This is a genomic window from Geothrix sp., assembly GCF_030219325.1.
Taxonomy (GTDB): domain Bacteria; phylum Acidobacteriota; class Holophagae; order Holophagales; family Holophagaceae; genus Geothrix.
Map to the genome: position 1 here is coordinate 3556830 of NZ_CP126625.1, position 56438 is coordinate 3613267.

The window sequence follows — 56438 nt, forward strand, 5'->3', positions numbered from 1 at the left end:
CCAGGGGCATGCGCGCCAGCCAGGCCTTCGGATCGAAACCGAAGTTGAGCGCGTTGACGTAGACGTTGTTGACGTCCAGCAGCCACCCCGTGTCCGCGCCCTCGAGCACGGCGGTGACGAAGTCGGCCTCGTCCATCTCCGCGGCACCCAGCTCGGCGTAGTAGGTGATGTTCTCCAGCAGCAGTGGAACGGGCAGGCGGGCCTGCAGATCCCGGGCCCGGGCCACCGTGTGTCGCACCGACTCCCGCGTGAAGGGCAGGGGCAGCAGCTCGTGGAGGCAGGTGGCGTCGACGCTGGTGAAGCAGAGGTGCTCGGAGTGCCAGGGGGTGCCGGTGCGCACCAGGAAGTCGCCCAGGTCGCGCAGGTAGACCTCGTCCCACACATCGAAGCCGCCCACGGACATGCTGAGTCCGTGGGTGAGCACGGGGTCGCGGTCGAGGATGGCGCAGGCCAGCCGGTGGTGCCGTCCTCCATCCCCCACGACATTCTCAGGGCAGGTCTCCCAGAAGGGCACGCCGTGGGCCTCCATCCGCGCCACCGCTTCGAGGTGGGGGCGGCGGAGCCCGAGCCCCACGCCGGTGAACCTGTCCTGAGCCATGCCGGCCTCCCGTCCGCTACTTCTTTTCCTTGCCGCAGGAACCTTCCTTCTTGTCCTTGCCGCAGGAGCCGTCCTTGGCCTTCTTGTCCTTGCCGCAGGAGCCATCCTTCGCCTTCTTCTCCTTCTTGTCCTTGCTGCCGCAGGAGCCCTTGCCGCAGGAACCATCCTTGGCCTTGCCGTCCTTCGCCTTGTCGGTGGCCTTGCCCGCCTCCTTGGCGTCCTTGGCGCCACATTCGCCCGCCTGCGTGAGGGCGGCTTCGGCCCCGAAGGCCTCCACGGGCGTGGCGCCCACGGTCGCGGACCCGCCGGCCATGAGCGAGCCGGCGGTGAAGAGGGTGGCGGCACCGATCAACTTCGTGAACATGAATCCTCCGTGCGGACAGGGCCGCATCGGGGGCCGCACGGCGGCCCCGTTGTGGAACAGGACTGGGTCTTTCCGGACACACCCGATCAGGACCGAAGTGCTGTTGTTAACCTTTTCGGTGCGACCCTGCGGGTCATTGTGACATTTTTTTATTTCTATGCCTCGAAGCGCGGGTCGGAGGGGCCCGGCCGCCAGGCGCAGGCAGTGATCCTCTGTCGCCGCCGGGCCACCCAGTCATAGGCCCCATCCCGCAGGCCCCCCGGAAGCCAGGCCAGCAGCATCCCGGCCAGACGCCAGCCCGGACCCATCCGGCCCAGGAGGTGGATCAGCGCCCCGGACCGGGACCAGAGCGCCCCGTCCGGCGTGCGGACCAGGAGGCTGTCCGGGAGGCCGCTGAGCACTGATCCGGGGATCAGGCGGTGGAAAGCCTCGCCGCCCAGGGGCGCGAAGCGGACCCGCCCGGAGCGATCCCGCCCGGCCACGAAGCGCACCGCCCGCTGGCAGAGACCACAGCCGCCGTCGTAGAAGAGGTGGGTCAGCCCTTGATCAGAACCCACAATCCCACCGCGATGAAGGCGGTCCCTGCCGCCCACTTGATGGCCGCCTCCGGGATGTACTTGAAGAGGATGCCGCCCACGGCCACGCCGATGGCCGTGGCGCACACCAGGGCTGCGCTGGCGGCCAGGAACACGGTCCAGACCTGCCCGCTGCGCACGGTGGCCGTCATGGCCGCGAGCTGGGTCTTGTCCCCCACCTCGGCGAGGAAGACGGTGGCGAAGGTGGTCCAGAAGAGTGATCGGTTCATGTGTCCCCGCAGATCGTGACAGGGGTTCATGGTACCGGACTGGCATACTGGCCGGATGGCGCTGGATCACTTCGACCTCCCCACGACCTACGTGGACACTCCGGAAAAGCTGCAGGCGGCCCTGCCCCTCTGGCACGCGGCCGGCGTGCTGTCCGTGGACATCGAGTGCAGCCTCACGGGCGTGCACCACTGCGTGCTGGCCCTCATGCAGGTGGCCACCCACGACCAGGCCTGGCTGGTGGATCCCCTGCCCCTGGATCACCTCATGCGCCCCGCGCTGCAAGCCATGGCCCAGGTGCCCTGGATCGTCCATGACTTCTCCGGCGACGGCATCGTCTTCAAGCGGCTCTACGATGTGGTGCCCGACAGCATCTTCGACACCATGTTGCTGTCCCGCGCCCTGGGGTACCCCCAGCCCGGGCTGAAGACCATGGCCAAGCTCAAGCTGGGCCTCGACATCCCCAAGGAAGAGCAGGACTCCAACTGGATGCTCCGCCCCCTGCGCGATTCCCAGATCAGCTACGCCAGCCGCGACGCGGCCCTGCTTCTGCCCCTGCTCCGCATCCTGGCCGACGAGTGCGATGCCCACCGGGACCACCCGGAGATCGGCCCCCGCCTGGCCAGCCTGCCCAAGGAGATGCGCCACCTGCTGAAGCGGGTGCGGGCCTACACGCCCCCCAGGCACGATCCCGTCGTCGAGAAGGTGAAGCACCTGGGGGACCTGGCCGTGGACCGGGCCAAGAAGCTCACGGCGCTGCGCTGGGCCTGGGGCAACGAAGGCGACGTGGGGGCTGTCATGGAACTGGGCAACCGCTGGCTCATGGCCCGCCTGGCCCATCCACCCGCCACCCGGGAGGCCCTGGAGCGGACCATTCCGAATCCCCGCTTCCGCCGTAAGCGCCTGGAAGCCCTCTGGGAGGTCTTCGCCGAGGGCGCCCATGAAACTCAGGAAGAGGCAGAATCCGCCGATGCACTGATCTGGACCACCTCTGGACAACCATGACCCCCGAACCCGCCAACCCCCCTGATTTCACCGCCGAATCCCCCGACGGCATCCAGGTGACCTTCCCCAAGGGGCTCCTGGGCTTCGAAAAGCTCTCCGCCTTCCTCCTCTTCGAGCCCAAGGATGGCTACCCCCTGAAGTTCCTCCAGTCCACCGAGAACCCGGATGTGTCCTTCATCTGCATCGACCCGGTCACGGTGAAGCGGGACTACCAGGTCCCCCTGACCCAGGAGGAGGCCGAGGCCCTGGGCCTCGAGGCGCCGGAAGATGCCCTGATCCTCACCCTGGTGGTCGTCCCGGAGAACCCGCAGCACATGACCACGAACCTTGCGGGCCCCATCATCATCAACGTCAGGACGCGGAAGGGCCGCCAGATCATCCTCAGCTCGGAGACCTACCCCCTCCGCTGCCCCATCCTCCTTCAAGACTGACCCGGTCCGAAAGGCTGCGTGGATGCTCGTCATCACGAGAAAGCCCGAACAATCCATCGTCATTGGCGGCGAGGTCGAGGTCATCGTCCTCGGCATCACCAAGGATGGGGTGCGCCTGGGCATCAAGGCGCCGCTCACGGTCCAGGTCCACCGGCGGGAGGTCTTCGAAGCCATCGCCGCCGAGAACCGCGCGGCCACGGCCTCCAAGGTCCCGGTCCAGGATGTGGCAGCCCTGCTCCGGGCCGCTCAAGTCCGCAAGCCCCACACCCGATAAGATCCCTTCGAGGTCATCGTGGACATCAGCCCAGCCGGTGCAGCAGCCCAGGCGCAGCAGTTGCTGCAGCAGCAGGTCGCCGTCGGCGTGCTGAGGAAGAGCCTGGATGCGGACGCCCAGCAGGGGGCCGCCCTGGTGAAGATGCTGAGTCAGTCGACGGGCCTGGGGCAGGGCATCGACCAGTACGCCTGAGGCCGCAGCAGGAGCGGAGGCCCACCGTCGCGCACAGCGCGATGGCCCGAAGGGCGCGGCCCAGGAGGGGCCGCGTGAACATGCCATGGGCCGCCGACTTGGTCCGAACGGCTACTTCAGGCACGGCGCCAGGTACTTCCCCGTCACGCTGGTCTTCCGCTTGGCCACTTCCTCCGGGGTGCCCACGGCGATGATCCGACCGCCTTCGCCGCCGCCCTCAGGGCCGAGATCCAGGATCCAGTCGGCGGTCTTGATCACATCCAGGTTGTGCTCGATGACGATGAGCGTGTTGCCGGTCTCCACCAGGCGGTTCACCACTTCCAGCAGCTTCTGGATGTCCTTCAGGTGCAGGCCCGTGGTGGGCTCGTCCAGGATGTAGACGGTGCGGCCCGTGGCGCGCTTGCTCAGTTCCTTGGCCAGCTTCACGCGCTGGGCCTCGCCGCCGGACAAGGTGGTGGCGCTCTGGCCCAGGCGGATGTAGCCCAGCCCCACGTCCATGAGGGTCTGCAGCTTGTTGGCCAGCACGGGGATGGGTCCGAAGATCACCAGGGCCTCCTCCACGGTCATGGCCAGCACGTCAGAGATGCTCTTGCCCTTGTAGTGGATCTCCATGGTTTCGCGGTTGTAGCGCTTGCCCTTGCACTGCTCACAGGTGACGTACACGTCCGGGAGGAAGTGCATCTCGATCTTGAGGACGCCATCGCCCTCGCACTTCTCGCAGCGGCCGCCCTTCACGTTGAAGCTGTAGCGGCCCGGCGCGTAGCCCCGGGCCTTGCTTTCCGGAAGCTGGGCGAAGAGCTCACGCAGGGGCGTGAACAGCCCTGTGTAGGTGGCGGGGTTGCTGCGGGGCGTGCGGCCGATGGGAGCCTGGTCGATGTCGATGACCTTGTCGATGGCCTCGAGACCCTTGATCGTCTTGTGCTTGCCGACGATGTGCACCCCCTGGTGCAGCTGGTTGGCCAGGGCCTTGTAGAGGATCTCATTCACCAGGGTGCTCTTGCCCGAGCCCGAGACGCCGGTGACGCAGGTGAAGATGCCGATGGGGAACTCCGCATCCACCTTCTTGAGGTTGTTCTCCTCGGCACCGACGATGGACAGGTACCCGCGCTCGGCCTTGCGGCGCTTGCGGGGCACGGGGATGGCGTCACGGCCCGACAGGAAATCGCCGGTGACGGAACCCTTCGTGCGGCTGATCTCATCGGGCGTGCCCTGGGCCACCACCCTGCCGCCGTGCTCGCCGGCGCCAGGGCCCATGTCCACCACGTGGTCGGCGGCGAGGATGGTCTCCAGGTCGTGCTCCACCACCAGCACCGTGTTACCCAGGTCGCGCATCTCCTGGAGGGTCTTGATGAGCTGCAGGTTGTCCCGCTGGTGCAGGCCGATGCTGGGCTCGTCCAGCACGTAGAGCACGCCCTGAAGCTTGCTGCCGATCTGGGTGGCCAGGCGGATGCGCTGGCCCTCACCGCCCGACAGGGTGGCCGCGCTGCGGTCGAGGGTGAGGTAACCCAGGCCCACGTCGTCGAGAAAGCCCAGGCGCTCGCGAATCTCCTTCAGCACCTTCTCGGCGATGACGGCGTCCTTGCCCTCCAGGGCCAGCTCTGCGAACCACTTCCGGGAATCGCGCACGCTGTGGGCCACCACCTGGGCGATGTTCAGGCCACCCACGAAGACCGCCAGCACCTCGGGCTTCAGGCGCTGTCCCCCGCACTCCTCGCAGGGGATCACGCGCATGGACTGCTCCATCTCGGCCTGGATCTCCTCGCTGGTGGTCTCGCGGTAGCGCCGGTCCAGGTTGCCGATGATGCCTTCGAAGTGGTGGACGAAGTCGTAGCGGTTGCGCTTGCTCTCGTAGGTGAAACGCATCTCCTTCTCGGTGCCGTGCAGCAGCAGGCGGCGGATGTCCGCGGGCAGCTTCTTCCAGGGCACGTCCAGGCTGAACTTCATCTTCTTGGCGAGCTGCTCCAGCAGCTGGGAGCGCCAGCCGTCCTCGCTGACGCTCTTCCAGCCGCTGGCCTGGATGGCGCCCTCGTTGATGGAGAGCGCGGGGTTGGGGATGATCAGCTCCTCCGCGAACTGGCGCTTGAAGCCCAGGCCATCGCAGGTGGGGCAGGCGCCATAGGGGCTGTTGAACGAGAACGACCGCGGCTCCAGCTCCGGCAGCCCCATGCCGAACTTGGCGCACTTGGTGTTGTTGCAGGCCAGCTTGCTGGAGAAGAACTGCTCGGTTCCGTCCAGGTCCACCAGCGCGCTGCCCTCGGCCAGGTTGCAGGCGATCTCCAGGCTGTCCGCCAGCCGCGACTGGATGGCGGGGTCCACCTTCAGGCGGTCGATGACCACTTCCAGCGTGTGCTTCTTCTGCTTGTCCAGGTCGGGGATGCCCTCGGTGAGGTCGAGCATCGTGCCGTTGACGCGGGCCCGGATGTAGCCGCGCTTCATGAGGTCCTGCAACAGCTTCTTGTACTCGCCCTTGCGGCCCCGGACCACGGGCGCGAGGATCTGCAGCCTGGTGCCGGCGGGCCTGGCGAGGATCTGGTCCGCCATCTCCTGGATGGTCTGGCTGGCGATGGCCTTGCCGCAGGCCACGCAGGTGGGCCTGCCCGTGCGGGCGTAGAGCAGGCGCAGGTAGTCGTAGATCTCCGTCACCGTGGCCACGGTGGAGCGGGGGTTCTTGCTGGTGGTCTTCTGCTCGATGGAGATGGCCGGGGACAGGCCCTCGATGCTGTCCACGTCCGGCTTTTCCATCTGATCCAGGAACTGCCGCGCGTAGGCCGAGAGGCTCTCCACGTAGCGCCGCTGCCCCTCGGCGTAGAGCGTGTCGAAGGCCAGGCTGGACTTCCCCGAACCCGACAGCCCCGTGATCACCACCAGCTGGTTGCGCGGCAGCGAGAGGTCCAGGTTCTTGAGGTTGTGTTCGCGGGCGCCTTTGATGTGGATGTGTTCCATGGTCTCCCCAGCTTACGCCAAATTTTCGCCTTCGGGAATTGCGCTTAGAATCGTGTGATGCATCCAGCTGAGTTGGCGATCCTGCTCCATCGCGCCCTCGAGGTCCGGCTGGCGCGCCTGCAGGAGCTGCTGGACGCCCCGGACTGGGTCGACGACGACGAGCAGCTGCATCAGGTCCGCGTCTCCGCCCGCCGGCTCGGGGCCGTGCTGGACCTGGTGGACGCGGAGGTCTACCCGGGCCACAAGGGCCAGCGCCGGGCCCTCAAAGGGCTGGTGGACACCCTGGGGCTGCCCCGGGAGCTGGATGTGCATGCCGGGCACCTGCGGGCCCACCTCCTCCAGGCGGGGACGCCCGCCCAGGCCGCCGTTCTCGAGCACCTGCTGGAGCAGGTGGACCGCGGCCGCGCCAAGGCCCGCCGGGCCATGCGGAAGGAGCTTGACCGCCTGCGCCTGCCGGACCTCCGCCGGCTGCTCGACGTGCCATCCCTGCAGGACCCCTTCCAGGCCACCTCCCTGCAGGAGGCGGCCTGGACCTGTCTGGAGGCCCGCGCCGAGGCGGCCCTGGGCGGCCTGCCCGGCCTCTGCGCCCACGAGGATCCGGCCGCCCTGCACAAGACGCGGGTGCGCATCAAGAAGCTGCGCTACGCCGTCGAGGCCCTGGAGGCGGCCTTCGCCGAGCCCCCGGAGGCCCTGCTCAAGGATCTGCGCGCGCTGCAGACCGTGCTGGGCGACCACCACGACCTGGCCGCCTTGGAGGCCCTGCTCTGGGAGGCGGAAGCCCAGCTCCGTCTTCGCGAGCGGCAGGTCCTCGGCGCCGGCGTGCTCGACCTGCTGGGCGGCGTGGCCGAAGCCCGGCGCACCATCTATGGCCGCTTCGTCGAGCTGGCCGGACCCCAGGGCCCCGCCGCCTTCGCCCGCGCCGTGCGGCCGGCCCTGGGCCTGCCCCCGGTGGACGGGATCCTGGCATGAGCTTCTGGCCGGTGCGGCTCCGTCCCCTGGCCTGGCTGCGCAGCCTGCACGCCAAGCTCTTCGTCCTGCTGGGCCTCGTCACCAGCGTGCTCACCGTGGCCGTGGCCTACTCCATCGTCCGCAACAGCCGGCGGGAGCTGGAGACCTACTCGCGCAACCTCGTGATCGAGGCGGCCGGCACCGTCGAGACGGACATCATCGAACGCGACCCCACCTTCAAGGATCCCGACAAGCTGGACCAGCTGCTGTCCAGCATCGCCGGACCCGACCGCAGCATCTTCCAGATCGACGTCTTCAGGCGCGTGGGCCGGGGCAACGAGGTGGACCTGGTGCGCTCCTCCGGCGAGGAGAGCACGGTGGACTGGGGTCCCGAGATCGGGTCGTACCTCACCCTGCCCAAGGCCCAGGCCGAGCTGGTGGACCTCAACACCGGGCGCCAGGCCTGGAAGGTCTACCTGCCCATCCGCCCCCACAAGCCCGGCCAGCCGCCCATCGGCCTCATCCGCGCCTACTGCGACCTGGAGCGCTGGGAGGTGGTCTGGGACAACAACCTCAAGCGGACCCTGCGCACCCTGCCCGGCGTGCTCCTCGGCGAGTTCATCCTGCTGTGGCTCATCCTGCGGGTGCTCATCAGCGATCCCATCGAGGGCTTGGTGCTCACCATGCAGCGCCTCGAGCAGGGTGAGTCCAGCGCCCGGGCCCCGGTGCGCCGCAGCGACGAACTGGGCCTCATCGCCGCCCGCTTCAACGACATGGCCGCCCAGATCCAGCGGGCCGGGGAGGACCGCGAGGCCCTCATCCGCGAGATCCGCGGGCTCAACGCCAACCTGCAGGATCGCATCGATGCCGCCCTCTCCGAGCTGCAGGCCAAGAACGACGAGCTGGCCGCCCTGGTGGAGCGCAACGCCCTCCTCCGCGAGGAACTCGGCACCCAGGAGCGCCTGGCGGTGGCCGGCCAGCTGACCGCCACCTTCGCCCATGAGGTGGGCACGCCCCTCAACCTCGTGACGGGCCACCTCCAGCTGCTGGAGAGCCAGAAGGACCTGCCGGACAAGACCCGCGAGCGCCTGGGTGTCATCGGCGGCCAGATCCAGCGGGTGGGCGACATCGTGCGCCGCCTGCTGGACCTCACCCGGCGTCCCCAGCTGCACAAGAAGCCCCTGCTCTTCGAGAGCCTGCTGGGGGACCTGGAGCAGCTCTGGTCACCCACCCTGGCGGCCCACGGCGTCACCGTGACGGCCCTGGCCCCACCGGACTGCTGCCTGGACGTGGACCGCAAGCAGATGGAGCAGCTCTTCATCAACCTCATGAACAACGCCGTGGACGCCATGCCCGAGGGCGGCCAGGTGGAGCTCAAGGCCCAGCCCGCCGAGGAGAGCACGCCCGGCGGCCTCTGGTGGGAGCTGCACTTCCACGACTCCGGCCAGGGCATCCCCGCCGAGCTGCTGGGCCAGGTCTTCCGCCCCATGTTCACCACCAAACCCGAAGGCAAGGGCACCGGCCTGGGCCTCAGCATCTGCCGCGAGATCGTGCGCAACCACGGTGGCGAGATCCGCATCGAGAGCACCGAAGGCAAGGGCACCTGCGTGGTGTTCACCTTGCCCGGGGCGCTGGTCTAGATTTCGACCACTTCCACATCCCCAAGTTCTTCTTCCAGGAACCGGCTGCCCACTTCCTTCAGCCGGGTGCTGGCGTCGGTGAGCTGGACGCGGAGGGTGCCGCGGGCGCTGGTGGTGCGGTAGCCGAGGCTGCCCTGCAGGAGGCGGTCCACGGCCTTGGCGGTGACGCGGCCGCTGTCGATCCAGCGGGTGCCGGGGCGGCAGCGCTCCAGGCTGGGCAACAGGGTGGGGTAGTGGGTGCAGCCCAGCACCACGGTCTTCACCTCGAAGGGCAGCTGGTTCAGGTAGCGGCGGCAGATGCTGTCGGTGACGGGGTCGTCGAACCAGCCCTCCTCCGCCAGGGGCACCAGCAGCGGACAGGCCACGCTGTGGATGACCTTGGCGGGGTCGCGGCGGCGGATGGCCGTGTCGTAGGCGGCGCTGCCGATGGTGGCCAGGGTGCCGATGATGCCCACGGGGCCCGCATGCTCGGCGGCGGCCTCGGCGCCGGGCTCGATGACGCCGATGACCGGGCAGGGGCTCACGGCCTGCAGGGCCGGCAAGCCGTGGGCGCTGGCGGTGTTGCAGGCGATGACGATGAGCTTGGGTTCGGCGCGCTGCAGCAGCTCGCCCATCTGCAGGGTGTAGCGCTCGATGGTTCGGTGGCTCTTGCTGCCGTAGGGCAGGCGGGCGGTGTCGCCCAGGTAGAGCAGGTCCTCCTGGGGCAGCAGCTGGCGCAGCGCGTGCAGCACCGTGAGCCCGCCGATGCCCGAGTCGAAGATGCCGATGGGGCGGTCGGATCGGCTCATGCGGAAACCCGCGTGGCCAAGATGGCGATCCACTCGCCCTCCTGCCGCACCTGCTCGGGCCTGAAGCCGTGGGTCACGAGGCTCACCAGGGCCTCGTCGGTGCGCTCGGCCAGGATGCCGCTGGCGATGAGCCAGCCGCCGGGCGCGGCCACCTCGGCCATGCGCGGCAGCAGCTCCTGGATGGTGATCAGCAGGATGTTGGCCAGCAGGCCCGCGAAGGGGCCGTTGGCCTTGGGATGATCCAGGGTGCCCACGAAGCTGTCGTAGGGTTTGGCCCCCTGCAGCAGGTGGGCGTTGAGCTCGATGAGCTCCGCCATGGCCGGCCCGCAGTCGGGGTCGATGTCGAAGGCCGTGAGGTTCCGCCCCCCCAGCAGGTGGGCCGCCAGGGAGAGGATGCCCGTGCCCGCGCCGATGTCGAGGATGGGGCCCCGCAGGCGGTCCGCCTGGGCCAGCTCCTCCAGCAGCTCCATGCAGAGCCGGGTGGTCTCATGGCCGCCGGTGCCGAAGGCCAGGCCGGGGTTCACCACCAGGTCCAGGCGACCGGCGGGGCCCGGGGTCTCCTCCCAGAGGGGCCGCACGTGGAAGCGGGTGCCCACCTCGAAGGCGCCGAAGCCCTCACGGCTCTTGGCCAGCCAGTCCTCATCCCCGAAGGCCTCGGCCTCCAGCAGGCGAACCCCGGGGAAGGCCGCCAGGCCTATCGCTTCGGGAGGGGCTTGGTCCGGCGGGAAGTAGGCGTAGCAGGCCCGGGGGGGATCGGCCTCCCGGTAGAAGGCGGAGGAGCCCTCCCCCTCCAGCCAGACGCAGAGCGCCTCCTCCTGGGGATCCGGAACTTCCAGTTTCCACCTCAGATGCGTCGCCTGTGCCATCCGCCAAGATTAGCAGGCACCCCTGGGAACCATTGGTTCCCGAACTGCACTCAAAGGGTGCGGCCGGTCAGTGGGCCGTGGTGAGTGAGCGAGTCGTGGGGGGAGAACGGCAAGGGGGGACAGGCGTCCCCCCTTGTTCGTTTCGGGCCCAGCGCACCCTACTCGGCGGTCTCCACCGGATCCGAGTCTTCCAGGTCGAGCCTTTTCATTTTTTCCAGGAAGGTGGTCCGCTTGAGGCCCAGCAGGTCGGCGGCCCGCTTCTTGTTGCCCCGGGTGATGGCCAGGCTCTGCAGCATGAGGGTCTTCTCCATGTCGGAGACCACCTGGTTCAGGTCCAGGCCCTCGGCGGGCAGGTCCATGCCGAAGGCCGGGGCGGCCTGGGGGGCGAAGGCGTCGGCGGGCAGGGGCGTGAAGCCCGCCTTGGGGGCCTCTGCCTCGGCCGGGCTGCCCTCGCCCATGCGCTCGGCCAGGAAGGCGAAGTCCTCCCGGGTCAGCACGGGGCGGGTGCCGGACAGCACGATGGCCCGCTCGATGGCGTTCTCCAGCTGGCGCACGTTGCCGGGCCAGGGCAGGGACATGAGCAGGGGGTCCACACTGGGGTGCAGGGCCTTGGGGTAGAGGCCGTGCTCGCGCGCCTTGCGATTGAGGAAGTGCTGGGCCAGGAAGGGGACTTCCTCGCGGCGCGCCCGCAGGGGCGGCATGGTAATGGGCACCACTTCCAGGCGGTAGAACAGGTCCTCGCGGAAGCTGCCGTCCTGCACCTTCTTCCACAGGTCCACGTTGGAGGCCGTGATGACGCGGACATCCACCTTCACGGGCGCACCGCCGCCCAGGGGCTGCACCTCGCGCTCCTGCAGCACCCGCAGCAGGCGCACCTGGGCGCCCAGGGGCATGGTGCCCACCTCGTCCAGGAAGATGGTGCCGCCGTGGGCCTCGCGGAACTTGCCCGGGGTGTCCTTGCGGGCGTCCGTGAAGGCGCCCTTGTTGTAGCCGAAGAGTTCGGATTCCAGCAGGTTCTCGGGGATGGCGCCGCAGTGCACCGCCACGAAGGCTTCCAGGTTGTCGGCGCTCATGCGGTGGACCGCCCGGGCGATGACCTCCTTGCCCGTGCCGCTCTCGCCCAGCAGCAGCACCGTGGCCCGGGTGGCCGCGGCGGCGCGGGCGCGGGCCAGCACGTCCTGCATGGCGATGCTGGTGCCCACCAGCCCGAAGGCCAGGGCCTGGGAGGCGCTCAGCTGGGTGGTGGTGCCCGAGCGGGGCCGCAGGCCCGGCATGGGCGGCTCCGGTCCCAGCACGCCCCAGCGCACCGAGCCCAGGGAGCCCCACTCGGAGAGCGCCTTGGCATCCATGGGCGCCGAGTCCGGCTGCAGCCCCAGGAGGATGGGCAGGGCCGCCACTTCGGCCATCATGCGGTTCAGCTCCGGCGGGGGCCAGGCGCCCTTGGCGCTGATCACCCACAGATCCACATCCCGGGGAGCCAGGGCGGGCGCGGTACCGCGGTCCACCGTCACATCCCAGAGGGCCGCCCACCGATGCTCCAGCCCCCCGGTATCGTCCCCGAGGGTGGACCAGTGAAGGCGGGGCAGCTGGGTCATGGGCTCCTTGGATGAAACCAGCCTAGAGGCAGGGGTCTGAGGGTCAAGTCAAAAAAATGACTGAGAAAAAGTTCGCAGGGAACGCCGGAATTCCCGAATGGCCGCAACCGCTCCGACTTGCCGCGCGGCGTACGATGGAAGGAGCACTCCGGAGGTCCCCATGTCGCTCATGGAATCCACCATGGTCCCGCTGGGTACGGCCTGTCCCGACTTCACCCTGCCCGGCGTGGACGGCCGCCTCTGGTCGCTGCGCGACTTCCACTGCCCGGCCCTGCTGGTGGTGGTCATGTGCAACCACTGCCCCTACGTGCAGGCCATTGACGATCGCCTTGACGCCCTGGCCCGGGCCTATGCCGGCCGCTGCGCCGTGGTGGGCATCAACGCCAACGACGCCGTGACCTACCCCGATGACAGCTTCGAGGCCATGCGGATGCGCGCCAGGGCCAAGGGCTACGCCTTCCCCTACCTCTGGGACGAGGAGCAGACGATGGCACGGGCCCTCAACGCTGCCTGCACGCCGGACTTCTTCCTCTACGACTCCCACCGCCGCCTGATGTACCGGGGCCGCCTGGATGACAACTGGAAGGACGCGAACCGCGTCACCCGCCAGGAGCTGCAGGAGGCCATCGAGGGCGTCCTGGCCGGCCGGGAACCCCTCGAAGTCCAGCAGCCCAGCATGGGCTGCAGCATCAAGTGGAGGTCCCGGTGATCCGCGCCGCCGCTCCGTTCCTCGTCGCTGCGGCCCTGGTGGCCCAGGCGCCGAACCTGAATCCGGGCCTGAAACTCGGCGAGGCCTGCCCGCCCTTCAGCCTGCCGGGCACCGATGGGAAGGCCCACGGGCCCGCCTCGCCCCTGCCCCTGATGGTGGTGTTCCTCAGCACCGAGTGCCCCTACGTGATGGCCACCCAGGCCCGCATCAACGCCTATGCGAAGCAGTACGAGGGCAGGGTCACGGTGCTCGCCATCAACGCCAACGACGTGGACACCCACGCCAAGGAGTCCCTGGCGGACATGACCGCACAGGCCAAGGGCCAGGGCTTCGTCTTCCCTTATCTGAAGGACGCGCCCCAGGCCGTGACGCGAACCTTCGGCGCCGCGTGCACGCCGGACTTCTTCCTCTTCGACCGCACGCGGAAGCTCGTCTACCGCGGCCGCATGGATGACAGCTGGCGCGACGCCACCCAGGTCAAGGTGCGCGACCTCGATGCGGCCACCGAGGCGGTGCTGGCGGGCCGGCCGGTGTCCACCGAGCAACCGCCCAGCCGCGGCTGCAGCATCAAGTGGAAATGAACCCGCACCCGCACGGTCGCGCCACAGGCTGAGGGTATGATCGGAAGTCCCGCCGGAGCTCCGATGCGCCTCGCCCTTCTGCCCGTCTGCCTCGTGGCGCTGCCCCTCAGCGCCCAGTGGGACCTGCGCCTGGAGCTGCCCCGCCCCAGCGGCCAGAGCCTGCCGCAGACCCTCCTCAGCGGCACCGGCCAGCTGGCCTCCGGAGACCTGGACCAGGGCCGCGGCTTCATCGCCTCGGCGAACCGGCGCCTCTTCCAGCTGGGCCCCCTGCTGAAGCTGGAGGGCGGCATGGAGGTCTCCCAGTTCACGGCGGACGGCAGCCTCAGCCAGGGCAGCACCACCCAGGCCACCAGGCTCAAGCAGCAGGGCCTCGGCGTGGGTATCAACGCCCAGCTCTGGGTGCCCTTCGTGGGGATCGCCGGGGAATTCGGCCTCATCCAGCGCCTGCAGCACTACCGCTTCGATACCGCCGGCGCCTCGTCCACCAAGGACCTCAGCCGCACCTGGCTGCGGGTGGGCGCCCGCTGGCGCGTCCCCTCCGTGGTGGTGCATCCCTACCTGGCGGCCAGCTACCAGCAGCCCGTCACCAAGGACCGCCCCGTGAAGCTCAGCAGCTCCTCGGATCTTGCGGCCTACTTCTCCGCCCAGGGCAGCGGGCAGGAATTCGAGCGCATGTGGACCTTCGGCGTGGGAGTGACCTTCTGATGATCCGATCCGCGCTGGTCGCCCTCGTCCCCGCCCTGATCGCCGCGCCGGCCCCCAAGTCGGCGGCCTCGGCCCGCCCCAGGCTGGTGGTCGTCATCTCCGTCGACCAGTTCTCCGCTGAGCTGATGCAGACCTACGGGCCCGAGCTCAGCGGCGGTCTCGCCCGCCTGCGCCGCGAGGGCGTCTTCTTCACCGAGGCCTACCACGACCACGGGTTCACGGAGACCGGGCCCGGCCACTCCGTGCTGCTCTCGGGCCGCTTCCCCGCGCACACCGGCATCGTCGAGAACCGCTGGATCGACCGCGCCACGGGCAAGCTGGTCTACTGCGTCGAGGACGCCACCGCCAAGGCGCTCCACGCGCCGGCGCAGGCCAGCGCCTCCAACGCGCGCTTCCTGGGAGATGGCCTGGGCGACTGGCTGCAGGCCCAGGTGCCGGGCAGCCGCGTTTTCGCCGTGTCGGGCAAGGACCGCGCCGCCATCCTCCTGGCCGGGCGCAGGCCCACGGCCGCCTACTGGTTCACGGGCCCCGCCGGGTTCACCAGCTCCACCGCCTATGGGGACCATCTGCCGGACTGGCTGCTGCGCTACGACCACAGCCTCTCCGAGCGCCTCGCCACGGACAGCTGGCTCTGGTCGAAGGATCCCGGTACGCCCGAGGGCCGGACGGCCCAGTGGACCTTCGGTGGCACGGTGGTGCGCAACGGCGCCCTGCCCCGCCTCGTCCAGGGCGCGGGCATGCCCCTGGACAAGGGCTTCGAAACCCGGTTCCGGCGCTCCCCCTTCCTCGACACAGTCACGCTGGAGGCCGCCGAGGCCCTCCTGAACGGCGAGAAGCTGGGGCACGGCCCCAGCACGGACCTGCTGGCCATCAGCTTCTCGGCCACGGACTACATCGGCCACACCTACGGCAGCCTGGGCACCGAGATGCGGGACCAGATGCACCGCCTCGACCGGGTACTGGGGCGCCTGCTGGACCGCATCCAGAAGCAGCACCCCGGTGCCTGGGTGGTGCTGTGCGCCGACCATGGCGGCGTGGACGCGCCGGAAGCCCTCGCCGACCAGGGCTTCCCTGCCCGCCGCCTCCTCATCGAGCCCTTCATGGCCGCCTTCCAGGCCGACCTCCGTGCCGCGTTCAAGGTGGACAGGGACCTGCTGCTCCACACGCCGGAACCCAACGACATCTACCTGGATGACGCGGTGGTGAAGGCCGCGAACCTGGACCGCGGCGACATCCTCCGCTGGGCCCAGGCCTGGCTGAAGGCCCGGCCCGAAGTGGCCGACGCCTTTACGGCCGAGGAGCTGAAGGCCACGGATCCCGCCGCCACGGGCAGTCCCCGGGACAGCAGCCTGCGCGTGCTCCTGCGCCGCAGCTTCCACCCCGAGCGCAGCGGCGACCTCCTCATGGCCGTGAAACCCTTCGTGGTGATTGGCACCCCGCCCGCCGACTACCTCACCAACCACGGCACCCCCAACGCCTATGACCGCCGCGTGCCCATGATCTTCTGGGGCCCCTGGAAGGGCGGCGAGCGCCGCGAGCCCGTGCGCACCGTGGACCTGGCCCCCACCCTGGCCCGCGAGCTGGGCCTGAAGCCCGGCGCCGTGGACGGGAAGGCGCTGGACCTGGGCCCCCGGAAGTAGCTCCGCCATGGCGCTCCCCCCCGACGCCTCCATCGTGATCCTCACCGGCGCAGGCATCTCCGCGGAGAGCGGCCTGCGCACCTTCCGCGACGCGAACGGTCTCTGGGAGGATCACCGCGTCGAGGAGGTGGCCACGCCCGAGGCCTTCCGCCGCGACCCGGCCCTGGTCCACCGCTTCTACAACGAGCGGCGGCGCAGCCTCGCCAGCGTCCAGCCCAACGCCGCGCATCGGGCCCTGGCGCGGCTGGAGCGTGCATGGAACGGGCCGTTCCTGCTGGTCACCCAGAACGTGGACGACCTCCACGACCGCGCCGGATCCACGCAGCTCCTGCACATGCACGGCGAGCTGCTGAAGGGCCGCTGCCTCGGCTGCGGCGCCATCCATCCCTGGCCCGGGGACCTGGACCAGGCCAGCCGCTGCCCGGCCTGCGGGGCGGGACGGGTGCGCCCCCACATCGTCTGGTTCGGCGAGCTGCCCCTGGACATGGACCGCATCTACGACGCCGTGGAGCGCTGCGACCTCTTCGTGGCCATCGGCACCAGCGGCCACGTGTACCCCGCCGCGGGCCTCGTGCAGGCCGCGCCTCCCGGTGCGCGCACCGTCGAGCTGAACCTGGAGCCCAGCCGCGTGGCCAGCGCCTTCCAGGAGGCCCGCACCGGCCGCGCCACGGACCTGGTGCCCGCCCTCGTGGACGAGCTGCTGGGCGGCTAGGGATTTTTGGCCGGTGATGGACGGTGATAAAGCAAGGCGAGGCCGTACCCGCATGGGCCCGCCGCCGCGCGCGAAAGGCACGGCAAGGGAGACCCACGGGCACTGGATTCAGCCGCGGATGAAGCTGGAAAGGGCTTTTTTAGCCGGTGATGAACGGAGATAAACGGTGATAAAGCAGGGCGAGGCCGTACCCGCATGGGCCCGCCGCAGGCGGCTTCCGGCTTGGCCGGAAGTCACCCAGGGGCACCTCGGCCGCGCCCCCCAAGGCACGGCAAGGGTGCCCCTGGGTAGAGCCCATGCTCGAGCCCGAACGGCCCCATCACCGTCCATCACCGTTCATCGCCGTCCATCACCGTCCATCACCGTTCATCACCGGCTGAATGTCTTTTGAAAACGGGTTACAGCCCCAGCCGCACCTGGTTGCCGCGCTCCTCGAACCAGAGGGCGTCGGCGATGGCGGCCATGGTGCCCCTGGGTAGAGCTCATGCTCGGGCCCGAACGGCCCCATCACCGTCCATCACCGTTCATCACCGGCTGAATGCAGTTCTGCTTTTACTCCTCAGGCCCCTCCGCGCCGCTGCAGCTCCCGCAGCACCGCCAGGGCCCGCGCGGCCTCGTCCACGGGCACGAAGAGGTGGTCGTGGCAGGCCCCGGCGATCACGTTGCAGCTGATGCGGGCCTCGGCGAGGGCCTGGGAGAAGGCCGCCGTGAGGCCCACGGCCTGCAGGTCCGAGTGGACCCGCAGCGTGATCCAGGCGGCGCGGAAGAGCACCGGTACCTGGCGGGCCAGGGCGGTTTCCTCCCTCAGCACCACCGTGAGCCCCTCGTCCTCCTGGAAGGTGGCCAGCGGCTCCAGGTCCCGCAGATCCGCCCCGGCCGTCAGGCAGGCGAAGGCGTACACCCCCTCGTGCAGCACCGGATCCAGGGTGTGGAGCAGGTGGTTGAGGTCGGATATCGGCGTGCTCACTTCACCACCGGCAGCTCCACGCAGCTGGCCTGGCCGGGGGCATGGTGGATGCGCTGGGTGGCGGGGCGGTAGTCGCCGGGCTTCGCGAAGAAGATGTTGGGCACGAAGGTCTGGGGGTTGCGGTCGTAGAGGGGGAACCAGCTGGACTGCACCTGCACCATGACGCGGTGGCCCGGCAGGAAGACGTGGTTCGCCGTGGGCAGGGTGAAGCGGTACACCAGCGGCGCGTCGGGCTTGAGGGCCTTCGGCATCTCCAGGCTCTCGCGGTAGCGGCCCCGGAAGATGTCCGCCGACACCATGAGCTGGAAGCCGCCCATCTGGGGCTGGCTGGCCACCTCGTCGGGGTACACGTCGATCACCTTCACCACCCAGTCGCTGTCGGTGCCGCTGGTGGCGGCCACCAGGTTCGCCACCGGTTCGCCGCTGAGGCGCAGGGGCTCCTTGAGGGGTTCCGAAACATAGGCCAGCACGTCCGTACGGCCCGAGGCCTCGCGCTGGTCGTCCGTGAGCCACTGGGGCCAGGTCATGCCCTTGTCGTAGCCCACGGGCTGGATGGGCCGCGCGCGGAAGGGCACGGGCTTGGCGGGGTCGGACACGTAGGTGTCGAAGGGCGCCTCGTCCGCCTTTGGCGCGGCCGTGGACACCGCCAGCCCCGCGTGGAGGTAGAAGGGCGTGGCCTTCACGGTCGAGCCCTCCCCCGCCAGGGGCCAGGCCGGGAGCTTCTTCCAGGTGTTGGTGCCCGTCTCGAAGGCGCTCACGGGCGGCAGGTCCGCCTTGGGCCCGCCCTTCAGGTGCTGGTCCAGGAAGGGCTTCAGGATGCTCTGGCGGAACTGCAGGGCCGTGTCCTGGCTGAACTTCAGGGGGCCCAGGCTGCTGCCCTCGCCGATCTCGCCACCGTGGTTCCAGGGGCCCATGGCCAGGTACAGCAGATTCGAGCTGTCCTTCGGCTTCAGGGCTCGCCACACGGCCGGGGCGCCGTAGATGTCCTCGGCGTCGTAGAGGCTGTGCACCAGCATCGTGGGCACCGTGAGGGGGCGAGCCGCCAGCACGCGGTCCATGGCCTGCTGCTGCCAGAAGCTGTCGTACGAGGGATGCTCCGCGATCTTGCGCCAGAAGCCCAGCTGGTCCATGCCGCGGCGCTTCGCCAGGGCGCCGGTGGAGCCGGCCTGCAGGAACATGTCGTAGTCGTCGAAGTGGCTGGTCCACCACTTCAGGTCGCCCGTGCGGGTGGCCTGCTGGTCATAGATGTAGCTGAGGTTCTGGGCGCGGAAGGCGCCGTTATGGAACCAGTCGTCGCCGCGCCAGCCGTCCACCATGGGGTTCATGGGCACGGCGGCCTTCAGGGCCGGGTGCGGATCCACCAGGGCCATGAGGGGCAGGAAGCCGTCGTACGAAATGCCCAGGATGCCCACGCGGCCGTTGCTCTCCGGCAGGTGCTTCACCAGCCAGTCGATGGTGTCCCAGGTGTCGGTGCTGTGGTCGACTGGGGTGGCGTTGAGGGGCCCGCGCAGGGGCCGGTTCATGACGTAGTCGCCTTCGGAGCCGTGCTTGCCGCGCACGTCCTGCACCACGCGGATGTAGCCGCCGTCCACGATGAGGTCCGTGGCGTTGTCGTAGCCCTGGAGGATGGGCCCCAGGTGGGCGCTGTGGGCGTGGCTGGTGAGTTCCACGGCGTTGTAGGGCGTGCGCGTCAGCAGGATGGGCGCCTGTTTGGCCCCTTTCGGCACCAGGATGATGGTGTGCAGCTTCACCCCATCGCGCATGGGGATCATCTCCACGCGGCGGGTGTAGTCCCAGTCCCCGGTGGCCACCTGGAACTCGGCGGGCATCTCGCTGGGCAGGGCGCCGGCTTTCGGCGCCTGGGCCAGCAGGGCGGTGCCCAGCAGCAGGGCCAGCAGGGAGGGCGGAACGGGACGGGCCTGGGGCATGGAACCTCCGGGGCGGGGCTATGGGCGGAATGGGGGGTTCGCCAGTCTAGCCTGGGCCGGGGTGCAGGGGTTCCGTTCCGCCCTACTCGGGCATGGCCGTGATCTGGACGCTGCAGACCCGCCAGCGGCCGTCCTGGCGCACGTAGGTGTCGATGTAGCGGTAGTGCGACTTGAAAGGCCGGCCCTGATAGGTGCCGGTCATGCGGGTGCGGCCGCAAAGCAGGGCGCAGTCGCCGTAGATGCGCACGTCGAAGTCCTCCACCGTGTAGGGGTGGATGACCAGGTCCGGCGACAGCAGGTCCTTCAGGAAGGCGGCCCGGTCGGCCATGTCCCCGGTCTTGGCGATGTGGCGGAAATCCGCGCTCACGTTGTCGGCGATGGCCTGGGCATCCTTGCGGAGGATGGCCTGGTCCCAGGCCTCGGCCTGGGCCTTCAGCTGGGCCGCCAGGGCGCGGTCCGAGCCGGCCGTCTGGGGCCCGCAGGCCATGGCCAGGGCCAGCAGCGCCGCAGCGACTGCCACAGGCATCCGACGCAGGGGGTTGGGCATGGGGCCTCCGGGGTCGGGGCTATGGGTGGTTGGGGGAATCCGCCAGTCTAGCCTGGGCTGGCTCCGCTCAGGAATCATGGGAAACGGTGGATCGAGTGGCGGGGAAGACCCGGACCCTGCACGGGCCATGGGCACGGGATGTCAGCCGCGGATGAACATGGAAACTGCTTTTGGCCGGAGATGAACGGAGATAAACGGTGATAAAGCAGGGTTGAGGCTGTGTCCGCATGGGCCCGCCGTAGGCGGCTTCCGGCCTGGCCGGAAGTCACCCAGGGGCACCGCGGCCGCGCTCCCAAAGGCACGGCAAGGGCGCCCCTGGGTAGAGCCCATGCTCGAATACAAACGGCCCCATCTCCGTTCATCACCGGCTGAATGTCTTTTGGAACCGGGCCACTGCGGCATCCGCACGCGTGACTGCGGGAGCGAGTCGGCCAGGACTCATCAGGAACGGCGGCCTAAGTGACACTGAAACACCGGACTTCAGCCGTGCATGAACCTAGGAACTGCTTTTGGCCGGAGATGAACGGAGATAAACGGCGATAAAGCAGGGTGAGGCTGTGTCCGCACGGGCCCGCCGGAGGCGGCTTCCGGCCTGGCCGGAAGTCACCCAGGGGCACCGCGGCCGCGCTCCCAGAGGCACGGCAAGGGCGCCCCTGGGTAGAGCCCATGCTCGAGCACGAACGGCCCATCTCCGTCCATCTCCGTTCATCACCGGCTGAATGCAGTTCTCTCCTGGGCGAGGCGGTGGCGGAAGCCGAAGACCGGCAGGCCCTGCTGGGAGAAGTCCAGGTCCTCGGAGCGCTGGAAGCCCAGGCGCTCGTAGAGGCCCCAGGCGATGCGCATGGCCTCGGTGGTGTGCAGGATGACCTGGGCGTGGCCCTGCTCCCGGGCGAGGTCGATGCAGGCCAGGGTCAGGGCCCGGCCCACGCCCTGGCCCCGGAAGGCGGGATCGACGCCCAGCAGGCGGATGCCCGAGGCGTTCCGTTCCGCCGTGGCCGTGCCGCCGGAGCCGTACTGGGCCATGTCGCCGAAGTACACCACCCCGCCGGCCAGGGCCCCGCCCTCTGTGAGGGCCACCAGCACCCGGGCCCCGGGCCGCTCCGCGAAGCGCCCGATGTCCGCCAGCAGCGCGTAGTACTGGGGCTGCTCCGCCGGCGTGGGGAAGCCCTCCAGCTGCGAGTACACCCCCACCATGAGCTGACCCAGGGCGGCGGCTTCCTCGGGGCGCAGGTCACGGATGGCAATGGGTGCGGTCATGGGCGGTTCCTCGGAGAAGCGGATGTGGGGCTGGGCCGCCCTCACTGGAGGGCGATGGAACCCTTCTGCGCCGCGACGACTTTGCCGCCCTGGCTGTAGGTCACGGTGTAGGTGCCCGAGGTGCCGGCCTCGTTCATGGCCACCTCGAAGCTGGTGCTGCCGCGGGTGTCCCCGATGTTCGCCCGGCCCTTGGAGCCCTTGCGGAACACCACCTTGGGCGCTGCGACCACGCGGTCTGTGGCCAGATCCTTGATCTCGGCCTCGCAGATGCAGTCCGTGGGAAAGGCCTTTACCGACGAGAAGGCCACCGTGACCGAGAGACCTGGAGCGTCTGAGGCGAGGGCAGGCAGGGCTGAAACGCAGGAGGCCAGGAGAAAGAGATGGGCGAAGCGCATGGGGCTCCTAATGAAACCGGCACTCGATCGTGTGGACGAAAGCTTAACGGGGAATCAGGTCGGAAGCCCACTGTGTCTGGTTTTGCGGTAGAGGAACCAGCTGCCAATCAACCCCGCAAGGATGAGGAAGCCGACGACAGGATGGGTCAGGACGAAATACTGGATGGGCGTGAAGAACGTTCCGAACGCAGACAGGGCGACCACCGCAATCAGGACCTGCTTCCAGCTGAGGCTCTGGTGGATGTCCATGGGCTCCGACCTACTGGGCCAGGGAGTATCGCAGCACCGCACCTGCCCGTGGTTCCTGCAGGGCGAAGATGCCGTCGTAGTAGGCGAGGAGTGTGCGGAGCGTTTCCGCGTGATCGAGATCCGGGCGCTCCAGCTTGGAGAAGATGCTGATGTCGCAGCGGTCTCTGATCCCGGTGAGCACGTCGATCATGATAGGCTGGATCTCGGTTTCCGTGGGTATGGGGCGCTGCTGCTTGAACGAGCTGACCAGCACGCCATTGAGGGCCCCCAGCTGCCGTTCCAGCCGCTCTTTGGGGAGATCGGCCAGGAAGGGGAGCTTGTACTGGACCCGGTCCGGGAAGAGGTAGGCGAAGGCCTGATCGTGGCTGCGCGAATCCAGGTAGCGCGTGATCTCGATCGTCGAGCGCATGTACTCGATGATGGCCCGGTCGTCGGCATGGGGGATGCGGCTCAATACCAGCTTGGTGCAGTACTTCGCCGTGATGGGCGTGAGGCTCGCCTTGCGGTCCCTGCGAAGCGCTTCGACGGAGCGCTGGAGGATCTCCTGGAAGAGCTTCGGCTCCTGTTCCTTGATCGTCCTGAACACGTCCACTTGGAGTAGCGCCGATTCCGTGCGGGCGGGCAGCTGGAAGGCCTCCCAAGCGGCCGTGACCATGGGTTCGAACAGCCTTCCGGCCGCGATCACCACCAGGACTCCCACCCAATGGGGAACCTTCCCGACGTTCCGTTTGATGGCCGGGATGTTGATGATCCCGAAGTAGATCAGACCCATCAGGGCGCCGACCGCGCCTGCAATCAGAATTCTTGTGAGCATGGTGGCCTTTTCGGATGTAACTAACCGGCACAACAGCCAGTCGGGCGATTGGGGGAGACGAGCTAACCGGCCCAGCCGCGGCTGAAACGCTCAGCGAAGACGATGTGAAGGAACAGCCAGGGAAAGGACTTAGTCGCTTGTGGCCGGATCCGAGTTGAGCGCAGGGTTAGGCACAACCTCGTCAAGTTCCTTAACGAGCAAGGTCAGAGGTCGGAATTGGCTGAAAAGCCAAAGGCCGAATGCCATGCTGCAGCCAAGAAACATGGTGAAGATGAGCGCGATGAATGCACCGATGAAAGGGGAAGCAATAAGACCTGCAACCCCGGTAATGGCCTGCTGATTCCAGGTGACCGTCGAAGCACCGAATAAAGCACCAAACCCCATAAGGATTGAAAAGGGGATCAGAGTTGTGAATAACCCAATGGCCGACAGCTTGAAGAGAGACCCAGCGGACAGCCTTTGGATGGTGATTTCTCGAAACATGGATTCTCCTTTGTGCCTGACGAAGGAAGCTAAGCGGCCACGCCCGCACCGAAGCGATGAACGGAGCTGAGATAGCGAAATGTTGAGAGAGAGCGGAAGGCAATGCAGGCGGGGTCCGACTTGAGCGGAGGGTTAGGGGATTTGGGTAAAAACTGAATATGCTAGATATCTAGTTCATTTGTTTCCGATGTTGTTCTTCTTAATCGCCTCAAGCATTAATGATGAAACGGTAGTCGGTCTGCTTACCTTCGTTTCGAAGAGCCTAGCCCGTCGTAGTGCTTTCTCTGCCTCAAGCATACTTGTTGCAAGATCTTGCGTAGTTAAGGACTTGTTTTCTAATGCATTTTGCTGTTGCTTAATAAAATTCAATTCATCAAGAATTAGGTTGAGTTTGTCATCAGGTGTAGCTGGTTCGGAATTGAGTTGGCTCGAGGCAGAAATTCCAAAATATTTCCATAAGGCATTAGAACCTGAGGATTTATCGATGGAGTTAGCTATATGAATGGCGAGTGAATCGATTTGATTGTTAATAGACCATACATCTAAAGAGCTTTCATAAGTGTGTCTATTGATCAAGTGAATATCGAACGGAATATTTGGTGTTTTTTCGTCAGCGACAATGACCACAGGTAAATTTAAAGCTGTTCGAATTCCAAATTCAAAAAAAACGTTGGCGTTCAGGGAGGAAAGATCACATAGGACAAGGTCTGCTTCGGCGAGATTTTTGATTATTCCAGCTTGAATTACTTCTGAGCCGCTCGCGGCAGGAGAGGTGGGCGACAAACCCGCCTTTATAATTGCCGGGCAAAACAAATGTTCATAAACATGCTCGAAGTGTTTCGAGTCTTCTCGATAATCGCTCAAACGCTGTGAAGGCGTTGTGATCGGCATTATTACAAAGCATGTCTTGGTGGGTTCAGGCATCTGGGAAATCTCCTAATTCTGCATTAGGCGAACCAAGACCTAGCGCCCTCGGCTGCCCTACGGGATTGGACCCGCCCATCCTACGCCCGCGTCTCACGAATCGAGGGTCGCTTGTGACGGACGTCGCCTGCCCCTACCCCTTCAATAACCGCTCTTCCGCCAGCCTCAGCATGTGCTCGCTGGCGAGGACGCCGTCCTGGTGGTTCATGCGCTGGAAGTGGCCGCGCAGGTGGCGCAGGGTGCGGGGCACGGCGGGGGCGAAGTGGGCCTTCTTGCGGTGCACGAGCTGGTGGCCGAAGGTGCCCAGGGCCTTGAGGCTGCGCTGCAGGGCGCTGAGGTTCAGCTCTTCCAGCAGGGCCTCGTGGCTCCAGCCCAGTTCGGCCTGCAGTGGGGCGACCAGGGCGCGGCCTGCCTCCCTGGACCAGTCCCAGTAGGCGTCGTAGCGCAGGCTGGCCAGGTCGTAGGTGGCAGCGCCCCGGCGGGCATCCTGGAAGTCGATGGCCACCAGCCGGTCGCCGTGGACCATGAGGTTGCGCACGTGGAAGTCGCGGTGGACGAAGAAGTGGGCCCGGGTCTCCAGGCTGGCGTGGACCTCGTCCATCATGCGCTCCAGCCAGCGGGGCGGATCTTTCTGCAGGAAGTCCTGGAAGAAGTTCTGGCGGCAGTAGTCCCACTCGAACTGGAACTTGGGCTGGTCGAAGCTGCGGCTCATGAAGAAGGTGTGCCCGGGGGCGCCCAGGGTGAGGGGCCCGGCCAGGGTGGTGAGGAGCCAGCCCGCCTTCTGGGCCCAGGCCAGCTCCTCCTCGGGATGCTCCATGAGGCGCCGCTCCAGGGTGGTGTCGCCCAGATCCTCCACCAGCAGGCAGCGATCGGCGTCATCGCTCGACACGATGGTGGGCACGCGCAGCAGGGGATCCAGGTAGGCCTGCAGGGCCCGGAACTCGAAGTAGCTGTCGTCGGTCTTCCCGGGCGCGTCCAGGGGGTGCAGCACCACCAGGGCCGTGCCCAGCTGCGGGTGGGCCACCCGGAAGTACTGCCGCGCCCCCGCATCCCCGGCCAGGGCCTGCGGTCCGGTGAGCTCCCAGCGGTCCAGCGCGCGTTGAAGACGGGGATCCATCCAATCAGGGTACTCCCGGACGGGATTTCAGCCACGGAGGAACCTGGAAAGGGCCTTTTGGCCGGTGATGGGTGGTGATAAAACAGATCCTGCTTATCGGCCTGCCTCAGCCCATTTCTAAGAGCAGGACTGAAACCGCGAATGACGCGAATGGGCGCGAAGGCCCCGGGTATGGGCCGCCTGGGCCTGTGGCCCCCAGCCACGCTGAACTGCGTGGCTGGCCGCTCACGGGGCGGCTCTGCCGTCCTTCAAGAGCCGGCGGATCCGCCCCGTGAGCGGAGGCGGAAGCACGGCCGCTCGCCATTCGCGCGCCCGAAGGGCGATTCGCGGCATTCGCGGTTGAAGGCTTTTCCGGCTGAAGCGCTACAGCCCCAGCCGCACCTGGTTCCCGCGCTCCTCGAACCAGAGGGCATCGCTGTCGGCGAAGGAAGGCATCGGCGCGGCGCCGGGGCCCAGGACGCAGCGGGTGAGGCGGTCGGCGGCTCCTGGTGGCATGAGCGCCGTGGGGTGGACGTAGCAGCCGGGCAGGCGGCCCTCCTGGTCCGGGGCCAGCTCGGCGGCGACCTGGATGAGGGCGTCCGCCGTGCCCACCTCCCGCCAGGCGAAGGGCTCCACCACCACGCCCAGATGGAAGGGCAACCGGGGCCGCAGGTCGTTCACCTCGCTGGGCCCCTCGGGCAGCAGAGCCAGGGCCTCGGGGGACCAGGCGGCGGCGCCGGTGAAGTGGAAGGGACCCTTGGGCCCCACCACGTCCTTGGGCAGCACCCGGTCCTGCTCGTCCATCCAGACGGGATTCCAGGGGCCCCCCGGGTGCGGGATGAGCAGCCAGCTCAGCGTGGCGCGGGCCTGGCGGTGGGCGGCCCGCAGGCGGCCGAAGGGCACGGCTTCGGCCCACACATCGGCGTTCCAGCTGAGCAGCTCGGTCTCCACTCGGCCCCGGGCGTGGCGCAGGCCGCCGGCGCTGCCCAGCAGCTCTGGCTCCTCGCAGACCTCGATGCCCTCGGCCACGGCGCGGAGCCGCTCGGGCCACAGGTGCGCGTTGCAGGCCAGCCGGGTGATGCCCTCACTGCGCATGGCCTCGGTGCCCCACTGCAGCAGGGGCCGGCCCCGCAGGGTCCAGGCGGGCTTGGGCAGGCACTGGCTGAGGGCCCCCATGCGCAGGCCCATGCCCGCCGCCAGCAGGAAGCCCTCCAGCGGCTCAGGCATTGGGCGTGGCCGCTTCCGGCGGCAGGGGCTTGAGCAGGAACTGGCCCGGCGCGCGCCCGCGCATGGACAGCACGCGGATGCGCCAGCCCTGCAGGCGCAGCTCGTCCCCGGGGCGCAGCACGCGGCCCAGGTGTTCCTGGAAGAAGCCGCCCAGGCTCACGGAGCCGGCCTCGGTCTCCAGGCTGAGCTTCAGGTGATCCTCCAGCTGCTCGAGCAGGACGTTGCCCTGGGCCAGCCAGGCGCCGCCGCGAGTCTTGCGCAGCTGAATGGCCTCGCGGTCGAATTCGTCCTGGATCTCGCCCACCAGTTCCTCGAGGACATCCTCCAGGGTGACCAGGCCATCCACGCCGCCGTGCTCGTCCACCACCAGGGCGAGGTGCTGCTTGCGCTGCTGGAACTCCAGCAGCAATCCCTGGATGGGCTTCATCTCGGGCACGAAGAAGGGGGGCTTGGCCAGCTCGCGCAGGTCCACGTCGCCATCCGTGTCCTGCATGGCCCAGAGCAGCTCCTTGAGGTGGATGACGCCCACCACGCGGTCGAGGTCGCCCTCCACCAGAGGGATGCGGGTGTGGGGCGTGGTGCGGGCCAGGGCGAGGTTGTCGGCGAGGCTGCGGGTGAGGTCGAAGCAGACCACCCGGGCCCGGGGCACGGCGATCTCCTTCACCATGCGGCGGCTGAAGTCGAAGAGGTTCTCGATGAGCTCCTTGCGGTCCAGCTCCAGGTGGCCCTGGGCCTGGCTGCGCTCGAGCATGCGGCGGAACTCGGCCTCGGAGGGCAGCAGGTCCTCGGCGTCTGCCTCGGGATGCACCCCGAAGAGGGCCAGCACCAGGTGGCTCAGCTTCGTCAGGCACCAGGTGAGGGGCCGCACCAGGCGCGACCAGGCCAGCAGGGGCGCGGCGGTGCGCAGGGCCCAGGGCACGGCGGCGCGGATGGCCAGGCTGCGCGGCACCAGCTCGGCCAGCACCACGTGGAGGGTGGTCATCACCAGCAGGGCCAGGGCCGTGCTGAGGGGCAGCACCAGCCGGGGCCAGGGCAGGTGGCCGAAGAGGAGGTGGAAGGCGTGGCTGAACATCCCCTCGCCCACGGCGCCCAGGGCCAGGGCGCAGAGCACGATGCCCGCCTGGATGGCGGACAGGTGGTGGGACAACCCCCGGTGGACCTCCAGGGCCCGGTGGGCGCGGGGATCCTCCTCGGCCAGCGATTCCAGCTGCGTCTCGCGGACCCGCACGGCCGCGAACTCGGCCAGGACGAAGAAGGCGCTGAGGAAGATGAGGGCGGCGCAGATGAGGGCCGCGGCGAGGGTCACAGCCGTTATCCTCTCGCGAGATCAGACCCGCGGCGCAGCTTGTCCTGGATCTCCTGGAACAGGCCGTCGAGGTTCTGCAGGCGGTCGCGGTGCTCGGAGAGCTGGCCGTGGACGGCCTGCTTCTCCCGCTCCAGGGCCGCATGGGACTCCTGGAGTTCCGTGATCACCTGGTTCAGGCGCATGATCTCGGCTTCCTTCTGATCCAGGCCGTTCATGAGCTCCAGGCGCTGGCCGTCGTGGAGGATGTTGGTCTCGTCCAGCTCCTGGCGGATCGCGGCCAGCTGGGTGCCGAGGTGGGCGATCTCCTCCTGGTGCTGCTGGAGGATCTCCTGCCGGGCCAGCAGCTGCTGGTCGCGCTCCAGGACGAGGGCCTGGCTGGCCTCCAGCTCCGTCTCCACCTGGCGCAGCCGGACGCCCAGCTCGGCCAGATCGCGGCCCTGGCCCCGCATGGTGGCCTCGAGGCCCGCGATCTCCAGCTGGTAGCCGTGGGCCTTCTCCTTGTAGCCCACCACCTCCAGCAGGGTCGCCTGGTGGACGCCCTCCAGCGTGGTGTGCTGCTCCACCAGCCCTTCGATGGTGGTGTGGAGCTGGCCCTGGGCGAGCTGCGCGGCGTCCAGCTCCTGCTGGCGGGCCGCGAGGGCGGCCTCCTTCTCGGCCAGGGTGGCCTCCAGCTCCCCGGCCTTGGCCTTGAAGGGCTCCAGGTCGATGGTCTCGTGCAGCAGGCGATCCCGTTCCTTCAGCAGCTCGATGGCCCGCTGGGCCTTCTCGCCCACCTGCTGGTTGAGGGTCTCCACCTGCTGGATGAGGTCCGTGCGCTCGGTGAGGGCCTCCTTCAGCTGGGCCTTCAGCGTCTCGGCGCTCTCCCCCTCGCGGCCCCGGGTCTCCTCCAGGGCGCGGAGGGCCGCCTCGGTCTCGGCGAGGCGCGCCTTCAGGGTGTCGGATTCGCGGGTGCTGCGCTCCAGCTCATCCAGGTTCAAGGTCACGGAGTTCAGCTGGCGCTGGATCTGCTGGGCCTCGGCCTCGGCGGCCCGGAGCCGCTCCTCGGCGGCGGCCAGGCGCTGGTCCTTGGCCCGCATCTCCTCGTGGAGGTTGGCGACCTGGTCCTCCAGGAGCCGCACGTGGCGGCTGTCGGGGGGCACTTCGGTGGACAGGGCGGGGCCGCGGTCCAGGTTGGTGGTCTGGACGGGCGAGGAGGGCCGGACGCCGAAGACCGGCGCGGCGGACAGCTCGGCGGCCGGGCCGTCGAGGGCGCCCTTCAGGCTGTCCAGCCAGTCATCGCCCAGCTCGGTGTCCACCAGCTCGCCCAGCGGGTTGTCGGGATCCAGGGTGCGGCCGGGCACCAGGGGCGCCAGGGCGGCCACCAGGGCGCTGGGCGCCATGGGCTTGTGCAGGTAGAGGTCGGCCCGGCCCTTCAGGCTCTGGTGGCGCCGGTATTCCTCTTCCGTGGCCTTGGCGCTGATGAGCGCGATCTTCACGCCGTCCAGCTTGGCGTTCTTGCGGATGGAGGAGCAGAGGGCGTAGCCCTTGTTGTCGGACACCTCGACGCAGATGAAGACGGCGGCGAAGGCGCCGGTCTCCAGCTTGGCCAGTACGCCATCCGGCGAGGCCGCCAGCTCCAGATCGAAGGCCGCTTCGAGGCTGACCTGGTGCTCCTTGAGGAAGCTCCGGTCGCTGTCCACGAGGAGAAGGCGTTGGCCCATGGTCGATTCCTTAGGCTGGGTTGAACCCACAAGTCTAGCGGAATGAAAGAAGCCCTGGGTGTCCCAGGGCTTCCTTCATCGGTATCTTCAGGCTGGGGCAACAGCTCAGCGGGGGGGAATGGCCAGGGTGATCTTCTGGTTGCCGTTGGGGGACTGGATGAAGAGGAGCAGGGTGCGGCCCCCGGACTTCTTCACAGCGGCGTTGAACTCGCCCAGGGTGTTCACGGGCTGGCGGCCGATCTCGGTGATGATCATGCCCGGGGCCAGGCCGCGGTCCGCGGCGGGGGAGCGGGGATCCACCGAGGTCACCACCACGCCCTTGAGCCGGTTCTTAGGATCGGCGGATTCGACGGTGAACCCGTAGGCCTTCTCGAGGTTGAGGCTCTTCAGGTCGCCCTGGGGCTTGGCCCCGCCGTCGCCCTCGGGCTCCTCGCCGGCCTCGCGGCGACGCTGGTCCTCGATGGCCTTGCGGTCGCCCAGGGTGGCGGTGAGGGTCAGGGTCTTGCCATCCCGCCAGATGGTGAGCTTGAGGGTCTCGCCCGCCCGGCGGCTGGAGACCGCGGTCACCAGCTCGTCGGGGCTGTGCACGGGCTGGCCCTCCACGGCGGTGATCACGTCCAGGCGCTGCACCTTGGCCTTGTCCGCGGCCTGGTCCTTCTCCACGGTGCTGACCACCACGCCCTCCTTGACGCCCAGGGCGTCCTGGTAGGCCTGGTCCAGCTCGGCGGGACCGATGCCCAGGTAGCCCCGGCTCACGGGCTTGCCGCTGCGCAGGTCCTTGAGGATGCGGTTCACCTGGCTGATGGGCACGGCGAAGCCGATGTTCTGGCCGGCCGGGTTGATGGCGGTGTTGATGCCGATGATCTCGCCCTTGAGGTTCAGCAGGGGACCGCCGGAGTTGCCACGGTTGATGGCGGCGTCGGTCTGCAGGAAGGAGCTGACACCCGTATCGAGCTTGCGGCCCTTGGCGCTGATGATGCCCTGCGTGACGGTGTGCTCCAGGCCGAAGGGGTTGCCGATGGCCACCACCCACTCGCCGATGCGCAGGGAATCGGACTCGCCGAGCTTGGCGAAGGGCAGGTGCGAGGCGTCGATCTTGATCAGCGCAATGTCCAACTCCTTGTCCTTACCCAGGACGGTCGCCTTGTAACTCTTCCCATCATTCGTTTTGACTTCCAGGGCGTTGTCGCCGCCGCCCATGCTGGCGATCACGTGGTAGTTGGTGAGGATCTCGCCGGCGGGGGAGATGATCACGCCGGAGCCGCCCGACACCGCCCGCTGCTCGTCGTCACCGCCCCGGGGGGTGCGCCGCTGCTGGGGGCCGCCGGGGCCGAAGAAGAAGTCGAAGAAGTCCTGGCCGCCCACCTGGGGGTGCTCGAAGCCGCGCCGGTTCTTCACGAAGCTGGTGTTCGTGATGGCCACCACCGTGGGGTTCAGCTTCTCGGCCACGTCCGCGATGGGCGGCAGCCGATCGAAGCCCTTGGCCTCCACCATCACGGGTTTCTCTTCCTGGGCCGAAGCCACCCACCCATGGCCGAGTCCCATCCCCAAGGCCATGCACCCGGCCGCGAAGGCCGACAACCCGAGAATCTGCTTCACCTGACGCTTCATGGATCTCCTCACTCCGCCGGGTCCTCCGGCATGCCATTCGATGACCGCAGTCCCCCGAAGGTTCCCGCTGGCCTTCCCAGGCCGCCCAGGATAGTCTGGATGGTCCAACGGCGGCTGTAGCTCAGTTGGTTAGAGTACTGGATTGTGATTCCAGGTGTCGCCGGTTCGAGTCCGGTCAGCCGCCCCAGATTGAAAAGCCCCCGCCCGCGGGGGTTTTTCAATCTGGAACGAGCCGGGAGTCGAACCGGCGACAGTGAGCTTGCGGAGACAGCGCGGGGCGCTGTCGGAGCAAGATCGGCAGACCGCGCAGCGGGCTGCGGCCGGTTCGAGTCCCGGTGGCATGGGTCGAAGCCCCGGGCAGGCCGACACCCACCCCCGGAGGGCCGGAGCAAGATCGGCAGACCGCAAAGCGGGCTGCGGCCGGTTCGAGTCCCGGTGGCATGGGTCGAAGTCCCAGACAGGCCTCCGCCCTCAGCCCACCGCCCTTTGCCCCTGCAGCCATGCCCTCGGCGACTGTCCCGTGAACTCCCGGAAAGCCCGGGACAGGGCCGTCGAGCTGCCGTAGCCCACGTCGAAGGCCACGACCTTCAGCGGCACGCCCCGAGCCAGCCGCTCCTGGGCTGTGGCGATGCGGAACCGGGCCAGGTGCTCTCCTGGTGTCAGCCCCACGGTCTGCTTGAACTGGAGCGCGAACCCGCTGCGGGAGAGCCCGGCCTCGGCCGCCATGTCGTCCAAGGTCCAGGGGCGGGCCGGATCCGCATGCACGGCCATGAGGGCGCTCCGGAGCTGCGGGTGCACCAGCCCAGCCAGCAGCCCGGCCTGGGTCATGCCCTCCCCCACGGCATGGCGCACGAAGTGGACCAGGACGACCTCACACAACCGGTCCACCACCGCCTGCCTGCCTTCCGCCGACGCGAAGGCCTCCTGGAAGATCAGTTCCGCCAGCGGCCCCACCCGATCCACCCCCAGGTGCATGACCTCGGGCAGGGCCAAGGCCAGGGGGCAGCCCACCCCGATGCCGAAGGTGATGGTGGCGCAGACCAGGTCGAGTCCCTCGGGCCCCTCCGGCACGAGGTGATGCGGCAGGTTGCGCGGGTAGAACAGCAGGCCCGGCCCGTGGATCTTCAGGGCCTTCCGGCCGCCCAGGTAGCGGATCTCGCCCCTGCCGGCCCGGACCAGGTGGAGGTGCCCGTGGTCCCGGGGCTGATCGAAGCTGGCCACGGCGCACAGGTTGCCCGTGAAGAAGGTCTGGGCGTGCAGGCGGAAGCGTTCAAAGAGGGGCTGGAGGGCGTCGGAGGTCATCTGGGACTCCAGGTCTGCTTTCTCGGACCCTCAGTCACCTTCGGGTGGAACCAGGGTGCCACTTTTGGGAGGTGCGCTGTGCACCCAGCCCCAGGAGCCACCCATGGCCACCATCCTCCCCCTCGATCCCACCCAGGCTTCCCCGGAAGTCGCCTCCATCCTCCAGGCGGTCAAGGCCAAGCTGGGCCGGGTCCCCAACCTGTTCCTCACCCTCGCCAAGGCCCCGGCGGCCCTGAAGGCCTACCTCGGCGCCTCCGAAGCCATCGGCACGGGCCATCTGGACGCCCCGCAGCGCGAAGTCATCGCCCTGGCCGTGGCCGAGGCCAACGGCTGCGACTACTGCCTAGCCGCCCACAGCGCCATCGGCAAGATGGTGGGCCTGGACGCCGATACCATCCTGCAGGCCCGCTCGGGGGTACCCGCGAACCGCCGCCAGGCCGCCCTCGCCGCCTTTGCCCGGGCCGTGGTCCGGGAACGCGGCCGGGTCTCGCCCCTGGACCTGCAGGCTGCCCGCGAGGCCGGCCTCGACGACCAGGATCTGCTGGAGGTGGTGGCCAACGTGGCCATCAACGTCCTCACCAACTACACGAACCTCGTGGCGGGCACCGTGGTGGACTTCCCCAAGGTCGAGCGCTTCGCCCACGTGTGATGCATCACTTCCGGGCTGCCTCCACCAGAAGGCGGCCCGATTCATTCTTCAGAGGAGACCCCATGCCTTCCCGCTTCATGGACCTCATGCTGACCCCAGATGTCCAGGCCGCCCAGGCACGCCATTACGGCCGAAGCCAGTCCCGTCCGGGCACCGCCCCACCCGACACCCTCGGGGAGGATGAAAAGGCCTTCATCGCGGAGATGGATAGCTTCTACATGGGCTCCGTGAGCCAGGATGGCTGGCCCTACGTGCAGCACCGGGGCGGCGCCAAGGGTTTCCTGAAGGTGCTGGGGCCCTCGGTCCTGGGCTTTGCAGACCTCAAAGGAAACCGGCAGCTCCTGACCACGGGGAACCTGACCCATGACGGTCGAGTGTGCCTGTTCCTCATGAGCTATCCCCTCCAGGCCCGCCTGAAGATCCTTGGCCGGGCCGAAATCCTGAGCGGCAAAGAGTACCCCGAACTGGCCAAGGTGCTGATCCCCCCGGGCCAGGAGAGGGCCACCGAGCGGCTCTTCCGCATCCAGGTGGAAGCCTTCGACTGGAACTGTCCCCAGCACATCACCCGCCGCTTCACAGAGGCCCAAGTCGGCGACATCCTCCGCCCCCTGCAGCAGCGAATCGAGGAGCTGGAGGCCCGGTTGGCAGGGATCGAGGTCCCAGACGGGCCGCCCCCGTGGCCCGAATCACATTCCCACGGGGTCCCCGTCCCAGCACCGACTGACTCCATGCCATAGTCACTCCGATGGCCAAGCTGCCGCCCGGTCTCCGCCACGCCCCTGTGGACGCCTGCATGAGCCAGCTCGTGTTGGACGCGGCCTGCCGGCGCGGGGAGCCCCAGGGTCGCTCCAAGGCGACCACCCCATGAGGCGCTGGATCGCGATCCTGCTCCTGTGCCTGGCCTCGGTGTACCTGGGTGCCACCAGTCTGGACCAGTGCGCGGAGGGCGTCAGCGATGACTGCGCACCCATCTGCCACATCTTCTGCGCCGATGGCTGTGCCACGGTGCCAGTGCCGGAGGCGCCGGCGCCTCCCGCGCCAGATCCCCTGCCGAGCCCGCGCTTCCAGATCGAGCGGGTCGTGAACCTCGTCAGCCTCGACATCGAACCGGAGAAGGACCCTCCCCGGGCCTGAGGGCATGAGCACCTGAACCTGCGGCTGGGCCTCGCCCTGCCGCGATGCCCTTCCTTCCCGATCGAGGTCCCGATGCGCACTTTCCTTCTGGGGGCGCTGCCCTGCCTGCTCATGGCCCAGGCGCCGCCCCTCTCCTATGACGACATCCTCACGCGGGCCCGCACGAGCCCCGGGCAGGACCGGATCGAGGCCCTGCTGGCCGAACGCCACCGGGCCCTGGGCGGTACGCGGGGCTTCCTCCGCGAGGGGCCCTCCCTGGGCCTCTCCGCAGGCCCGCGCACCCGCACGGCTGGCCCTTCCACGACGGACCAGTCCGTCGATCTGGATCTGCCCCTGTTCCTGTCGCCGGGCATCCGGCGGCGGCTGGAGGCGTCCCTGGGCCAGGCGGATCCGGCCCTGCGCGGGGCCTCCCGGATCGAAGCCCGGTTCCACCTGCGCCAAGCCTACCTGGAGGCCTGGCTGGCCGAGCGCCTGCTTCACCTCCGCGAGGCGGACCTTGCCACGGTCCGGACCTGGCTCAAGGCCGCCCAGGCGCGCCTGGAGGCCGGAGCGGACGCCGGGTTCCAGGTGAGCCTGGTGGAGGGCGAAGCGCTCCGCGCCGAGGCGGATCTCGACGAGGCCCGTCGGCAGCGGCTGAACGCCTGGGTGGGCCTTCGGACCGCCGCCGAGGTCCCGGGGACGCCCGTTCCCCTCATGGATCCTGGCGACCCACTGACGCTCTCCACGGATGGGCTCCAGGCCAGGTTCGAGGCCAGCACCTTGCGCAAGGCCATCCAAAGCCGCCTGGATCTGGAGGAGCAGGCCCTGCGCCACCAGGAGGCCCTGGCCACCAGCCGCTGGAGCCTGCGGGGCAGCTACGCCCGGGAGGGCGAGGAGCGCATCGGCAAGGTCGGCCTGGCCTACCGCTTCTCCCGCCCCGGTGAAAGCCAAGCTCTGCGCCGCGAGACCGAGGCCACCCTCCAGGCCACCCGGCGCGAGCTGGAGGTGGCCCTACTGGAGCTGGATGCCCGCTTCCAGTCGGCGCTGACGCGGCTTCAGGTCGCCCCCCCGGCCCTGCCCTTCAAGGGTTTCGACCTGTCCCTCCACGCCATCAGCCTGCGGCTCAGCGAGGGCAGGGAACGGCCTTCCGAGGCCCTGCCCATCCGCCGCCTGCTCCTGGAGGCCCAGGCCGCGTCCTACCGCCGCCTCCAGGCCGCCCACCTTCTCAGCGCCGAACTCCAGGCCCTCACGGCCGAGGTGAACCCATGAACCATGCCATCCCATGTTCCCTGCTGACCCTTGCCCTGACGGCCACCGTGGCCTGTGATCGCAAAGCCGCACCTCCAGAGGCCAAGGAAACCCACAAGGAGGGGATCACCCACGCCGAAGAGGGCGCCCATCTCCCCCTGAAGGACATCCGGGGCCTCCGCTTCCTGGTGGTTCCCGAACCCAGGGCGGAAGGCGCCTGGTATCCCGCCGAGGCCATCGGCGACGAGTCCGCCCAGGCCGTCCTCAGCAGCCCCGTGAAAGGAATCGTCTCGGCCATCCTGATCGCGCCGGGGCAGCATGTCGGCAGCGGCGCGGGACTGGTCACCCTCCAGAGCCCCGAGCTGGCCCGCTTCAAGGCCGACTGGCTGTCCGCCCGCGCTAAGCGTGACCGCGCCGAGGGCGAACTGGCCAGGGAGCAGCGGCTTTTCGAGGCTCAGGCGGGTTCGCGCCGAGAGCTGGAAGCCGCTCGGAGCGAGGCCGCCACGGCCCGAGCCGACGAAGAGGCCGCCCGTCTCGCCCTGGAGGCCCGGGGCCAGAATCCGGAAACCGCAGGCGCCGTCCTGACCGTGAGGGCCCCGAAGGGCGGCACGGTCACGGCCTACAAGATCCAGCCCGGCCAGGGGGTCGAAGCGGGTCAGGACCTGGGCAGCTTCCAGGCCGCCTCGGCCGCCATCGCACGCCTTGAATTGCCGCTCCCCGCCCCGGAGAACTGGCGGCCCGGTGCCGTGACCGAGGTCCGCCAGAGCGATGGCCAGCGCTGGAGGGCCCGGCTGGAGGGCACCCCCACCGTACTCACCACCGATACCCGGCGACTCAGCTATCGCCTGCGCCTTCTGGGTGGTTCCCTGCCCATCCCCGGCGCTTCCCTGGAGGTGAAGGTGCCCCTTGAACGCGCGGTCTACCTGCCCCAGGCGGCGCTCCAGCAGACGGACGGCCGCTGGGGAGTCTTCGTGGTGGACCAGGCAGAAGCGGTGTTCCGGCCCGTCAGACGCGGGCTGGACGTCAAGGACGAGGTGCTTGTGGCGGAGGGGCTGAAGTCCGGCGAGACAGTGGTGGCCGAGGGCGCCTACCTCCTCAAGGCGTTCCAGCAGAAGCGGGCCCAGCCCGAAGCGGGGGGCGGCCATGGCCACTGACCCCAGCCTCCCGGACGGATCAGACATCCCCCTTGATCCGGCCATGCCGCACGATCCCTACACGGTCTACACCCCGCAGCATCGAACGCTGATCCGCCGCTGGTTCGACTTCCTCCTCCCGCACAAGGGATGGGTGTTCGCCCTCAGCCTCGCCTGGGGGCTGGCGGGCGTCTTCACCTTCGCCCAGCTCAAGCGCGACCTCTTCCCGGACATGAACCTGCCCATCCTCAGCGTGCTCATCCAGAGCCCAGGCCGGGCCACGCCTGAACTGGAGCTGTCCGTGGCCCAGCCCACCGAGCAGGCCCTGGGCGGCATGCCCGGGGTCAAGCGCGTCGCGACGACGGTGCTCCCCGAGCTGGTCCAGGTGGTGGTGACATTTGACGGCGCCACGGATCCCTGGCGGGCGCGGCAGCTGGTGGCCGAGCGGCTGACCGGAGTGATCGGGAGCTTCCCGACTGGCACCCGTCCGCCCCTGATGTCCAGCGCGTCCGGCCGCCTTCAGGAGCTGATGGAGGTCGTCCTGGAAAGCGAGAGCGTGGACCCCATGAAGCTGCGGGACTACGCCGAGCAGGTGCTGGGGCCCAGGCTCCAGTCCCTGCCCGGCGTGGCCCGGGTGGAGCGCCTGGGGGGACAGGAGAGGTCCCTCCAGATCACGCTGGACCCCGGAAAGCTACGCAACCTCGGAGTCAGCCTGGATCGCGTGATGGCGGCCCTGGAACAGAGCCACCAGGACATGGCGACGGGGGTGCTGGAGATCCAGGACAAGGGCTGGTTCATGACCGTGGGCAGCCTCGCGGCGACCCCAGAGGAAGTGCGCCGGCTCCCCGTGCAGGCCGCCAGGGGGATCGTGACCCTGGGTGAAGTAGCCGATGTTCGCGAGGCCCCGGCCTTCCGCCGGGGACTGGCTCGGCACAACGGCCACGAGGATGTGAGCCTGCGCATCGTGAAGCAGCCAACCGCGGCCACGCTGGACGTGGCCGAGGGCGTTCGCACCGCCGTGGTGGAGCTGAAGAAGGGCCTTCCCGAGGGCATGCGCCTGGAGGTGATCTACGACCAGGGGCGTCTCGTCACCCGTGCCCTGAACGGCGTGACCCTGGCCCTGCTGGTGGGCGGTATCTTCGTGGCCATGGTCCTCGTGGTCCTCCTCGGGAACCTGCGCGGGGCCCTGCTGGTGCTGGCCGTGCTGCCCCTGGCCACCTTCGGGGCCGCGATCCCCCTGCACTTCGCCGGGCTGGGCCTCAACGCCATGACCCTCGGTGGCCTCGCCATCGCCGTGGGTCTCCTGGTGGATGCTGCGGTGATCATGGTGGAAAACCTGGCCCACCGGCTGCACACGCACAAAGAACAGGAGGAATCGCGCCGCGTGGCCCTCACCCGTGCCGCCGCCGAGGTGGCCACGCCCATCCTCATCGCCGTCCTGGTGATCCTGGCCGTCTTCATCCCCCTGCTGTCCATGGGCGGCATCGCGGGCAAGCTCTACGCGCCCCTGGCCGTGGCCGTGGCCTCGGCCATGACCATCAGCCTGGTGCTGACCTTCACCCTGGTGCCCGCCCTGGTGGAGCGGTTCCTGCCCCCCGGCACCTCCCTGGATGAGCCGCGCTTCATCGCAGCCATCAAGCGGATCTACGCGCCAGCCCTCGGCTGGGCCCTGCACCACGGCCCCCTGGTGCGCGTGCTGGCCCTTGGCCTCACCGTTCCCAGCCTCTGGCTGGCGTTTCAGCTCGGCACCAACTTCCTGCCCACGCTGGACGAGCGGGCCTTCATGCTCCTCTCCAAGGTGCCCGCGGAAAGCAGTCTGGAGGCCGTCGATCAGGCCAACGCACACCTGGATGCCCGCCTGAAGACCATCCCGGGTGTGGAATCCGTCTACCGGCGGAGCGGGCGCGCCGAGGTCACCGAGGACCCCTGCCCCATCACCGACAGCGAGATCATGGTCATCCTGAAACCTGTTGCCGATGAGCGCACCGTCGGGATGGAGGTGCTGGAGGCCGCCGAGGCCATGCCCTTCCCCGTGGAGGTGAACACCCCCATGCAGGAGCGCATCGCCGAGGGCATCGGGGGCACGCCTGCGGACATCCAGGTGAAGGTCTTCGGCCGCCACCTGGAGGCCATCCGGGGAGCGATCCCGGAACTCCGGGAGCGGCTTCTGAAAGTCGAGGGCGTCCGCAGCGTGACCCCGGACACGCCGGACCCCATGCCCCGCTGGCGACTGGTGCTCGACGAAGAGGCCTTGCGCCGTCTGGGCGTCCCCCGCCCCCTGGTGACGAGGACGCTTCAGGCGGCCCTCCAGGGCCTCCCCTCCGAGATCCGCTTCGAGGGTCCCCAGCGCATCGAGCGCATGGTGCGCTTTCCCAATGATGGCCGGATGAGCCCCGAGACCCTGAAGGGCACGCCCCTGGTCCTGGACGATGGCCGTGCCCTGACACTGGGCCAGGTGGCCCGCTTTGAGGAGGCCTCCACGCCCACCCTGGTCCGTCGGGAATCCGGTCAGCGGCGCCTCGGCCTCAACATCCGGACCTCCGGCGACCTCGGCGGCACGGCCAGGCGCATCGAGAAGGCTCTCGAGGGCATGAAGCTTCCCGAGGGCGCCTTCATCAAGCTGGGGGGGAAGATCGAGGAGACCCGGGAGACCCAGCGCCGGCTGGGGCTCGCCATCGTGGCCGCCCTGGCGCTGGTGGTGGGTCTCCTCTACATCGCCCTGAAGACCTGGCGGGAGGTGCTGGTGGTGCTCGCCACCCTGCCGGACGCCTTCGCGGGCGCGCTTGTGGCGTTGTGGCTGACCGGGGAGACCTGGAACATCAGCTCCATCGTGGGGATGATCGGGCTGTTCGGCGTGGCGGTGCAGAATAGCCTCGTGCTGATCACCCAGGCCAAGAGCCTGATGGCGCAGGGTCTCCCCTTCGAGGCTGCCCTGCGGGAAGCCAGCCTGGGCCGCGTGCGCCCCAAGCTCATGACCGCCGGGGCCGCCATCCTCGGCCTGATGCCCATGCTGTTCGGCTTCGGCGGTTCCGAGCTGGAGCGCCCCCTGGCCATCGCCATGGTGGGCGGCCTCGTCACCAGCACCCTCTTCACCCTGCTGGCCCTGCCTAGCTTCTACGCTTGGGTGGGGAAGCCGAAGGACGGGGAGGTCCCCACCGCCTGACCCGGCGCACGGCCGCGCCCCATCTTCGGATTCACGCCTTCGCCGGTCCAAGCGCCAGCGGAGGCTGGATCCGAATGACACGGGGGCCCCCCAAGGAGGACCCCCGCTGGCTCCGGGCACTGGAAACCCGGACCCCCCCTCGTACACCTGTTACTTCTGACCCTCCATGATCGTCGACGCCCGATGGCCCGCCAGATCCGGTTCCGAGATACCCGGCCCTCCGGTACCCAACACCTGATCAGGAGTCCATCCGCCCCGGCCGAACCCCTGCCCTGGCGATGAGGCCGGTCCTCATCGCCAAGGGGTAGGAGTGGATCCGATTCCTAGTTCCAGACGTTCCCGCTGGTGGTGTGGCCCTGCCCGTGGCAGGAGAGGGCGCAGCCGCCTCGGCCGATGGTGGCATTCACGGTGTAGGTGAGGGCCCCGGTGGCCGGCTGGGCGCCGCCGCCGAACTTGATGGTGTCGCTGGAGAGCTGGTCCGGCGTGATGCGGACGGCGGAGGTATCCAGGTACTTCCAGTGGTCGATGGCGCCCTGCTTGTTCTGGGTCATGTCGTGGCAGTAGTCGCAGGTCGTGTTGTGGGCCCCGGGGTTGTTGTGGCGGCCCGTGGCGTCGTTGTACTGGGTGGCCGTGGAGGCCACCTTGTGGCAGGCGATGCAGTAGGTGGTGGCATTCACCGTGAGGCTTCCGCTCTGCCAGCCCGGGGTGGTCTGGCCGCCATGGCAGCTCACGTTGGAGCAGGTGAAGGCCGAGGCGCTGGCCGTGATCCCGGCGGTGCCGGACTGGGCATTGAAGGTGGGATCGAGGGACACGGAGGCGGGACCGGACAGGATCGGGCTGGTCAGCCGCTTGTTGGCATTGCTGTAGTGGGTGTTGGCCGTGTCCCCGGGCACCGAGCCCACGTGGCAGGCTTCGCAGACCGAGGCGGTGAGGGAAGCGGGCAGCACGGGCGTGGTCCGGGTGAAGGTCAGCAGGGAGAGGTGCTTCAGGTGGGCGCCCTGGAGGTTCGGCCAGGTGGAGCCCGTGGGGCCCTGGGTCTTGAAGTTTGTGCCCACGTGGCAGGACAGGCAGGTCCCCGCGCCGGTGGCGACTGCGGTGGGATCGGCCAGGGTGTGGCAGACGTTGCAGGTGGGTCCGGTCTTGGCGGAGACGCCTCCCAGGTCATGGCAGGTGATGCACTCCCCGTTGAACTGGGCCAGGGTCAGGGTCTGGTGGTGGTTGCCACCGGTGCTGACGTCGGTGCTGAGGAAGGGCACGGGGTGCGCCACGCCGGATCCCTTGGGCATGGCCCAGTGGTTCGTGGTCGGCGTGTGGATCTGGCTGTGGCAGGTGAGGGCGCAGCCGCCATCGCCCTCGGGGTAGGTGGCGTTGATGGTGTAGGTGGCCGGGCCGGTGATCGGGTAGGTGGTGTTGCCGAGGTTGAACTTGATGGTGGTGCTGGGCAGCTTGTTGGTGCTGCTGACGGGTGTGGTGTTCAACTCCGCGAAGTGGTTCTGCGCGCCGGGGGTGGCCAACGTCATGTCGTGGCAGATGGTGCAGTCGAGGGTGCCCGCGGTGGAGTGGGTGCCCCAGGCATGGCGTCCGATGGCGTCGTTGTACTGGGAGGGCGTGGTCCCGTAGTTGATGGCGTGGCACAGGGTGCACTGGGAGGTCGAGGCGATGGTCCCGGTCCGCCAGTTGGGGGTATCCAGGCCACCGTGACAGCTGGTGCTGGAGCAGGTGAGGGCCGCGACATTGAAGCCCGCCGTGTTGCCGCTCTGGGCGTGATACAGGGCGTCGATGCTCACGGTGCCCGGCCCGGTCGGGGTGGCGACCCGGGCATTGGCATTGTTGTAGTGCGTGGTGCTGCCGGTGCCGGCATTGGCATGGCAGGTGTTGCAGGTCAGGGTCGTGAGCAGGCCCATGTGCTTGCCGTGGGCGCCGGCGATGCTCGGGAAGGAGGCCCCCGTGGGACCGGTGGGCAGGCCGGAAGAACCCACGTGGCAGGACAGGCAGGTTCCGACGCCGGTGGCCACCTGGGTGGGATCGGCGAGGGTGTGGCAGGTCGAGCAGACGGGGGCCGTGGCCAGAGGGGAGGTGCCGGAATAGGCGTGGCAGGTGGCGCAGTCGGCGGCGAAGGTGGCCGCCGTGGCGGTCAGGTGGCCGTTGCCCTGCGTGTCCGTCTGGCCCGCGTAGAAGGGCACCGCGTGGGGGGCGCCGGAGGCGGTCCACGTGTCGATCGCAGCCGCATGGATGTGGGTATGGCAGGTGAGGGCGCAACCGCCGTTGCCCTGGGTGGCGCTCGTCACCGTGTAGGTGCCGGGGCCCGTGACGATGGCGGGGTTGAAGACGATGGTGCCGCTGGGCAGCTGATCCGCGGGCACGCCCGTGGCGACGCCGTCCACCGCGCCGGTGTTGAGGTACTTGAAGTGCGCCAGGGCCCCGGCGGAGCCGTTGCCCATGTTGTGGCAGGTGGTGCAGGCGATGGCGTTCGCCGCGTTCGTGGCGTTGTGGGTGCCGAGGCTGTGGCGTCCGAAGGCGTCGTTGTACTGGGTGATCGTTCCCGCTGAAACGGCCACGCCGTGGCAGGCGGTGCACTGGGTGCTGCTGTTGAGGGTGCCCACCTGCCAGCCCGGGGTGGTCTGGGCGCCGTGGCAGCTCACGTTGGAGCACGTCAGCGAGGCCGGGGTGAAGGCCGGGGCCCCGCCCGTCTTGGCGGAGAACAGCAGGTCGATGGACACCGTGCCGGGCCCCGTGGGCACGCTGGAGCGGGCATTGGCGTTGTTGTAGTGGGTGAGGCTGCCGGTGCCGGCGCTGGCGTGGCAGGTGTCGCAGGTCAGCGCCGTGGCCAGGGCCAGATGCTTCGCATGGGCCCCGGCGATGCTGGGGAAGCTGGCGCCGGTGGGGCCCTTCGGAAGGCCGGAGGGGCCCACGTGGCAGGAGAGGCAGGTCCCGGCGCCCGTGGCCGCGACGGTGGGGTTGGCCAGGGCATGGCAGGCGGAGCAGAGCGGGGAGGTCGCGTTGGGGGAAGTCCCGGTGTAGGCGTGGCAGTTGCCGCAATCGGCCGTGAAAATGGCCGCCGTGGCGCTCAAGTGGCCATTGCCCTGGGCATCCTTCTGCCCGGTGAGGAAGGGCACCGGGTGGGGCACGTTGGCGAAGGTCCATTCGTTCACGGCCGTGGTGTGGATGTGGGTGTGGCAGGTGAGCGCGCAGCCCCCGTTGCCCTGGGTGGCGCTCGTCACGGTGTAGGTGCCTGGGCCCGTGACGATGGCGGGGTTGAAGGAGATGGTGCCGCTGGGCAGCTGGTCGGCGGGGCTTCCCGTGGCGACGCCGTCGACGGCCGGCGTGTTCAGGTACTTGAAGTGGGCGAGGGCCCCGGCCGAGCCGTTGCCCATGTTGTGGCAGGTGGTGCAGGCGATGGCGTTGGCCGCGTTCGTGGCGTTATGGGTGCCAAGGCTGTGCCGGCCGAAGGCATCGTTGAACTGGGCCGTGGTCGCGGAGGAGGCCGCCACACCATGACAGGCCGTGCACTGGACGCCGCTGTTGATCGCGCCCGTCTGCCAGCTGGGGGTGGCCTGGCCGCCGTGGCAGCTCACGTTCGAGCAGGTGAGCGCGGCCGGGGTGAAGAGGGAGGTGCCTGTCTTCGCGTTGAACGTGGCATCCATGGACACGGGCGCGGGGCCCGTGGGCGTGGCGACCCGCGCGTTGGCATTCGCATAGTGGGTGGCGGTGCCGCTGCCGCTGCCGGCGTGGCAGGTGTTGCAGGTCAGCGCCGTGGCCAGGTTCATGTGCTTGGTGTGGGCGCCGGCGATGCTGGGGAAGGTGGTGCCGCCGGGGCCCTTCGGCAGTCCGCTGGTGCCCGCATGGCAGGACAGGCAGGTGGCGGGGCCCGATGCGGCCAGGGTGGGATCCGCGAGCTTGTGGCACACGTTGCAGAGCGGCGCCGCGGCCATGGGCGAGCTGCCCGAATAGGCATGGCAGGCGGAGCAGTCCGCCGTGAAGACGGCCGCGGTGGCGGTGACGTGGCCATTGCCCTGGGTGTCGGTCTGGCCCGAGAGGAACGGGATGGCGTGCGGGGCGCCGCTGGCGGTCCAGGTGTCCACCGTCGCCACGTGGATGTGGGTGTGGCAGGTGAGGGCGCAGCCGCCGTTGCCCTGGGTGGCGCTCGTCACCGTGTAGGTGCCAGGGCCCGTGACGATGGCGGGGTTGAACACGATGGTGCCGCTGGGCAGCTGGTCCACGGGCAGGCCCGTGGCCACGGCGTCCACCGCCGGGGTGTTCAGGTACTTGAAGTGGGCGAGCGCGCCAGCCGAGCCGTTGCCCATGTTGTGGCAGGTGGTGCAGGCGATGGCGTTGGCGGCATTGGTGGCGTTGTGGGTGCCGAGGCTGTGGCGCGCGAAGGCGTCGTTGTACTGGGTGGTGGTCGCCGAGGAGGCGGCCACACCGTGGCAGGCGGTGCACTGCGTGCCGCTGTTGAGGGTGCCGCCCTGCCAGGCGGGGGTCCCCTGACCGCCGTGGCAACTGACGTTCGAGCAGGTGAGCGAGGCGGGCGTGAAGGTGGGGTTGCCACCACTCTTCGCCTTGAAGGTGGGATCCATGGCCACGGTGCCGGGTCCAGTGGGGGCCGCGGTCCGCGCGTTGGCATTGGCGTAATGGGTGGCGGTTCCCGTGCCGGCGCCGGTATGGCAGGTGTTGCAGGTCAGGGCCGTGGGCAGGGCCAGGTGCTTCGCATGGGCTCCGGGAAGGCTGGGGAAGGCCGTGCCGGCGGGGCCGGCGGGCAGGCCCGCGGGACCGACGTGGCAGGACAGGCAGGTCCCGGCCCCCGTCGCGGCCAGGGTGGGATTGGCCAGGGCATGGCAGATGGAGCAGAGCGGGGAAGCGGCGTTGGGCGAGGTTCCGGAGTACGCATGGCAGTTGGCGCAGTCCGCCGCGAAGATGGCGGCCGTGGCCGTCAGGTGGCCATTGCCCTGGACATCCTTCTGTCCGGTGAGGAAGGGCACCGGATGCGGGACGTTGGCGAAGGTCCAGTCATTCACGGCGGCGGTGTGGATGTGGGTGTGGCAGGTGAGGGCGCAGGTGCCGCTGCCCTGGGTGGCGCTGGTCACCGCGTAGGTGCCGGGGCCCGACACGATGAGGGGGTCGAAGGCGATGGTGCCGCTGGGCATCTGGTCCGCAGGCGCTCCGCTCGAGGCGCCGTCGACCGCCGGGGTGTTCAGGTACTTGAAGTGGGCCAGGGCGCCGGGCGAGCCATTGCCCATGTTGTGGCAGGTGGTGCAGGCGACGGCGTTGGCCGCGTTCGTGGCGTTGTGCGTGCCGAGGCTGTGCCGGCCGAAGGCGTCGTTGAACTGGGTGATGGTGGTCTTGGAGGCGGCCACGCCGTGGCACGCGGTACATTGTGTCCCGCTGTTGATCGTGCCGAACTCCCAGGCGGGCGTGGCCTGGCCCCCGTGGCAGCTCACGTTCGAGCAGGTCAGGGAGGCGTCGGTGAACGCGGGCGCCCCGCCCGTCTTGGCTGCGAACAGGGGATCGATGGCCACGCTGGCGGGCCCGGCGAGCTGCCAGAGCCGGGCATTGGCGTTGTCGTAGTGGGTGAAGGTGCCGCTGCCGCTGCCGCTGTGGCAGGTGTTGCAGGTCAGCGCCGTGGCCAGGTTCATGTGCTTGGCGTGGGCGCCGGCGATGCTGGGGAAGCCGGTGCCCCCGGGGCCCTTCGGCAGTCCGCTGGTGCCTTCGTGGCAGGAGCGGCAGGTGCCGGCATTGGTGCCCGGCAGGGTGGGATCCGCCAGTTGGTGGCATTCCTGGCAGAGCGGGGCCGTCGTCGTGGGGGAGGTGCCCGAATAGGCGTGGCAGTTGGCGCAGTCGGCGGCGAAGGCCGTGGCCGTGACGGTCAGGTGGCCATTTCCGCTGCTGGTGGTCATCCCGGCGAGGAAGGGGATCGGATGGGGGGCGACCTTGTCGTCGTGGCAGAGGGTCGCGTTGAAGCAGCCCGGCTGGGTACCTGCGGGCGCGGGGATGGCGGGGTGGCCGATCGGATTCTTCGCCGAGCCCGGGAAGTGGCACTGGACGCAGACGGCGGCATTGGACGGATCGGTCGTCACGTGGGTGAAGGTCGAGCCAGGGCCTAGGCGCCAGGGCTTGGGCGGATGCGGGGCGCTCACGCCATGGCAGGTGACGCAGGCATTGGCGGCGGGGCCGCCCGAGAAGTCCTTGTCGTGGCAGATCTGGCAGGAGGCCAGGCCCGCGCCGGCCGGCGTGCCGATCGCCGACTTGGCACGCAGGCCGTGGCTGCCCGGATCCGCGAAACCGGGCGTGGACTGGTGGTGGCACCCTGTCGTCATGCAGGTCGGGATGCCGCTGCCGACCCTGAGGATCGAGATCTCGTGGCACTTGGTGCACGCGGCCAACCCCGTCACCGCCTGCCCGCCATGGACCGTCATCCAGCCCGCCGGGTGGTAGTCCCCGTAGTACTGGGTGGTGTTGGCCGGGCTCTTGGTGCCGCCGCATCCGAACAGGCCGAGGACACAGAGGACCGCCGCGATCGCCATCCGATGCCACTTGGTTTGCTGGTCCTTCATGGCCCACATCCTTGAGAAACACGTGCCCGGGTTGATGGATCGGAGGAGGGGGCGGAAGCCGGTGGCCTTCGAGCGGTCAGGCACCTGCCCGTGGGGGGTCCTGGGTCTCCTGGCCCTTCGGGAGACGCTTCCTCCGGCCCTTCCTGCTTTCAAGTGGTTGTCGCGTGCGAAGTATCCTCAGATCATAGGCAAATCCTTTGAACACGCAATCACAACTCCAAGTGAATTATTGATTTGCGTTCTCAACGTGCGTAGTTCAAAGGGTCTAGTTCCGGTCGTATTTCTGTCCAAACCGGACCCTGAACATCCCCTCCCCCCACGTGGGTGCCAGGACCGGCTCCCGGCCGTCCTGGCTGTTGCAACAGCCTCTTGGATCAACGGGATGCGGCCCCGTCCCAACGGGCCCCGGGGCAGCCCTGCCGGGGCGCCTCGCGTAAACAACATGTGACGCCCGCACTGCCTGCCGTCTGAAAAAATCATCTGGCGTTCCCGTTCCGCCAGGGCCCATCTCCCCGCCGTTCTTCCGGCCATGGGTTCACCCCCCCTTCAGGACGATGTCTTCCCCGAGGCCCCCATGCTGCGCCGCACCATCGACGTCGACGAACGCCTGCCCCTGGCGCAGACCGTGCCACTCAGCCTGCAGCACCTGTTCGCCATGTTTGGCGCCACCGTGCTGGTGCCCTTCCTCTTCAAGGTGAATCCGGCCACCTGCCTGCTCATGAACGGCGTGGGCACGCTCATCTACCTCTTCGTGGCCAAGGGCCGCATTCCGGCCTACCTGGGCTCGAGCTTCGCCTTCCTCTCGCCGGTCTTCGCCGTGCTGGCCGCGGGTCTCAGCTACTCCGCCGCCCAGGGCGGCTTCATCGTCTTCGGCCTCATCTTCATCCTGGTCTCCCAGGTGGTGCGCTTCGCAGGCACCCGATGGATCGACGTCATCTTCCCGCCCGCCGCCATGGGCGCCATCGTGGCCATCATCGGCCTGGAGCTGGCCCCCGTGGCCACCAACATGGCGGGGCTCACGCCCGGCCCCGCGGTGCTGGGCATGCCTCTATCCACGGCCCTGGTCGTGTCCCTCGCCACCCTGGCCGTGACGATCCTGGCTTCGGTCCTGCTCCGGGGCTTCCTGGCGGTGATCCCCGTGCTGCTGGGCGTCATCGCCGGCTACCTGCTCTCCCTGGGCCTCGGCGTGGTGGACTTTCAGGCCGTGCGCCTGGCGCCCTGGTTCCAGGTACCCACCCTCTACGCGCCCACTTTCAACCTGCAGGCCATCCTCATCATCCTGCCCGCCTCCCTGGTGGTGCTGGCCGAGCACGTGGGCCACCTGGTGGTGACGGGCAACATCGTGGGCAAGGACCTGATGAAAGATCCCGGGCTGCACCGCTCCCTGCTGGGCGACGGCCTCTCCAACGTGCTGTCGGGCCTGGTGGGCGCCACGCCCAACACCACCTACGGCGAGAACATCGGCGTCATGGCCATCACCAAGGTCTACAGCGTGTGGGTCATCGGCGGCACGGCCTGCATCGCCATCCTGGTGTCCTTCTCCGGCAAGCTGGCGGCCATCATCCGCAGCATCCCGGTGCCCGTCATGGGCGGCGTCTGCATCCTGCTGTTCGGCGTCATCGCCGCGGCGGGCATCCGCATGCTCATCGAGAAGAAGGTGGACTACACCCAGTCGCGCAACCTCATCCTCACCTCGGTGGTGCTCATCAGCGGCATCAGCGGCGCCGCCGTGAAGCTGGGCACCGTCGAGCTCAAGGGCATGGCCCTGGGCACCGTGGTGGCCATCGCCCTGAGCCTGCTGTTCTGGGGCTTCGACCGCCTGGGCCTCAGCAACGATTCCGAAGCGCAGCACTAATCCCCATTCCCACCTTCCGGAGGACAGCATGGAACGGTTTTTCGGTTTGAAAGCCAGGGGCACCACGGTGGCCACGGAGGTGCTGGCCGGCACCACCACCTTCATCTCGCTGGCCTACGTGATCTCGCTGATCCCCAATGCCTTCCTCAAAGTGGCCGGCATCGCGCCGGCGCAGGGTTTCACGGCCTTCGTGGTCTGCGCCATCATCTCGACGCTGATCGGCGCCTTCTACGCGAACCTGCCCATCGCCTTCGCCTCGGGCATCGGCCTCTCGGCCTTCTTCGCCTTCACGGTCTGCGCCCCGGCCAACCAGGGCGGCATGGGCTACACCATCCAGGTGGCCCTCACGGCCCTGCTGCTGGAGGGCATCGTCTTCATCTTCCTCAGCGCCATGAAGGTGCGGGAACAGTTCATGGACGCCATCCCCTTATCGCTGAAGAAGGGCATCTCCGTGGGCATTGGCCTCTTCATCGCCATCATCGGCTTCGTGGATTCCGGCGTCACCCAGGTGGGCCTGAAGTTCGAGCCCGACACCATCTTCCCCGTGCTGAAGAACGACCCCTCGGCCCTCTTCGGCCTGCACGACGTGAACAACCTCTTCATCGCGAAGTTCTGGGACCACGGTCACCTGACCCCGGCCTTCTGGAGCGTGGTGGGCCTCTTCCTCATCGCCGTGCTGGTGGCCAAGCGCGTGAAGGGCGCCATCCTCATCGGGATCCTCGTCATCACGCTGGTGGGCCTGCTGCCCGTGTCCTTCGGTGGCGGCTTCACGCACCTGCCCAAGGGCGCCCTCTTCCAGATTCCCGCCTGGCCCAAGATGTTCCAGTACGACTGGACCTGGACCAAGTCCCTGGGCGGCATGATCAACATCTTCATCATCCTGTTCACCCTGCTCTTCGTGGACATGTTCGACACCATCGGCACCCTCATGGGCATCGGCGCCCAGGGCAAGATGCTGGACAAGGAGGGCCGCTTCCCCGGCGCCTCCAAGGCCTTCATGGCCGACGCCGTGGGCACCACCTTCGCGTCCATGTTCGGCACCACGGCCATCACAGCCTACATCGAGAGTGCCTCCGGCGTGGCCGAGGGCGGCCGCACGGGCCTCACGGCCCTGGTGGTGGCGGGCTGGCTGGCCATCGCGCTCTTCCTGTCGCCCCTGTTCCTCATGGTGCCGCTGCAGGCCACCTCGCCCGCGCTCATGATGATCGGCTTCTTCATGCTGTCCGAGATCCGGGAGATCGCCTTCGACGACATCACGGACGCCATCCCGGCGTACCTGGCCGTCATCGTCATGCCCTTCACCTTCTCCATCGTCAACGGCATCGCGCTGGGCATGATCGCCTACACCGTCCTGAAGACCGCCACGGGCCGCTTCAAGGAAGTCAACCCGATCATCCTCGCGCTCTCCGTCGTCTTCCTCCTCAAGCTCCTCTTCCTGTCCGCCTAGGACCCATCCCTTTCCGGAGTCTTCATGACCAAGTTCGCCCTCGCCCTCCTCGCCGCCGCGGCCCTGCCCCTGGCCGCCGCCGACTGGAGCGACACCCTCATCGGCTACCGCACCGGCAACCAGTTCCGGGAGCCCGGCATCGACGGCACCCTGCACAAGGACATCCTCCAGCTCAGCCACGTCAGCGGCTGGGCCTACGGCACGAACTTCCTCAACGTCGACATGCTCATGTCCGACAAGGGCGACCCGGCGGCCAACGGCCAGAGCGGCGCCAACGAGGTCTACGTGGTGTACCGCACGGCCCTGAGCCTCGGCAAGATCAGCGGCAAGGACCTGGGCTTCGGCCCCGTGCGCGACGTCTCCTTCACCGCCGGGTTCGACTTCAACTCCAAGGACAATGCCTTCGCCTCCAAGAAGCGCTTCCTGGTCTTCGGGCCCACCCTGAACTTCAAGGCGGGCAGCGGCTTCTTCGACCTGGGCCTCTGGGGCTGCCACGAGCAGAACTACAACGGCATCGTGGGCAAGTCCGTGGACTACAAGACCACCTACACCGTGACCGCCGCCTGGGGCCTCCCCTTCCAGGTGGGCCGCGTGGGCGCCGAGTTCAAGGGCTACGCCAACTACATCGGCGCCAAGGGCAAGGACGGCTTCGGCGTGGAGACCAAGCCCGAGACCCTGGCCAACCTCTTCCTGATGGCAGACCTGAGCCCCCTCTTCGGCACCAAGAAGAAGGTCTACGCGGGGCCCGGCTTCGAGTACTGGAACAACAAGTTCGGCGGCCAGAACAGCGACGCCCCCGCCCCCGCCACCAACCGCCGCGTCACCGCCCCCATGCTCCAGGTGCAGGTCCACTTCTAGCGCACCCTCAGCCCGGCCCACGGCCTCCGCCCGGGGGCCGTGGCTCTGTACCGGCTACCGGGCCCGGATGGAGCGGACGATCCTCAGCACCTCCGCATGGGTCGGCTCGAGCTCCTTCCCGGTCTCGAGCACCTTCGAGAAGTGCAGCTCCAGCCACTTCCCCTGGTGGATCGTCTCGAAGTACCACTGCGCCATGAAGTACCCCTTCATGGGGAACTCCGACGGATAGCTGATCAGGAAGCCCCTGGGCTCGTCGATGGGTTCCGAACGGACCTTCCCGCCGGGCAGCAGCTTCACGGCCCCCTGGCTCTGGCCCTGGCCGGCCTTCTCCAGGTCGGCCAGGCTCTTCCCGTTCAGGTCGTCCACCAGCACCGAGAGGTTCAGCTGCCAGGCTTCCGAGGTGAAGTAGCCGACCTGGTAGTAGGCCCCGTGGAAATGCTTCTCACCCATTTTCTGCTGGAAGCCCTCGAGGTCGGCCGTGAGCGAGATGCCGGCACCCTGGATTTTGGTGGCGGCAGCCGGAACCTGGGGCCGGAAGACCGCCTTCTGGATCGCGGCGAGCGCCTCGGCCACCGCCGGATCGCCCTTGGCGTCCGACATGATCGTGAAGCTCAGCATCAGGCGCCCGAGCCCCAGCTCGCCATGGGTGAGGATCGGGAACTCCCCTGGCGGCGGCGGGCCCGCGGGCGCCCGGTACGCCTTGTCGGTGGCCTCGTAGAAGAACCCGGCGCCCTGGCTCCCCGTCAGCGTCTTCAGGGGCAGCTCCTGCTCAACCGTCTGCCCCTTGAAGGCGTTCTGCCCCGCGAGGCAGAACCCGCGGAGCCTTTCGGGCAAGGTGAAGTCTGGCTCGTTCCGGGGGCTCCACAGCACCGTCACCTGGAGGCTGCCCCGGGGCGTGCCGGCCCGCTCGAACGCGAGGGTGGGCGGCAGGTCCTTCGGCGTGAGGCGCTGGACCTCCTTCCATTCCGAAGGAAGGACCAGACTCACCGTCCCCCGGCCGGGGATGGGGAGCTCCTGCGCCGTGATCACCGGCGCGACCCCCACCAAAAGTGCGACCGCCCGCATGACGTGCGAGGTCTTGATCAAGGCCATGGACACCCCTCCGATGAGACATGCAGAACGCGCCAGTGTCACATGAAGCCCCGCCCCCAGACCCACTTCAGACCCGACCCGCTAGACTAGACCCGCGCGCCTATAGCTCAGGTGGATAGAGCAGCAGCCTTCTAAGCTGCAGGTCGCTGGTTCGAGTCCAGCTAGGCGCACCAGTGCGCCTGGCTGGACTCGGACCAGCGAGTGGGATCGCGGAGGCCCTCCGGGGGAGGGCCGGGAGCGAGACCGGCGGACGGCATAGCCGGACGCGTTCGAGTCCAGCGTGAACTGGGTCGGCGCCCCACGCGCCTGGCTGGGCTCGGACCAGCGAGTGGGATCGCGGAGGCCCTCCGGGGGAGGGCCGGGAGCAAGACCGGCGGACGGCATAGCCGGACGCGTTCGAGTCCAGCGTGAACTGGGTCCGCGCCCCACCAGGCCTCAGGCGTAGAGATCCAGAACCCGGCTTCGATCCGCCCCTTCAGCGGCCCTCGACCCCCCGGGGGCATAGGTCGCCGGAGCCGCACCCTGGCTGACCCCATTCAGGGGATGCCTCAGGTCATAGGCCTGCCTTTCCAGAGGGCTGACCGTGCCATTCCGGTCTGCGTCTTTCGGATCCAGGTAGGCGCTGCCTGGACGGCCGGCCTGGGCGATCGGATTCGGCAGGCTGTCACTCGGCCGGGAGCGAAGCTGATCCTGGAGAGGAGCCGACTTCCGCCCTGTCGTGGTGACCTTCGGATGCTTCAGGTCATAGGCCAGCAGCTCCGCCGGGGAGACGACGCCATCCTGGTTCGTGTCCCTGGGATCGTAGGAAACCAGGGTCCGTGGCTTGCCAGGCCCCACCGCAAGGCTCGCTGAGCTGCTCTGAATGCCGGAGATCGCCATGGGCCCACCCCTGACGGGAGATTGATGGAAGTATAGGTCCCCGGAACCGGGGTGCGGAGCCAGGGGCCGGGAGCCATCCTCCCCCGGACTGGGGAGGACTCACCGGGCGCCCAGGGGTTCGACCTCAGCGCTGCTCCACCACCCGCAGACTCCCCGGTCCCCGCGCCTTCCCGTGCGGGTTGGAGACCCCGATGCGCCGGAGGCCGGGCCGGGCGGTGGGAGAGAGGTAGACCCGCACCGTCGCCCGGCCGGGGGAGAGGATCCGCGGCGACGCCAGCACGGCGATGTCCTTCCCGAAGGAGAGGCGCATGTCCGCGGTGAGGTTCCGTCCCGTGAGCTGCAGCTCGGCCTCCTCCCCCGCGCGGAGTTGGGGGGGCGCGACGGTGTCGATCTGCGGCGGCTCGCCGCGGTCCAGGCGCACGAAGTAGCGGATCACCGGCACCTGGAAGCTGACCTGGGGCGACAGGATGCGCAGGCTCACCTGGTGCTCGCCCAGCTCGGTGGTCGGGAGCGAAGGCAGGTCGCGGGAATCCAAGGTGATCGCCGAGGCGAAGGCCACCTGGCGCGTGACCGTGCCCACGGGCACCCCGTCCACGGTCCACTGGGCCAGGAAGGCGCCCGCGCCCTCGCACTTGAGGTCGAGATAGGCGACCAGGGGCGTGGAGCCCTGGGGCACGGAGGCTTCGATGCCGCCGTCCTCCCAGCGCAGGCGGAGCATGGCGATGCTGAAGGGCGCCGCAGGATGGTCCGCCACCCGCACCTGGGCCTGGGCCACCTGGGGCGGGGAGAGGGCCCCGCCGTTGAATGAGCGGAATACCGCCCGCACGGTGTAGGAGCCCGGCGTCACATAGGTGGTGGTGGCGATGGCCCCGCCCACCACCGTGGTGCCGTCCCCGAAGGACCACTGCACCTGGCCGACGGGATCGGGGTTCGCCGTCAGGATGAAGGTGACCGGCCGGCCCGGAAAGGGCACGCCCGGATTGGCGGTGATGGTGCCCGCCGCCTGCACCACCAGGGCGAGGGAGAGGGCGAGGCATGTGTGGAACCAGCGCATGGTCCACCCTTCAGAAGGACAGGTTCAGGAGGAGGAAGAGGCGGTTGTCTTCGACGATGCCCGCGATGGCCGGATTGCGGGTGTAGCGTGCCTTCAGCCCCAGGCTGCCCCGCGCCAGGCTCCGGAGGTAGGGATCCAGAGTGAAGCCCAGGGTGCCTTCGGCCGTGGAGGCGTTCAGCGTCGCGCCCGTGGCTAGCACGGTCCGGGAGCCGCCCCCGTTCAGGAGCAGCTGCAGCGTCCCGGGGATGAGGCTGAACTGGGCGTTGAGGAAGGCGTTGGCGATGGTGGTCTGCTGATCGCCAGGCTGGCTGAGGATCCGCGACCAGCTCAGGTTCGGGGACAGGCGACCCCAGGTGCCCAGGCCCAGGTTCCCCCCCAGGGACAGCGCCTTGCTGCTGCCGGTGGTGGCGGCGGCGCCCATGGAACGGAGCTGGTCGAACTGGGCGTTGAAGGTGAGAACCAGCTGGGGCGGCAGCACCAAGTCGAAGCCCATGACCACGCCCGAGCGTTCGCTGTTGCTGAAGGGGATCAGCGGATTGGCCACGATCTCGGCCTCTTGCCGCCCCGCCCGCAGGCCCACCCGCCAGGTGGCCGTGGGGCTGAGCACCACCCGCGCATCCAGGCTCTGGGACTGGTTCCAGGCCTGGCTGAGGTTCACGCGGCCCGTGGGATTCGTGCGTTCGTCCGTGGCCGTGGCACTGAGGCCCCAGGTGGGACGGTTCAGGGCTACGCTGCCGTCGAGGACGCGCCGGTCCCCCGTGAAGAAGGCCACGCCCACCGTGCCGAAGGCCTGGCCCACGGCACGGTAGCCCGCCTGAGCGCTGAAGCCCCCTTCGGTCCACTGGGTGGCCAGACGCCAGGCCTGGTCGGATTCCATGGGCGTGCCCACCTTCGCGTCCGGGGTGTAGAGACTCCGGGCATACTCCCCGGAGACCGCCAGGCGGTTCGCCAGGAAGCGGCCATCCACCACCAGCGCGCCGGTGGAGCCTTCCCGCACGGGCAGGGCGAAGGCCGTCACCAGATTCGACGCCGTGGCCAGATCATCCCGCCCGCTGAGGAAGACGAGCTTGGTCCGCAGGGCGTTGTCGAACCAAAGGCGGCTGAGGGAGCCGCCATAGGCTTCGCTGCCCGCCACGGGCCAGAGCAGGCCCGTCACCCCGGTCTGCCGCTCCGTGTTGAGCGCGAAGAGGTGGGCCGCCGTGGGCTGGCCCGAATAGGTGTAGTCGAGACCCCGCCGCCCCCCGGGCCCCAGGGTGAACTCGGATTCCTGGGCCGTGAGGTCGCCCGCCTGCAGGCGGTGCGCCCCGGTCGCGTAGACCGCCTGGATGTCCCCGACGGTCCACCGGGCCTGGTTCGGCCGCGGCTGGTCCGTGTAGACCAGGCGGGCGCCGAAGCCCAGGTGGCGATCCTCCTCGTCCTTCTGCAGGACCAGACGGACCTGGCCGGCCGCCAGGAGGGTCGGTTCGTTGGGCACGGCCACCTTCCGGTGGACGAGGTCCGAGGCGCTGCCATCCACATAGAGGGGGCCGTGGGGCTTTGGCGCAGGTACGGGCGGTGGCGAGGTGGCGGCTCCCGCGGGGACCTCGGGTTCCGGTTCGGCAGAGGCGGGCAGGTTCAGGTTGAAGAAGGCGGCGGGGGCTTCCGCGGGCAGCGTGGTGACGCCCGTCGCCCCCTTGGACGCCACGTAGCACTGGATCGGGACGCCCGTGGGCAGCACTGTCTCGGCCCGTGCCGTGAAGAGCCCGTCCTCGCCGCGCGCCAGGGTGAGCGTCTCGAACTCGGCCTCGCCCGCCTTCCGGTGGAAGAGCACCACCCATTCGGTCCCCGGGGGGGCCTTGGCCTGGACGACCAGGGGCCCGCCGGGCGCGGGCGGCGTGATGAACTCCACCTCGACGGGCGGGGGCGCCTGGGCGAAGAGGGCTGGCGCGGCGCCCAGGGCGCGCGCCAGCCCCCGCAGGATTCGGGTCTCAGGCACGGGTCGGGACCATGCGGCGGATCCCGATCACTTCATGAGGGTCACGTGGCCGGTCTTGGTGTGCTTGCCGGCCTGGGAGGCACCCCAGGACCAGCTGAGCACCTCGATGGTGCCGGGCTGCTCGTCGGCCACCACCTTGACGACGCAGCGTCCGCCCGGGGTGTCGGGCAGCTGCTGGCCCTCGGCCTGGGCCACCCGCTCGGAGGCGTAGCCCCCCTTGCCCTTGGCCAGGTCCCAGTCCACCAGGCAGACCATGGGCTTGTGCATGCGCTTGCCCGTGGGCAGGCCGCTGGCATGGTCCCGCGGCGAGACGACCCCGGAGGACACCACCGCGCCGCCCGGCAGGGCGCCGCCGACCGTCTTCTCGCCGAAGCTCGAGCCCTGGGTCTGCTTGGTGACGCTCAGGTCCTGCACGTTGACCTTGCCGGCGCCGCTCCCGGAACCCGACGGGGCCGGCGCCGTGCTGCGGGTGACGCTCAGGTCCTGCACGCTGACCTTGCCGGCGCCGCCCCCGGTGCTCAGGGTGGAGCCGGCCGCGCTCCGGCCCTCGATGATGATGTCCGCCCGGCCATCCCCGTCCAGGTCCGCCAAGGTGACGGAACGGCCATCGGCATTGGTGATCACGACCTGGTACTCGCCGGGGGGCACGTTCGTGAAGCGGACGCAGCCATTGGGGTCGGCCTGGGCCGAGGCCACCGTGGCCCCGGCCCGGGTCTGGAGGGTGGCCCGGGCGATGTGCTTGCCCTCGGCCGCCTGGAGGGAAAGACCCAGCATCACTGCACCGGCAATCACGTAGGACCGCTTCATGGACACCTCCTTAG

General features: G+C 68.8%; 49 protein-coding genes and 2 tRNA genes (1 of these 51 only partly in view). 22 read left to right on the top strand and 29 right to left on the bottom strand.

Annotated features, from left to right (window positions below):
• The 4 genes from QOZ81_RS15870 to QOZ81_RS15885 form a co-directional block, all read right to left on the bottom strand.
• A protein-coding gene (locus QOZ81_RS15870) for a DUF692 domain-containing protein (protein ID WP_291203983.1) crosses the window boundary here: on the bottom strand, window positions 1-598 show its 5' portion. The gene continues 254 nt to the left of window position 1, outside the view; only the first 598 of its 852 coding nucleotides appear in the window; it begins with the start codon at window positions 596-598; its stop codon lies beyond the left edge, outside the window.
• Window positions 599-614: 16 nt separating this feature from the next.
• Window positions 615-962, bottom strand: a complete 348-nt coding sequence (locus QOZ81_RS15875; RefSeq protein ID WP_291203981.1) for a hypothetical protein — start codon at window positions 960-962, stop codon at window positions 615-617.
• Between the two features lie 155 nt (window positions 963-1117).
• Window positions 1118-1519 carry a thiol-disulfide oxidoreductase DCC family protein gene (locus QOZ81_RS15880; protein ID WP_291203978.1) on the bottom strand — a complete coding sequence of 134 codons (402 nt, stop codon included), beginning with the start codon at window positions 1517-1519 and terminating at the stop codon, window positions 1118-1120.
• The gene (locus QOZ81_RS15885) at window positions 1498-1767 is read right to left on the bottom strand and encodes a TMEM165/GDT1 family protein (RefSeq protein ID WP_291203975.1); all 270 of its coding nucleotides are present in this window, start codon (window positions 1765-1767) and stop codon (window positions 1498-1500) included. The genes QOZ81_RS15880 and QOZ81_RS15885 overlap by 22 nt, the downstream gene beginning before the upstream one ends.
• 55 nt (window positions 1768-1822) lie before the next feature.
• On the opposite strand from QOZ81_RS15885, the gene QOZ81_RS15890 reads away from it, so the two are divergent.
• The 4 genes from QOZ81_RS15890 to QOZ81_RS15905 are packed head-to-tail and all read left to right on the top strand — an operon-like array spanning window position 1823 to window position 3667.
• Window positions 1823-2770, top strand: coding sequence for a hypothetical protein (locus QOZ81_RS15890; protein WP_291203973.1), 948 nt, complete (start codon window positions 1823-1825; stop codon window positions 2768-2770).
• The gene (fliW, locus tag QOZ81_RS15895; RefSeq protein WP_291203970.1) at window positions 2767-3201 is read left to right on the top strand and encodes a flagellar assembly protein FliW; all 435 of its coding nucleotides are present in this window, start codon (window positions 2767-2769) and stop codon (window positions 3199-3201) included. The genes QOZ81_RS15890 and fliW overlap by 4 nt, the downstream gene beginning before the upstream one ends.
• Before the next feature lie 22 nt (window positions 3202-3223).
• Window positions 3224-3475 (top strand): carbon storage regulator CsrA, encoded by a 252-nt coding sequence (csrA, locus tag QOZ81_RS15900; protein ID WP_291203967.1) that lies wholly within the window; start codon window positions 3224-3226, stop codon window positions 3473-3475.
• An 18-nt stretch (window positions 3476-3493) separates the two neighbouring features.
• The gene (locus tag QOZ81_RS15905) at window positions 3494-3667 is read left to right on the top strand and encodes a putative motility protein (RefSeq protein WP_291203964.1); all 174 of its coding nucleotides are present in this window, start codon (window positions 3494-3496) and stop codon (window positions 3665-3667) included.
• A gap of 111 nt (window positions 3668-3778) precedes the next feature.
• Here the strand turns inward: QOZ81_RS15905 and uvrA are convergent, their stop codons facing one another.
• Window positions 3779-6610, bottom strand: coding sequence for an excinuclease ABC subunit UvrA (gene uvrA / locus QOZ81_RS15910; RefSeq protein WP_291203962.1), 2832 nt, complete (start codon window positions 6608-6610; stop codon window positions 3779-3781).
• Window positions 6611-6667: 57 nt separating this feature from the next.
• Here uvrA and QOZ81_RS15915 point away from each other — a divergent pair, with 57 nt between their 5' ends.
• Both QOZ81_RS15915 and QOZ81_RS15920 read left to right on the top strand, forming a co-directional pair.
• Window positions 6668-7579 (top strand): CHAD domain-containing protein, encoded by a 912-nt coding sequence (locus tag QOZ81_RS15915; RefSeq protein ID WP_291203960.1) that lies wholly within the window; start codon window positions 6668-6670, stop codon window positions 7577-7579.
• The gene (locus tag QOZ81_RS15920) at window positions 7576-9198 is read left to right on the top strand and encodes a sensor histidine kinase (protein ID WP_291203957.1); all 1623 of its coding nucleotides are present in this window, start codon (window positions 7576-7578) and stop codon (window positions 9196-9198) included. Before QOZ81_RS15915 ends, QOZ81_RS15920 begins: the two co-directional genes overlap by 4 nt.
• Here the strand turns inward: QOZ81_RS15920 and murI are convergent.
• From murI to QOZ81_RS15935, 3 genes are all read right to left on the bottom strand, one after another.
• On the bottom strand, window positions 9195-10019 hold the full coding sequence (gene murI, locus QOZ81_RS15925) for a glutamate racemase (protein ID WP_291203954.1): 825 nt from the start codon (window positions 10017-10019) through the stop codon (window positions 9195-9197). The genes QOZ81_RS15920 and murI overlap by 4 nt on opposite strands.
• Window positions 9983-10852: a 50S ribosomal protein L11 methyltransferase gene (locus QOZ81_RS15930; RefSeq protein ID WP_291203951.1), complete on the bottom strand. Its 870-nt coding sequence runs from the start codon at window positions 10850-10852 to the stop codon at window positions 9983-9985. Before QOZ81_RS15930 ends, murI begins: the two co-directional genes overlap by 37 nt.
• A 158-nt stretch (window positions 10853-11010) precedes the next feature.
• The gene (locus QOZ81_RS15935; RefSeq protein WP_291203949.1) at window positions 11011-12447 is read right to left on the bottom strand and encodes a sigma-54 interaction domain-containing protein; all 1437 of its coding nucleotides are present in this window, start codon (window positions 12445-12447) and stop codon (window positions 11011-11013) included.
• Between the two features lie 160 nt (window positions 12448-12607).
• Between QOZ81_RS15935 and QOZ81_RS15940 the strand changes: the two genes are divergently transcribed.
• The 5 genes from QOZ81_RS15940 (at window position 12608) to cobB (ending at window position 16794) form a co-directional block, all read left to right on the top strand.
• Entirely contained in the window at window positions 12608-13156 is a 549-nt protein-coding gene (locus tag QOZ81_RS15940) for a thioredoxin family protein (protein ID WP_291203946.1), read from the top strand.
• Window positions 13153-13737 (top strand): thioredoxin family protein, encoded by a 585-nt coding sequence (locus tag QOZ81_RS15945; protein ID WP_291203943.1) that lies wholly within the window; start codon window positions 13153-13155, stop codon window positions 13735-13737. Before QOZ81_RS15940 ends, QOZ81_RS15945 begins: the two co-directional genes overlap by 4 nt.
• Window positions 13738-13800: 63 nt before the next feature.
• On the top strand, window positions 13801-14442 hold the full coding sequence (locus QOZ81_RS15950) for a hypothetical protein (RefSeq protein ID WP_291203941.1): 642 nt from the start codon (window positions 13801-13803) through the stop codon (window positions 14440-14442).
• Window positions 14442-16082, top strand: a complete 1641-nt coding sequence (locus QOZ81_RS15955; protein ID WP_291203938.1) for an alkaline phosphatase family protein — start codon at window positions 14442-14444, stop codon at window positions 16080-16082. Before QOZ81_RS15950 ends, QOZ81_RS15955 begins: the two co-directional genes overlap by 1 nt.
• Window positions 16083-16089: 7 nt before the next feature.
• Window positions 16090-16794: a Sir2 family NAD+-dependent deacetylase gene (gene cobB / locus QOZ81_RS15960; protein WP_291203935.1), complete on the top strand. Its 705-nt coding sequence runs from the start codon at window positions 16090-16092 to the stop codon at window positions 16792-16794.
• 559 nt (window positions 16795-17353) lie between these two features.
• Here the strand turns inward: cobB and QOZ81_RS15965 are convergent.
• The 14 genes from QOZ81_RS15965 to QOZ81_RS16030 form a co-directional block, all read right to left on the bottom strand.
• Window positions 17354-17761, bottom strand: a complete 408-nt coding sequence (locus QOZ81_RS15965) for an ACT domain-containing protein (RefSeq protein WP_291203932.1) — start codon at window positions 17759-17761, stop codon at window positions 17354-17356.
• The gene (locus QOZ81_RS15970) at window positions 17758-19689 is read right to left on the bottom strand and encodes a CocE/NonD family hydrolase (RefSeq protein WP_291203930.1); all 1932 of its coding nucleotides are present in this window, start codon (window positions 19687-19689) and stop codon (window positions 17758-17760) included. The genes QOZ81_RS15965 and QOZ81_RS15970 overlap by 4 nt, the downstream gene beginning before the upstream one ends.
• An 82-nt stretch (window positions 19690-19771) precedes the next feature.
• Window positions 19772-20236, bottom strand: coding sequence for a nuclear transport factor 2 family protein (locus QOZ81_RS15975; protein ID WP_291203928.1), 465 nt, complete (start codon window positions 20234-20236; stop codon window positions 19772-19774).
• Between the two features lie 708 nt (window positions 20237-20944).
• Window positions 20945-21493 (bottom strand): GNAT family N-acetyltransferase, encoded by a 549-nt coding sequence (locus QOZ81_RS15980; protein ID WP_291203926.1) that lies wholly within the window; start codon window positions 21491-21493, stop codon window positions 20945-20947.
• Window positions 21494-21534: 41 nt separating this feature from the next.
• Complete coding sequence (locus tag QOZ81_RS15985) at window positions 21535-21888, bottom strand: hypothetical protein (RefSeq protein ID WP_291203923.1); 354 nt, start codon at window positions 21886-21888, stop codon at window positions 21535-21537.
• A 54-nt stretch (window positions 21889-21942) separates the two neighbouring features.
• Window positions 21943-22137: a hypothetical protein gene (locus QOZ81_RS15990; RefSeq protein WP_291203920.1), complete on the bottom strand. Its 195-nt coding sequence runs from the start codon at window positions 22135-22137 to the stop codon at window positions 21943-21945.
• Window positions 22138-22147: 10 nt separating this feature from the next.
• Window positions 22148-22909 (bottom strand): hypothetical protein, encoded by a 762-nt coding sequence (locus tag QOZ81_RS15995; protein ID WP_291203918.1) that lies wholly within the window; start codon window positions 22907-22909, stop codon window positions 22148-22150.
• 171 nt (window positions 22910-23080) lie between these two features.
• A complete protein-coding gene (locus tag QOZ81_RS16000) occupies window positions 23081-23434 on the bottom strand; it encodes a hypothetical protein (RefSeq protein ID WP_291203916.1) in 354 nt (117 codons plus the stop codon).
• 174 nt (window positions 23435-23608) lie between these two features.
• The gene (locus QOZ81_RS16005) at window positions 23609-24358 is read right to left on the bottom strand and encodes a hypothetical protein (RefSeq protein ID WP_291203913.1); all 750 of its coding nucleotides are present in this window, start codon (window positions 24356-24358) and stop codon (window positions 23609-23611) included.
• Between the two features lie 133 nt (window positions 24359-24491).
• Window positions 24492-25475 (bottom strand): phosphotransferase, encoded by a 984-nt coding sequence (locus QOZ81_RS16010; protein WP_291203911.1) that lies wholly within the window; start codon window positions 25473-25475, stop codon window positions 24492-24494.
• Between the two features lie 363 nt (window positions 25476-25838).
• Window positions 25839-26681 carry an NTP transferase domain-containing protein gene (locus tag QOZ81_RS16015; RefSeq protein ID WP_291203908.1) on the bottom strand — a complete coding sequence of 281 codons (843 nt, stop codon included), beginning with the start codon at window positions 26679-26681 and terminating at the stop codon, window positions 25839-25841.
• A complete protein-coding gene (locus QOZ81_RS16020; RefSeq protein WP_291203906.1) occupies window positions 26674-27987 on the bottom strand; it encodes a hemolysin family protein in 1314 nt (437 codons plus the stop codon). Before QOZ81_RS16020 ends, QOZ81_RS16015 begins: the two co-directional genes overlap by 8 nt.
• A gap of 5 nt (window positions 27988-27992) precedes the next feature.
• Window positions 27993-29687 carry a response regulator gene (locus QOZ81_RS16025; RefSeq protein WP_291203904.1) on the bottom strand — a complete coding sequence of 565 codons (1695 nt, stop codon included), beginning with the start codon at window positions 29685-29687 and terminating at the stop codon, window positions 27993-27995.
• Window positions 29688-29792: 105 nt separating this feature from the next.
• Complete coding sequence (locus QOZ81_RS16030; protein WP_291203901.1) at window positions 29793-31298, bottom strand: trypsin-like peptidase domain-containing protein; 1506 nt, start codon at window positions 31296-31298, stop codon at window positions 29793-29795.
• Between the two features lie 110 nt (window positions 31299-31408).
• Here QOZ81_RS16030 and QOZ81_RS16035 point away from each other — a divergent pair.
• Window positions 31409-31485: transfer RNA gene (locus QOZ81_RS16035), tRNA-His, on the top strand.
• A gap of 284 nt (window positions 31486-31769) precedes the next feature.
• Here QOZ81_RS16035 and QOZ81_RS16040 read toward each other — a convergent pair.
• A complete protein-coding gene (locus QOZ81_RS16040; protein ID WP_291203899.1) occupies window positions 31770-32600 on the bottom strand; it encodes an AraC family transcriptional regulator in 831 nt (276 codons plus the stop codon).
• 103 nt (window positions 32601-32703) lie between these two features.
• On the opposite strand from QOZ81_RS16040, the gene QOZ81_RS16045 reads away from it, so the two are divergent.
• The 6 genes from QOZ81_RS16045 (at window position 32704) to QOZ81_RS16070 (ending at window position 39906) form a co-directional block, all read left to right on the top strand.
• A complete protein-coding gene (locus tag QOZ81_RS16045; protein ID WP_291203897.1) occupies window positions 32704-33249 on the top strand; it encodes a carboxymuconolactone decarboxylase family protein in 546 nt (181 codons plus the stop codon).
• Between the two features lie 62 nt (window positions 33250-33311).
• A complete protein-coding gene (locus QOZ81_RS16050) occupies window positions 33312-33986 on the top strand; it encodes a pyridoxamine 5'-phosphate oxidase family protein (RefSeq protein ID WP_291203895.1) in 675 nt (224 codons plus the stop codon).
• Between the two features lie 127 nt (window positions 33987-34113).
• Entirely contained in the window at window positions 34114-34383 is a 270-nt protein-coding gene (locus QOZ81_RS16055) for a hypothetical protein (protein ID WP_291203892.1), read from the top strand.
• A gap of 72 nt (window positions 34384-34455) precedes the next feature.
• On the top strand, window positions 34456-35631 hold the full coding sequence (locus QOZ81_RS16060) for a TolC family protein (RefSeq protein ID WP_291203889.1): 1176 nt from the start codon (window positions 34456-34458) through the stop codon (window positions 35629-35631).
• Window positions 35628-36764 (top strand): efflux RND transporter periplasmic adaptor subunit, encoded by a 1137-nt coding sequence (locus QOZ81_RS16065; RefSeq protein WP_291203886.1) that lies wholly within the window; start codon window positions 35628-35630, stop codon window positions 36762-36764. The genes QOZ81_RS16060 and QOZ81_RS16065 overlap by 4 nt, the downstream gene beginning before the upstream one ends.
• 43 nt (window positions 36765-36807) lie before the next feature.
• The gene (locus QOZ81_RS16070; RefSeq protein ID WP_291203884.1) at window positions 36808-39906 is read left to right on the top strand and encodes an efflux RND transporter permease subunit; all 3099 of its coding nucleotides are present in this window, start codon (window positions 36808-36810) and stop codon (window positions 39904-39906) included.
• Window positions 39907-40229: 323 nt separating this feature from the next.
• On the opposite strand, the gene QOZ81_RS16075 is transcribed toward QOZ81_RS16070, so the two are convergent.
• On the bottom strand, window positions 40230-46457 hold the full coding sequence (locus QOZ81_RS16075; RefSeq protein WP_300715074.1) for a CxxxxCH/CxxCH domain c-type cytochrome: 6228 nt from the start codon (window positions 46455-46457) through the stop codon (window positions 40230-40232).
• Between the two features lie 574 nt (window positions 46458-47031).
• Between QOZ81_RS16075 and uraA the strand changes: the two genes are divergently transcribed.
• From uraA to QOZ81_RS16090, 3 genes are read left to right on the top strand one after another with little or no spacing between them, the layout of a single operon-like run.
• Window positions 47032-48312: a uracil permease gene (gene uraA / locus QOZ81_RS16080; protein WP_291203879.1), complete on the top strand. Its 1281-nt coding sequence runs from the start codon at window positions 47032-47034 to the stop codon at window positions 48310-48312.
• A 28-nt stretch (window positions 48313-48340) separates the two neighbouring features.
• Window positions 48341-49759 (top strand): NCS2 family permease, encoded by a 1419-nt coding sequence (locus QOZ81_RS16085; protein ID WP_291203876.1) that lies wholly within the window; start codon window positions 48341-48343, stop codon window positions 49757-49759.
• Between the two features lie 24 nt (window positions 49760-49783).
• Window positions 49784-50617, top strand: coding sequence for a hypothetical protein (locus tag QOZ81_RS16090; RefSeq protein ID WP_291203873.1), 834 nt, complete (start codon window positions 49784-49786; stop codon window positions 50615-50617).
• 54 nt (window positions 50618-50671) lie between these two features.
• Here the strand turns inward: QOZ81_RS16090 and QOZ81_RS16095 are convergent, their stop codons facing one another.
• The gene (locus tag QOZ81_RS16095) at window positions 50672-51709 is read right to left on the bottom strand and encodes a hypothetical protein (protein WP_291203870.1); all 1038 of its coding nucleotides are present in this window, start codon (window positions 51707-51709) and stop codon (window positions 50672-50674) included.
• 96 nt (window positions 51710-51805) lie between these two features.
• Between QOZ81_RS16095 and QOZ81_RS16100 the strand changes: the two genes are divergently transcribed.
• Window positions 51806-51882 (top strand) — tRNA-Arg (locus QOZ81_RS16100).
• Between the two features lie 262 nt (window positions 51883-52144).
• Here QOZ81_RS16100 and QOZ81_RS16105 read toward each other — a convergent pair.
• The 4 genes from QOZ81_RS16105 to QOZ81_RS16120 form a co-directional block, all read right to left on the bottom strand.
• The gene (locus QOZ81_RS16105) at window positions 52145-52588 is read right to left on the bottom strand and encodes a hypothetical protein (RefSeq protein ID WP_291203868.1); all 444 of its coding nucleotides are present in this window, start codon (window positions 52586-52588) and stop codon (window positions 52145-52147) included.
• 124 nt (window positions 52589-52712) lie between these two features.
• Window positions 52713-53642, bottom strand: coding sequence for a PKD domain-containing protein (locus QOZ81_RS16110; RefSeq protein ID WP_291203865.1), 930 nt, complete (start codon window positions 53640-53642; stop codon window positions 52713-52715).
• A 10-nt stretch (window positions 53643-53652) separates the two neighbouring features.
• Entirely contained in the window at window positions 53653-55617 is a 1965-nt protein-coding gene (locus QOZ81_RS16115; RefSeq protein ID WP_291203862.1) for a hypothetical protein, read from the bottom strand.
• A 27-nt stretch (window positions 55618-55644) separates the two neighbouring features.
• On the bottom strand, window positions 55645-56424 hold the full coding sequence (locus QOZ81_RS16120) for a hypothetical protein (protein ID WP_291203859.1): 780 nt from the start codon (window positions 56422-56424) through the stop codon (window positions 55645-55647).
• Window positions 56425-56438 lie beyond the last annotated feature (14 nt).

Bases quoted from the DNA above. Each gene is read 5' to 3' on its own strand.
- QOZ81_RS15875 (WP_291203981.1), bottom strand. From the start codon at position 962: ATGTTCACGAAGTTGATCGGTGCCGCCACCCTCTTCACCGCCGGCTCG.
- QOZ81_RS15885 (WP_291203975.1), bottom strand. From the start codon at position 1,767: ATGAACCGATCACTCTTCTGGACCACCTTCGCCACCGTCTTCCTCGCC.
- QOZ81_RS15890 (WP_291203973.1), top strand. From the start codon at position 1,823: ATGGCGCTGGATCACTTCGACCTCCCCACGACCTACGTGGACACTCCG.
- fliW (WP_291203970.1), top strand. From the start codon at position 2,767: ATGACCCCCGAACCCGCCAACCCCCCTGATTTCACCGCCGAATCCCCC.
- csrA (WP_291203967.1), top strand. From the start codon at position 3,224: ATGCTCGTCATCACGAGAAAGCCCGAACAATCCATCGTCATTGGCGGC.
- uvrA (WP_291203962.1), bottom strand. From the start codon at position 6,610: ATGGAACACATCCACATCAAAGGCGCCCGCGAACACAACCTCAAGAAC.
- QOZ81_RS15915 (WP_291203960.1), top strand. From the start codon at position 6,668: ATGCATCCAGCTGAGTTGGCGATCCTGCTCCATCGCGCCCTCGAGGTC.
- QOZ81_RS15920 (WP_291203957.1), top strand. From the start codon at position 7,576: ATGAGCTTCTGGCCGGTGCGGCTCCGTCCCCTGGCCTGGCTGCGCAGC.
- QOZ81_RS15930 (WP_291203951.1), bottom strand. From the start codon at position 10,852: ATGGCACAGGCGACGCATCTGAGGTGGAAACTGGAAGTTCCGGATCCC.
- QOZ81_RS15935 (WP_291203949.1), bottom strand. From the start codon at position 12,447: ATGACCCAGCTGCCCCGCCTTCACTGGTCCACCCTCGGGGACGATACC.
- QOZ81_RS15940 (WP_291203946.1), top strand. From the start codon at position 12,608: ATGTCGCTCATGGAATCCACCATGGTCCCGCTGGGTACGGCCTGTCCC.
- QOZ81_RS15950 (WP_291203941.1), top strand. From the start codon at position 13,801: ATGCGCCTCGCCCTTCTGCCCGTCTGCCTCGTGGCGCTGCCCCTCAGC.
- QOZ81_RS15955 (WP_291203938.1), top strand. From the start codon at position 14,442: ATGATCCGATCCGCGCTGGTCGCCCTCGTCCCCGCCCTGATCGCCGCG.
- cobB (WP_291203935.1), top strand. From the start codon at position 16,090: ATGGCGCTCCCCCCCGACGCCTCCATCGTGATCCTCACCGGCGCAGGC.
- QOZ81_RS15970 (WP_291203930.1), bottom strand. From the start codon at position 19,689: ATGCCCCAGGCCCGTCCCGTTCCGCCCTCCCTGCTGGCCCTGCTGCTG.
- QOZ81_RS15975 (WP_291203928.1), bottom strand. From the start codon at position 20,236: ATGCCCAACCCCCTGCGTCGGATGCCTGTGGCAGTCGCTGCGGCGCTG.
- QOZ81_RS15980 (WP_291203926.1), bottom strand. From the start codon at position 21,493: ATGACCGCACCCATTGCCATCCGTGACCTGCGCCCCGAGGAAGCCGCC.
- QOZ81_RS15985 (WP_291203923.1), bottom strand. From the start codon at position 21,888: ATGCGCTTCGCCCATCTCTTTCTCCTGGCCTCCTGCGTTTCAGCCCTG.
- QOZ81_RS15990 (WP_291203920.1), bottom strand. From the start codon at position 22,137: ATGGACATCCACCAGAGCCTCAGCTGGAAGCAGGTCCTGATTGCGGTG.
- QOZ81_RS15995 (WP_291203918.1), bottom strand. From the start codon at position 22,909: ATGGGTCTGATCTACTTCGGGATCATCAACATCCCGGCCATCAAACGG.
- QOZ81_RS16000 (WP_291203916.1), bottom strand. From the start codon at position 23,434: ATGTTTCGAGAAATCACCATCCAAAGGCTGTCCGCTGGGTCTCTCTTC.
- QOZ81_RS16005 (WP_291203913.1), bottom strand. From the start codon at position 24,358: ATGCCTGAACCCACCAAGACATGCTTTGTAATAATGCCGATCACAACG.
- QOZ81_RS16010 (WP_291203911.1), bottom strand. From the start codon at position 25,475: ATGGATCCCCGTCTTCAACGCGCGCTGGACCGCTGGGAGCTCACCGGA.
- QOZ81_RS16015 (WP_291203908.1), bottom strand. From the start codon at position 26,681: ATGCCTGAGCCGCTGGAGGGCTTCCTGCTGGCGGCGGGCATGGGCCTG.
- QOZ81_RS16025 (WP_291203904.1), bottom strand. From the start codon at position 29,687: ATGGGCCAACGCCTTCTCCTCGTGGACAGCGACCGGAGCTTCCTCAAG.
- QOZ81_RS16030 (WP_291203901.1), bottom strand. From the start codon at position 31,298: ATGAAGCGTCAGGTGAAGCAGATTCTCGGGTTGTCGGCCTTCGCGGCC.
- QOZ81_RS16040 (WP_291203899.1), bottom strand. From the start codon at position 32,600: ATGACCTCCGACGCCCTCCAGCCCCTCTTTGAACGCTTCCGCCTGCAC.
- QOZ81_RS16045 (WP_291203897.1), top strand. From the start codon at position 32,704: ATGGCCACCATCCTCCCCCTCGATCCCACCCAGGCTTCCCCGGAAGTC.
- QOZ81_RS16050 (WP_291203895.1), top strand. From the start codon at position 33,312: ATGCCTTCCCGCTTCATGGACCTCATGCTGACCCCAGATGTCCAGGCC.
- QOZ81_RS16055 (WP_291203892.1), top strand. From the start codon at position 34,114: ATGAGGCGCTGGATCGCGATCCTGCTCCTGTGCCTGGCCTCGGTGTAC.
- QOZ81_RS16060 (WP_291203889.1), top strand. From the start codon at position 34,456: ATGCGCACTTTCCTTCTGGGGGCGCTGCCCTGCCTGCTCATGGCCCAG.
- QOZ81_RS16065 (WP_291203886.1), top strand. From the start codon at position 35,628: ATGAACCATGCCATCCCATGTTCCCTGCTGACCCTTGCCCTGACGGCC.
- QOZ81_RS16070 (WP_291203884.1), top strand. From the start codon at position 36,808: ATGCCGCACGATCCCTACACGGTCTACACCCCGCAGCATCGAACGCTG.
- QOZ81_RS16075 (WP_300715074.1), bottom strand. From the start codon at position 46,457: ATGAAGGACCAGCAAACCAAGTGGCATCGGATGGCGATCGCGGCGGTC.
- uraA (WP_291203879.1), top strand. From the start codon at position 47,032: ATGCTGCGCCGCACCATCGACGTCGACGAACGCCTGCCCCTGGCGCAG.
- QOZ81_RS16085 (WP_291203876.1), top strand. From the start codon at position 48,341: ATGGAACGGTTTTTCGGTTTGAAAGCCAGGGGCACCACGGTGGCCACG.
- QOZ81_RS16090 (WP_291203873.1), top strand. From the start codon at position 49,784: ATGACCAAGTTCGCCCTCGCCCTCCTCGCCGCCGCGGCCCTGCCCCTG.
- QOZ81_RS16095 (WP_291203870.1), bottom strand. From the start codon at position 51,709: ATGGCCTTGATCAAGACCTCGCACGTCATGCGGGCGGTCGCACTTTTG.
- QOZ81_RS16105 (WP_291203868.1), bottom strand. From the start codon at position 52,588: ATGGCGATCTCCGGCATTCAGAGCAGCTCAGCGAGCCTTGCGGTGGGG.
- QOZ81_RS16110 (WP_291203865.1), bottom strand. From the start codon at position 53,642: ATGCGCTGGTTCCACACATGCCTCGCCCTCTCCCTCGCCCTGGTGGTG.
- QOZ81_RS16120 (WP_291203859.1), bottom strand. From the start codon at position 56,424: ATGAAGCGGTCCTACGTGATTGCCGGTGCAGTGATGCTGGGTCTTTCC.